This is a genomic window from Actinotignum timonense (assembly GCF_900155575.1).
In the GTDB taxonomy this organism is placed as follows: domain Bacteria; phylum Actinomycetota; class Actinomycetes; order Actinomycetales; family Actinomycetaceae; genus Actinotignum; species Actinotignum timonense.
The window spans coordinates 2049874-2107544 of record NZ_LT706966.1 but is presented as its reverse complement, the minus strand read 5'-3'; the positions used below and the strand labels follow the sequence as shown (position 1 = coordinate 2107544).

Genomic DNA, 57671 nt, shown 5'->3' with positions numbered 1-57671 from the left:
CGTCGATACCCTTGTGGTGTACGGAACACCCGGGGTCGTGGCCGAAGGATGGGATATGAATACCGGGGTGCACGGGGCCGGAAGCGCCGCCTCCAATCATGTCCTTTCCAATAAAAAAGACATTATTAACGTGGTCAATGCGCTGGGCGGGGGAGCGGTGTCGGGCGGGCATACCGACGCGCTCGGCTTCAATCCGCGCCAGGACCCGGATTTCACCGCGCATCATTTCTCCGGGCGCGGCGGTTTCTTCTCCCAGCATTCGGAATATTTGGAAAACGCGGATTCCCCGCAGATGCGCGAATTGGCGCGCATCACCACGGAGCCTGCCACGGGGCCCGGGGCGCCGCCCGCCACGCTTGCGCCGCCCCGCGAACCACCCGCCGGGGCTGCGCCGTCGCCCCAAAACCCACCGGTCCGCCCGCCACCCGGAAGCTAGATGCGCCCCGCGCGCGGAAGGGCTACAATGAGCGGCGTTGGCTATGACCCGGCAATCACCGGTGAGCTCTCGGAAGAACAGCCGCGCGGCCCTGCCCCGCAGCCCAGTAGAACCGAGCGGGTGGATCCGTCAGCGTCCTAATGAAGCGGTTACCCGCCGTACCACGCGTGCGGCGAGTAGCAAATGAGGTGGTACCGCGGTACCGGATATCCGGCGTCGTCCTCATTCCGAATAGGTTTGAGACACGAGGAGACACCGCGTGGATATGTATCCGCTTCATCGCGAGGGCGGCGTGCCCGCCTCCCCGAACTTCCCGAAGATGGAAGAAGGCACCCTCGCTTTCTGGAAGAAAGACAATACGTTCCAGTCCTCCGTTGAGCAGCGTGAATCCGGGCCGCACGGCTCCAATGAATTCGTTTTCTATGACGGCCCGCCGTTCGCCAACGGCCTGCCCCATTACGGTCACCTTCTCACCGGTTACGTCAAGGATGTGGTGGGGCGCTACCAGACCATGCGGGGGCGTCGGGTTGAGCGCCGCTTCGGGTGGGACACCCACGGGTTGCCGGCTGAGCTGGAAGCTCAGCGTATCCTCGGGATTGACTCCACCGATGAGATCGAGGATATGGGCATCGCCACCTTCAACGAGGCCTGCCGCTCCTCGGTGCTGCGCTACACCAAGGAATGGGAAGAATATGTGACCCGCCAGGCGCGCTGGGTCGATTTCTCCCACGATTACAAGACCCTGGACACCACCTACATGGAATCGGTGCTGTGGGCCTTCAAGACCCTGTACGACAAGGGCTTGGCCTACGACGGCTACCGGGTGCTGCCCTACTGCTGGAATGACGAAACGCCGCTATCCAATCACGAATTGAAGATGGATGACGACGTCTACAAGGACCGCCAGGATCTCAGCTTGACCGTGGGGCTGCGCCTGGAAACCGGCGAACTTGCCCTTATTTGGACGACGACGCCCTGGACGCTCCCCTCCAATCTGGCGATCGCCGTGGGCCCGGATATTGAGTACCTCACCGTGGTTCCGCGCGAAGGCAAGCTGGAAGGCGAGCGGGTGGTTATTTCCGCCGCGCGCTTGGAATCCTACGCGAAGGAACTGGGTGAAGATCCGGAAGTTGTGGATCGCTTCCCCGGCTCGCAGCTGGTGGGCCGCGCCTACGCCCCGATTTTCGATTACTTCATGAACCGGGCGGCGGACGAAGCCCCCGGCCCGCATGCTTACCACGTTATTGCCGGGAACTTCGTGACTACTGAAGACGGTACCGGGCTGGTTCATATCGCCCCCGCCTTCGGTGAAGACGATATGTTCGCCTGCCAGGAAGTGGGCATCCGCCCCGTGGTGCCGGTGGACGGTGCCGGGCGTTTCACCTCCGAGGTGCCCGATTACGAAGGCACCCAGGTTTTTGATGCCAATCTGCCCATCACCCGCGATCTGCGCGAGGGAACCGGGCCGCTGGCACGCCGCCCGGAAAACGAGCGCGCCGTGCTGGTCCAAGAACGCTCCTACCTGCACTCCTACCCGCATTGCTGGCGCTGCCGCAAACCGCTCATCTACAAGGCGGTCTCTTCGTGGTTCGTGCGGGTAAGTGCCTTCCGGGATCGCATGGTCGAGCTCAACGAACAGATCGAATGGACCCCGGCGCATATCAAGCACGGCCAATTCGGCAACTGGCTGGCCGGAGCGCGCGACTGGTCCATTTCCCGCAACCGCTTCTGGGGCAGCCCCATCCCGGTGTGGCGCTCCGATGACCCCAACTATCCACGCGAAGATGTGTACGGTTCCCTGGAAGAACTTGAGCGTGATTTCGGGCGCCTGCCGCGCAACGAGAAGGGCGAGGTGGATCTCCACCGCCCCTATATCGATGAGCTGACCCGCCCCAACCCGGACGATCCCACTGGCAAGTCCACCATGCGGCGCATTACCGATGTTTTGGACTGCTGGTTCGAATCCGGCTCCATGCCCTACGCCCAGGTCCACTACCCCTTCGAAAATAAGGACTGGTTCGAGGACCACTACCCGGGGGACTTCATCGTCGAGTACATCGGCCAGACCCGCGGGTGGTTCTACACCCTCCACGTGTTGGCCACCGCGCTCTTTGACCGCCCGGCCTTCCGCACCTGTATCTCCCACGGCATCGTGCTGGGGGATGACGGCCAGAAGATGTCGAAATCGCTGCGCAACTACCCGGATGTTTACGAAATGTTCGATGAGGTCGGCGCGGATGCGATGCGTTTCTTCCTCATGAATTCGCCGATTGTGCGCGGCGGGAACCTCATCGTGACCGAACGCGCGCTGCGCGATACGGTGCGCCAGGTGCTGCTGCCGCTGTGGAATGCCTACTACTTCTTCGCGCTTTACGCCTCGACGTGCTCGAAGGGGGAGGGGTACCGCGCCCAGCCGGTGAGTGACCCCTCCGGTCTGGATGTGATGGACCGCTACCTGCTGGCCAGCATTAAGGACCTGGCCGATAATGTGCGCACCGACCTGGATAACTACGATATTCCGGCCGCCTGCGACCGGGTGCGCGGCTTCCTGGACGTGCTGACCAACTGGTACGTGCGCACCTCCCGGGATCGCTTCTGGAATGAGGACCACGCCGCCTTCGATACGCTCTACACGGCTCTCGAAGTGCTCATGCGGGTTATGGCGCCCCTCGCGCCGCTCGTAACCGAAGAAATCTGGAAGGGGCTGACCGGCGGGCGCTCTGTCCACCTGGAAGACTGGCCTGAACTGCCTGATTCCTGGAAGGACGATGCGCTGCGCGAAGCGATGGACGAGGCGCGCGCCGTCGTCTCCGCCGCGCACTCGCTGCGCAAAACCCACCAGTTGCGGGTGCGCCAACCGCTGCGCACCCTCACCATCGTCACCGACCGTGACCTGGCCCCCTTCACCGATCTCATCGCCCTGGAAGTGAACGTCAAGAATGTTGAACTCAAGGACGTGGCGCAATCGGGGATGAAGGTGAGCCGCGACCTCAAGGTCCTCCCGCGCGAACTGGATCCCCAGCTGCGCAAGATGACCTCCGCGCTGTTCCAGGCCGCCAAGGCCGGGAACTGGAGCGAGGACGGTGCGGACGCGGTGCTGCATACCGACCCGGAGGTACGCCTGGCGCCCGGTCAGTTTGAGATCACCGTATCGGTGGAAGCCGACCCGGGTTCGGTGGCCGCGGCGCTCGATTCCGGGTCCTTCATCGCCTTGGATACCGAGGTGGACGAGGAACTGGAAGCCGAAGGTTACGCCCGCGACGTCGTGCGCGCCGTGCAGGACGAACGCAAGAACGCGCAGCTGCACGTGGCGGACCGGATCTCCCTCAAGCTCACGGTGCCCGCCGAGCGCGTCGATGCGGTTACCTGCTACCTGCCTTTCATCCAGGAGGAAACCCTCGCGGTGGAGGCGCAGGTGACGGCCGGCGTTGATGGCGCGGACGGTGCTGCAGGTGCTGCGGGCGCTGCGGGTGCACCGCTTGGCATCGAGGTGACGAAAGTCGCGCACTAAAAACGCGGTATCACACGGCGCGCTCTGTAACGGCGCGCCGTGATCCTCTAGAGTAGGGTGCCTTGCATGGGCCGCGGTGGATCACCATAGTCTCCGCCGCGGCCCGGCACCGTTCTCACAATCCACACGAAGGTTCAGGGATGAAAAACTCGCGGGTCCTCACGCTCGCTGTGACCGGCTTGGCGCTCTTCGCCATGTTCTTCGGGGCGGGAAATCTTATTTTCCCGGTGATGCTCGGCATTCAAGCCGGCACGAATACTCCGCTGGCCATCGCCGGGTTTATCGGCACCGGGGTGATTCTCCCCGCCATTGGCCTCATCGCCGCCACCTCCAGCCGCGACGGCACCCCGCAAGATATTGCGACCCGTATCGGCCGTATCCCCGGTCACGCGCTGCTGTGGGCGATTTTTATTACCACCGGCGTTTTGTACGCGGTGCCGCGAGTGGCTGCGGTGAGTTTCGAGGTTGCGGTCCGCCCCGTGATGCACGACGACGCCGCAGCCCGCCCCGCCCTCCTCGTTTTCTCCGCCGTGTTCTTCGTGGTGGCCGTGCTCGTGGCCCTCAACCCGGGCAAAATGGTGGACCGAGTAGGAGGTATCCTCACCCCCGCTCTCGTGATCCTCATGGCGATTCTTATTACGGTGGTGGTGTTCAACCTGCCGCCCCAGGTTTCGCTCCCGCAAGCACCGTATGCGCCCAATGCGCTCACCGGCGGGCTGCTGAGCGGGTATATGACGATGGACGCGCTGGCGGCCTTCGTCTTCGGGCTGGTGATTGTGTCATCGTTGCGATCCAAGGGATTCACCTCCCGCGGGGCGCTCTTCGGGGGAGCTGCGGGAGTAGCCCTCATTGCCGCCCTTATCCTCGCCGCGATCTACCTGGGGCTCTCCCAGATCGGGGTGCGGGTGGCCACCGAAGGTTTCGCCAACGGTGCGGATGCTTTAGCCGCCGTCTCCGAGCGTTTCTTCGGGCGGGGCGGTCAGCTTATTTTCGGTGCCATCACCATCCTGGCGTGTTTGACCACGGCGATTGGCCTGCTGGGCGCCGCCACTCAGTTCTACCGCAGCTACCTTCCGGGCCTGGCCTATCGTCCCCTCCTCATCGGGCAGGGAATGTTTGCTTTTGCCATGTCCACGCTGGGGCTGGAAGGAATCCTCAATTTCATTAACCCGATCAACCGCTTTATTTATCCCATCGCGATCGTGCTTATTTTCGTGACGCTTGTTGATCTTGCGGTTCCCGGACGCCTCCACTGGTCCTACCGGGCTTCCGCCTGGATCGCGGCGCCTTTCGCTCTCCTGGACGGCTTGGTTGTGACCGAATGGGATATTTTCGCCCCCGTGGGTGAGCTTCTGGCGATAGTGCCGCTCGGGGAAGAAGGCTTGGCCTGGGCCGGGCCGGCGCTCCTTGGCTTCCTGTTCGGTCTGGCAGCGGACGGGATCCAGGGGCGGTTGTTCCCGCCGGCACTGGTGCGGGGCACGGCGGCGCCGACGGGGGCGCCAGCATCCTGACGGTGCCTACGGGGCTGCTGTGAACGCTCGCGGTGAAAACGTTCTTTCTATGTTTTTATGAAAGCACGTAGAANTCCTGACGGTGCCTACGGTGCTGCTGTGAACGCTCGCGGTGAAACCGTTCTTTCTATGTTTTAATGAAAGCACGTAGAACTCCGCGGGAGTTCCCCAAGGATGTGGAGAGAAACATGGCAACACAGCACACCCCGGAAAAAATCATTTTGGATTGCGATCCCGGTCATGACGACGCCGTTGCGATGCTGCTGGCGTGGGCAAATCCGCAGATTGATCTGCTTGCCGTCACCACGGTGGGCGGCAACCAAACGCTGAAGAAAGTTACGAATAATGCCCTCGCCGTGGGCACCGTTATGAAAATGACGGGAGTGCCTTTCGCGGCCGGATGCGACCGCCCGCTGGTACGCCCGGTGGAAGTCGCCCCCGATATTCACGGTGATACCGGTCTGGACGGCACCGAATTACCTACCCCGGCTATCGAGCTTGATTCCCGGCACGCCGTCGATCTCATTATTGACACTGTCATGGCGCACGAACCGGGCACCGTCACCCTTGTCCCCACCGGCCCGCTCACCAATATCGCGCTCGCGGTACGCAAGGAACCGCGCCTGGCCGAGCGCGTCAAGCAGGTGGTTCTCATGGGTGGAGGCTACCACGTTGGAAACTGGTCCGCGGTGGCCGAATTCAATATCAAGATTGACCCCGAAGCGGCACATATCGTTTTCAACGAGCCGTGGAAGGTGGTCATGGTGGGCCTAGATCTCACCCACCAGGCCCTCTGCACCCCGGAAGCCTACGCGAAGATTGACGCGGTGGGCACCCAGCCGGCCCGCTTCGTCCACGAACTCATGGACTTCTTCCGTGCCTCCTACCAGGACGCGCAGGGCTTCGATTACCCGCCGGTCCACGATCCGTGCGCCGTGGCCTACCTTATCGACCCCACCATCGTGGAAACGGTGCAGGTGCCCATCGATGTGGAACTCACCGGCACCCTCACCGTGGGGATGACGGTGGCTGATTTCCGCGGCCCCATTCCCGAAGATTGCCACACTTGGGCTGCGACCCGGCTCGATCACGGGCGTTTCTGGGATCTCATCGCCGATGCGCTGGAGCGCGTGGGCGAACACCACTACCTGGGCTAATCACGGGGCTAAGCCCCGCCCAACCCAACCTTTATGAACGGAGGACGGCGCTGCCACGGTGCGGCGTCGTCCTCCCCGGTGAGAAAGAAAAAACTATGGCATCTTCCGTTCCCGCGCGTGCCGGCCAGGCGCGATCCGGTTCGCGCACGAATATTATCGTGCTGATGGCCGCGCTATTGTGCGCGGTCTTCGCTTTCCAGCTCAACGCCTCCATGCTCTCCCCAGCCCTGCACACCATGAGCGTGGAACTGAACGCGACCGACGTGGAAATCGGCGTAACCCAAACGGCGTTCTTCGCCTCCGCCGCGCTCTTCTCCCTCTTCCTGCCGCGCTGGGGTGACCTGATCGGGCGCAAGAAGATTCTGCTGGGCATGCTCCTGGCCACCGGGATCGGATGTGTGGTTTCCGCACTGGCGCCCAATGTCACCATCCTCGGTATCGGGCGCGTGATTCAGGGGACGGCAGGGCCGATGGTGCCCCTCACGCTCGTCATGCTGCACCAGGAAGTACCCGAGCCGCGCCGTTACGCCAAGTACATGGCGATCCTGACCTCCGTCAACGGCGGTATCGCTGGGGTGGACGCCCTGCTGGGCGGCTGGCTCGCCGGTAACTGGGGCTTTCGCTCCGTTTTCGCGTGCATGGCGGTTGTGTGCGCCATCGCTTTTGTAGCGTCGATGTTCGGCACCCGCGAATCCCAGGGTGACCGCACCCCGATGGACTGGCCCGGCGTTATCGCACTGCTTATCGTTTTCGGCTGCGTCTACTTCGCCTTCAACGAATTGGGCAAGCTCGGGGATGCCCGCTGGTGGCTCATCGGCGTGGAAATCCTGGTAGCGGCCGTATCCGCGGTAGTTTTCTGGAAGATCGAATCTTCGCGCGCCCACCCGCTGGTGGCCACCCGCTACCTCAAGCAACGGCGCACCTGGGCGTTGCTATCTACCACCCTCTTCACCATGACGGGGGTATTCGCGGTCATGAACGGCCTCATCCCGAACCTCGCGCAGCTGGAAGCCAGCGCCGGTGGCCTGGAGCTCCCGGCAGAAACAGTATCCTTCGTGACGCTGACGCCCTACGCTATCGCTGGTCTCATTATGGGCCCGATTGCCGGGCAGCTCGCTTCGCGCTTCGGCTACAAGAAGGTGCTCCAGGTGGGGCTGCTCTCCACGGTTATTTTCCTCGGGATTGCGGTCTTTGGAGTTGGGACGCCCTCGAAGTCGCTTATCTTCTTCCTGTGCGTGGCCATCGGTATTACCTACGCCGGCACCGTCAATATCATGCTCAACGGCTTGGGCGTTGTGCTTTCTCCGGCCGATAACCAGGGCTACCTGCCGGGCATGAATGCCGGTGCTTTCAACCTGGGCGCCGGGCTCTCCTTCGCGATCCTGACCGCCGTGGCTACCGCCGTGGGCGGCACCGAGAACGTGGTGGGCGGGTACCAGGCCGGAATCGCGGTGGGTGCGGTCCTGGTGATTATCGCGCTCCTGCTCTCCACCCTCATCCCCTCGGTGGAGAACGCCGAAGAATCCGCGTCCTAAACATATGTCGCCTGAGGATCCGCTCGGGCACCGGTAGACGACCGGGAACGGGGCCCACGGGGCTGGCAGCGCCAGTCGCACCGTGGGCCCCGTGGTATATGCTGGTGTGCCGTGGAAAGGGCAGGTATGGGGACGAATAACGCGAAGCATGACGGCACCGGCCACAACGGTATGGGGTACGACGACGCACAGAACTATCGCGAGGGGGAACTGGAGCAGGCCGGGGACTTTGGCCCGGAGGAAACTTCCGAGGCTCCCGATGCGGGGGAGCCCCGTGATCCGGAAGGTGCACGGGATCTGGAGGAGCCCCGTGATCCGGAGGAGTCGCGGGAAGCCGAACTTGATGCGGCACTCACCGAGGTCCTCAGCTCTGGGCTTTTTGGGGACGAGGCCGTCATCCGGGAGGTCAAACAATCACCCAATCCCATTATCGAGCTAGCGGATACCACCGCGGAGGAAGCCCGAGTAGAGGCCATTTACCGCGATATCCTCACCCGCGCTCCCGAACACAAGGTGCAGCCTTCCCTTGAACGCGTCCAGATGTGCCTGGATTTGCTTGGCAACCCGCACCATTCCTACCGGTGCGTGCACGTGACGGGCACCAACGGAAAAACCTCGACGGCGCGCATGATCGAAGCACTGCTGCGCGAGCATGGCCTGCGCACCGGGCGCTTTACCTCCCCGCACCTGGTCTCGGTACGCGAACGCATCGCCATCGACGGGCATAATATTTCCCGGGCGGATTTCATTCAGGCCTGGGAAGATGTCGCGCCTTTCGTTGAACTCGTGGATCAGCGTTCCCAAGCGGAGGGCGGGCCGCGCATGAGCTTCTTCGAAGTTTTCGTGGTCATGGCCTACGTAGCTTTCGCGGCCGCACCCATCGATGTGGCCGTGGTCGAAGTTGGTATGGGGGGACGGTGGGATGCCACCAATGTGATCGACGGCGACGTCGCCGTCCTCACCCCCATAGCCCTGGACCACGAACGCTGGCTCGGGCACACCATCGCGCAGATCGCCGGGGAGAAAGTAGGGATTATTAAGCCCGGAGCCAGCGTGGTGAGCGCCGCCCAACCCGAGGACGCCGCTGTGGCTATCGCTCAGGCAGCCCATCAGGCCCGTGCCCACGTATCCGTTTACGGGGAAGATATCGAGGTGCTCGGGAGGGAGACAGCGGTAGGCGGTCAGCTTATGACGGTGCGTACCCCCGCTGCCCGCTACGACGATATTCCCCTCGCGCTGCGCGGCTCCTACCAGGCGGAGAACGCGGCGCTTGCCCTCACGGCGGTTGAAGCATTCTTCGGCGGGCGCGCGCTTTCTGGTGACGTCGTCGAACATGCTCTGATGGCCGTGACCTCGCCCGGACGTCTCGAAGTGGTGCGCACCTCGCCCACGGTCCTCGTGGACGCGGCCCACAACCCCCACGGTGCGGCGCATACCGCCGCCGCGCTGGAAGAGTACTATCCCGGCCGGCGTGTTGGGGTGCTCGCCATGATGGCAGATAAGGACGTGGAAGGAACTCTCGGGCAGTTCGAGCCGGTGCTGGATGCCGTTGTGGTTACCGATATGCCCGGTGAGCGGGCGATGGACGCCGAGGAACTGGCAGAGCTGGCGCGGGAGGTCTTCGGGGAGGATCGGGTGCGGGTGGAGCGCGACCTGCTTGCCGCGATTGACGAAGCTGCCGGATGGGCCGAGGCCGAGGCCGGTGAGGAGCTCGCCACGCCGGTGGTGGCGGTCCTCGGTTCGGTCTACCTGGCGGGTATGGCGCGCCAGATCATGGGCAAAGGGACTCCTGATGAAGCTCCCACTGAGTAAAGACGGGGCCGGCACGGGGCACTGACGTGATGCCGCGGTGCGCAAAGGCGATGGCGCGGTGCACTAAGGTGCTGGCGCGGCGCGCTGAATTGGTAGAATCGGTAACGATCTACCAGTCTTCAACTCCGAGGTGGCACTGTGCTCGATATTCTCGCCAGCAATACCGTTCTCGTTGTTTTCATCGTGGTGGCGCTCGGTGCCGCCTTCGGGGCGATTCCTTTTGGTCCCCTGAAATTTGGGGCAGCGGGGGCGCTTTTCATCGGTTTGCTCGTCGGCGCGGTGGTTCCGCCCTCCACTTCGCTTCTTGTGCTGCTGCAAGATCTGGGCCTGGGAATTTTCGTTTATATGATCGGCTTGGAAGCCGGGGAAACATTCTTCCAGGAGATCCGCAAACAGTTGGGCCTCATGCTCGCTTCGGTTATTGCGATTACGGCCGGGGCGGCAGCCGCGGTGGGACTGGGGGAGCTCCTCGGTTTGCTCCGTGGTACCGCCGTGGGTGTTTTCGCCGGCTCGCTTACCTCCACTCCCTCGCTTGCGCTCGCCCAGGAAATGACCGATCCGGATAACCCTGCCGTGGGCTATTCCATTGGTTATCCGGTTGGGGTCACACTCGCCATTGTCATGGTTGCTGTTTTCATTAACCGGGAATGGAAAGCACGTAACGACCAGCTTGATCCCGATGATGTGGAATTGGAACAGGCAACCGTCTATGTGGATCGGGAGATTTCCGCGGAGCAGATGCGGGATATCGCCGGCCAGCAAGTGCGATTCGTAGCCATGCGGCGCAATAGGCGCTGGCATGTGCTCGATATGGAACGCGCTCTGGAACCGGGGGACCGGGTTCGTATTTTTGCGTCCCGGGCCGCGCTTTCCGAAGCTATCGAACGCCTGGGTAGCCGCATGCGTCATCGGCGCCTGACCGATCCGTATCTGACGGTGCACCGTTTCACGGTATCCAATCGGGATATTGCCGGCCTCACGGTGGGTTCCCTCCCGCTCTACCGTCGTTTCGAAGCGCGCGTGACGGTGATCCGCCGTGCCGACGATGAAATCCTGGCCACCCCGGATACCTACCTGGAAATGGGCGATGTGGTAGAAGTCGCCCTACCCACCTCACGGGTCGAGGAACTCGAAGAATACTTCGGTGATTCGGTCTCCAGCTCCTCGGAACTGGACTGGGTGGCGGCAGCCGGCGGGCTTGCCCTCGGCTTCGCCCTCGGACTGGTGGAAATCCCGCTCCCGGGTGGCGCGGCTTTCTCCCTCGGTGCGGCAGGCGGCCCGCTTGTGGTGGGGCTGATCCTCGGGGCGGTGCACCGCACCGGTCGGGTGCCCTGGCAGCTCCCGCGCCCCGCGAATCTCACCCTGCGCCAGTTCGGGCTCATGCTCTTCCTCGCGGCGGTGGGCCTCAACTCCGGTTCTGCTTTTGCCTCCACCGTTTTCACAATGGTGGGCTTGAAATCGCTGCTCTTGGCCGCGGCGGTGAGCATCGTTGGATGCGGGGTTATGATGGCGGCTGCCTGGATCCTCGGTTCCTCCGCCACCCGTTCTTCGGGTGCGGTGGCCGGGCTGCTCGGTCAGCCGGCGGTGCTCTCCTACGCTACTTCACGCACCACCGATAACCGAGTGATGACCGGCTACGCCACCACCTTCGCGATTGCGCTCATTTATAAGATCGTCGTCGTCCCCTTCATGTTCTAGGAACCCGTAACGGTGCGGCGCACCGTCGCACCTTAGCCGCGCACCGTCGCACCGTTAACGGCTTCTGTCGCCGAGCCGCGGCGTGCCACGAATGGCGTCGGTGCTCCTTAGCACCGTATCGACGCCCCGTCGGAGTCCCACCGGTGGCGCCGTCTGGCATAATCTGTAATCGTGCACTTAAAAACCTTGACCATGCGAGGATTCAAATCCTTTGCCACCGCCACCACAGTGCGCTTTGAACCCGGAATTAACGCGGTGGTCGGCCCTAATGGTTCAGGGAAATCCAACGTGGTGGACGCCCTCGCCTGGGTGATGGGCGAGCAGGGCGCGAAAACTCTACGGGGTGGCTCCATGGCGGATGTTATTTTCGCCGGCACCTCGCGCCGTCCCGCGCTCGGACGCGCGGAAGTTTCCCTCACCATCGATAATTCCGATGGCGTGCTCCCCATCGAATATTCCGAAGTGACCATCACCCGTACTCTCTTCCGCGCCGGCGGCTCCGAATACGCCATTAACGGCACCCCGGCACGCCTCCTCGATGTCCAGGAACTGCTCTCGGATACCGGCATGGGGCGGGAAATGCACGTCATTATCGGGCAGGGCCGCCTCGACGAAGTTCTCACCTCCAGTCCCGAAGAGCGCCGCAATATCGTTGAAGAAGCCGCCGGGGTGCTCAAACACCGCCGTCGCAAAGAAAAAACTCTGCGTAAACTCGAAGCGATGAAGGGCTCGTTCACGCGGGTGGAGGATCTCACCGCGGAGCTGCGCCGTCAGCTCGGACCGCTCGCCAAACAGGCGGAGGCCGCCCGCCGTGCCCAGGTTATCCAAGCCACCGAGCGCGACGCTCGGGCCCGCCTTCTCGCTGATGATCTAGCACAGGCGCAGGCGCGGCTGGAAGCCGGGGCTGCCGAAGACCAGCGCACCGCCCAGCTGCGTGAAGAAAACCAAGCGGCCCTCACCCAGGCCCGCGCCGCCCTCGCCGAGGCAGAAGAACACCATGCGCGCCTGAGCCCTCAGCTCTCTGCGTTGCGCGATAGCTCCGAGCGGCTCGCCTCCCTCGAGGAACGATTCCGCGCCATGGACGAACTGGCGCGCGAACGCGAACGTACCCTGAGCACCATGCCAGCACGGGGCGGGCAAGACGATCCCGAGGAACTCCAGGCGCGCGCCGTCCGGGCTCGCGCCGAAGAAGAAGAACTGGAGGGGCGCGTACGTGAGGCCCAGGATGCCCTGCGCACCGTCCTCACCCAGCGTGAGGAAACTGAAACCGCGGAATCTGCCGCTGAGCGCGCCTATAACCAGGCGAGCCGTGCCCGTGCTGACGCGCGAGAGAACGCCGCGCGCCGGGCTGGGAAAGTTTCCGCGGTGCGCTCCCGGCTCGAGGCACTCCAAGCCGAAGTTGAACGCGTAGAGAAGGATGTGGCGGCCGCGCGTCAGCGCGTGCAAACCACCAGCGTGCAGGTCACGGACATCGAAGAAGAACTCGTTGCCACCTCCGCCGGGGACGATACCCTCGCCACCACCCACGAAGAACATACTCGGGCCCATCTCGCAGCCCGCGCCGCCGTGGAAGAAGCCCGAGCAAACGAGGCACGCGCCCGCGAAGAGATGGCGCGCTTACAAGCGATTGTCGATACTCTCGCGCTCTCGCTGGAACCCGAAGATGCCACTGCCTGGGCTATCGAGCACGGTGCGGCCCTGTTGCGCGACCACCTCCACGTGGAACGCGGATGGGAAAGCGCGGCGGAAAATGCACTGATGGGCGCCGCATCCGGTGCGGTGGTGGACAATCTGGACAGCGCCGTCGATATTTTGCGGGGCGCCGCGCAGGTGCAAGCCGGGCGCCTTACCCTCACCATTGCGGGAGGGAAGAACGACGACGCCGCAGCCGCCGCCCGCGAAGCTGCGCTCAATGCTGCTTTCGAAACGGTGCGCCCAGATCCGGATGCCGCAGTTCATGCCCTGGCGGTGGTGAGCGGGTCCCAGTCAGGCAGCGATCTAGCTGGCCTCCTCACACAGCTCCTGGCCGGCACCGCCCTCACTGCCGATCTTGTGACCGCCCGTCAGCTCGTGAGTGCCGGGGCTCCCCGTGCGGTGACACGGACCGGAGATATTATCACCGCCTGCACCGCTACCGGGGGAGAGGCCACCGCCGCGGCTACCCTCGCCCGCCAAGCTGCCTACCAGGAGGCCTCCGAGCAGCTTGATGCCGCCGCCACCGCAGCCGATGAGGCAGCCGCCGCGCTCCGGAAAGCGGAAACCGCTGAAGAAGATGCCCGCGCCCGCGCCGAAGCTTCCGGGAGTGAACTGACGGCGCGCGATTCTAACCTGGCCGCCGCCACCGCCCAATTGGGAGCCCTGCGTCAGGCTCTTTCCGCCGCGCGTGCCGATGAAGAGCGCGCCGTCGCCCGCGCCGCCTCCTTGCGGGAAGATATCGCCGCCCGGCAAGCAGAGCTGGATAGCTTCGCGGAGCCTGAAGAAGATACTGCCGATATTCCAGGTGATGGCGAACTTGCCCGGCTCTCTCAGCAGCGCGATAGCGCGCATGAGGCCGCCGTGGGAGCCCGCAAACAGGAAACGGAGGCTCGGCTGGCGCTGCGCACCGCCGAAGAACGCTTCCGGGCCCTGAGCGGGCGGGCTGATGCCCTGGATAACCGGGCCCGGCTGGCCCGCGAACGTATTGAGCGGGAAGAACGCGCCCGCCAGATCCGTGGCCAGCACGCGGTGCTGGCGGGGCAGGTCGCAGCCGGGGCGGTGCGCGCCTTGGCTTACGTGCGCAGCCTACGTGCCGAGGTGGCCGAGCGGCGTCGTCGGGTAGAAGAAGAACAACACGGCGCTGAGGGGCAGCTCACGCACCTACGCGAACGCGTCGATCAGCTACGCACCCGCGAACGCGAGCTCGCAGATTCCACCCACGCCCGCGAACTGGCGACCGCCCGTGCCCGCATGGAATACGAGCAGCTAGCCACCGGTGCCCTCGAGGACCTGGGCGTCGATAGCACTACCCTCGTCGAAGAATTCGGACCGCATATCCAGGTGCCCACCGAGGACGGTGCGGTGCCCTACGTGCGCGCCGAACAGGAACGGCGCCTGGCTACGGCGCAGCGTGCCCTCGCGCGGCTGGGTACCATTAACCCGCTCGCCCTGGAGGAACACGCCGCGCTGGAAGAACGTCAAAAGTACCTTGCCCAGCAACTTGATGACCTGAAGAAAACCCGCGCTGACCTTCTCGATATTGTGGCGGAGCTTGATGAACGAGTCACCCTCGTTATGAAAGCCGCGCTTAGCGATATTAGCGCCCGTTTTGAGCAGGTCTTTGCTCGCCTTTTCCCGGGTGGGGAAGGGCGCCTTATTATCACCGACCCGGAGAATGTGCTGACCACCGGGGTGGAAATTGAGGCGCGGCCTCCCGGTAAACGCGTTAAGCGGCTGTCCCTCCTTTCGGGCGGGGAGCGCTCGCTCACCGCTATTGCTTTCCTTGTGGCGATCTTTATGGCTCGCCCCTCCCCGTTCTATGTGATGGACGAGGTGGAAGCCGCCCTTGATGACGTTAATCTGGGGCGCCTTCTCGAAATTTTCCGGGAGTTGCAGCGCTCTTCCCAGCTCCTGGTCATCACCCACCAGAAACGCACCATGGAAATTGCCGATGCGCTATACGGGGTGGCAATGCGCGAAGACGGGGTATCCACCGTGGTTTCCCAGCGCATGTCTGAGCTGCGCGAACAATGAGACTTACGTTGCAGTTCGGTAACAATTCCGCTCGCGGGCGGGTTGGAGGTAGCCGTCCGCCGCAAAAATTCTCATAATGAGACCGTGCCCCTTATCATCGTTGTTATCGCCATCATTATCGCTGCCGCAGCGCTGGTGTATGCCCTGTCCTTTGCGCGGAATTCCGGGAAAAGCGCTGGAACATCCGTCGCGGAATCTTTTGACGCGTGGCGCTCTGATGAACTGGATATGGACACCTATGACATCGTCCACCACGATACGGCGGTCGACGATATGTTCGAGGCTTTCGCGCACGAATCCGAAGCTTATATCACTTCCGAAACCCTCGATGAGCACTTTGACCGCGCGCGAGAAACGGAGCGTGAAATCTCGGAAACGGTGCGCCGCAACAGTGAAAAACTGCGGGCTCGTATTCCCGCCCCGCCGCTGCGCCGTCGCGCCGTGAGCGCCGAAGAAGAAAACCGCGCGGAAGCCGACGGTGCGGGCGTCGCAGAAGTCGTGGACGGTGTGGAGGGCGCGGACGTCGTGGGCGTTGCTGCGGAGGCACCGGAAGAAAGCCACGGCACGGACGTCGCAGAAAGTTTCGCGCCTGAGGACACTGACGAGCGCGAACGGCGCAGCGCCTAAAACCTTCTAGGTGGAAAAACTTGCCCCCCTCTGCAAGACTGGAGGGGTGGATAATCCTGTAGTTCTTGCACTTGTCATCGCTGGCGTTGCCGCCCTCCTCCTTGTTCCCCTCGTCATTTCCCTGGTCAAAAAGAACCAGCGGCGCGAGGAATTGGAACGCCGGGATACCCCAGTTCTTGAAGGGGATGGTGCGGCAGAAGCCGCGGAGGGTACCGATGCAGAAGCACCCGGCGAAACTCCCGGTGAAAGCACCAGCGATGCCACCCCGGATATTGTTACCGTTCCGGCTGTTGAACAACCCGAATCGATTCCCTCCCGGATGCAGCGCCTGCGGGCCCGGCTGGCTCGCTCGGGCGGTTTCGGGCAGGCACTTTTGGCGATTCTCTCGCGCGGGGATCTTTCCGCGGCGGACTGGGAAGAACTGGAAGATACCCTCATCATGGCCGATGTGGGGCTGGATGCTACCAGCGAGATCATGGAGGGCCTGCGCTCGCGGGTGAAAATTGAAAGCACCAGCGACCCGCAGCGGGTACGCGAAATTTTGCGTGAGGAACTGCTGCGCCACGTGGGTCCGGATATGGATCGCTCCCTCAACCTCACCCGCAGCGAAGCGGATTCCGGCGCGGTGCATCCCGCGGCGGTTCTTATGGTGGGCGTGAACGGCACCGGGAAAACCACCACGGTGGGTAAGCTCGCGCGCCTGCTGCGCGCGCAGGGAACCACGGTGCTGCTCGGGGCTGCTGATACCTTCCGGGCGGCCGCAGCGGATCAGCTGGTCACCTGGGGCGACCGGGTGGGAGTCGATGTGGTGCGTTCGGATCGCGAAGGTGCCGATCCGGCCTCCGTCGCTTTCGATGCGGTGGCGCAGGCCGATGCTGCCGGAGTGGACGTAGTGATTGTGGATACCGCTGGACGCCTCCAAAATAAGGCCGGGCTCATGGACGAACTTGGAAAAATCAAGCGCGTTATGGAACGCACCGCGCCGGTCAATGAAGTTCTTCTCGTCCTGGATGCCACCACGGGGCAAAACGGGATGCAACAGGCTCGCGTTTTCGCGGAGGTGACCGGGCTGACCGGTATTGTGCTCACCAAGTTGGACGGCACCGCCAAGGGCGGCATCGTTATTTCGGTGCAGCGTGAACTGGGCGTGCCCGTCAAACTGGTGGGCCTGGGGGAGGGGCCGGACGACCTGGCTCCCTTCGACCCGGAAGGTTTCGTCGATTCCCTGCTGAACTAAGTGGGGGAAGTACGGGAAGTGCGGAGCGTGGGGCAAGGAGCGGGCAGAGACGCGCGGGCTGGTATCCCGGCGCCACGTTTGCGGGTAGCTCTACCGCCGCACCATACCTCCGCATCAGCGGGCACGCCGCCGCACCAGCGGCGAATATGCGCGCCCGCGCCCCCTGCTTTACAATGGAACGAGTTTTTGACGCGAAGGCTGGCCAGTGTTTAATAATCTTTCCGACCGGATTTCCGGTGCATTCAAGAATCTGCGCTCCAAGGGTGTTCTCACCCAGGCGGATGTAGAAACCACCATTAGCGAGATTCGGCGTGCCCTCTTGGACGCCGACGTCGCGCTTCCCGTGGTGCGCGAATTCACCGCCGCGGTGCGCGAACGCGCCACCGGTGCGGTGCGCTCCCAGGCCCTCAACCCGTCCCAGCAGATCGTCAAAATTGTTAATGACGAACTCATCGAGATTCTCGGCGGGGAAACTCGGGAACTGAATTTTGCGCAGGGGCGGCCCACCGTGGTCATGCTCGCCGGCCTCCAGGGCGCGGGTAAAACCACGCTGGCTGGTAAGCTCGGGCGTTGGTTCGCCCGCGGGGGCCGCAAGGCGCTTCTCGTGGCCTCCGATTTGCAGCGCCCCAACGCCGTGCAACAGCTCCAGGTCGTGGGTGAACGCGCCGGGGTGGATGTATGGGCTCCCGAACCCGGTAACGGGGTGGGTGACCCCATCCAGGTGGCCGCCAGTGGCGTGGACTACGCCGCCGCGAACGGCTACGGCGCCGTCGTGGTGGACACCGCCGGGCGTTTGGGTATCGACGAGGTCCTCATGCAGCAGGCCGCCGATATCCGGGCCGCCGTCAATCCCGACGAAGTACTCTTCGTTATCGATGCCATGATCGGCCAGGACGCGGTTGCCACCGCGAAGGCCTTCCAAGATGGCGTTGGCTTCACCGGCGTGGTTATCACCAAGCTCGATGGCGATACCCGCGGCGGCGCGGCGCTCTCGGTGCGCGGCGTGACCGGCAAACCGATTCTCTTCGCCTCCACCGGTGAAAAACTGGAAGATTTCGAACGCTTCCACGCCGACCGCATGGCTTCCCGCATCCTCGATATGGGCGATATTCTCTCCCTTATCGAACGGGCCGAAGCCACCTGGACGCAAGAACAGCAGCGCGAACTCTCGGAGAAAATGAGCGAGGGGTCCTTCGACCTCAATGACTTCCTCGTGCAAATGAATCAAATCAAGCGGATGGGTTCCCTCAAGAAACTCATGGGGATGCTGCCCGGAATGGGGCAGTACCGCGAAGCCCTCGAGCAGTGGGACGAATCCTCGATGGGGCGCGTGGAGGCCATTATCCAATCCATGACGCCCGCCGAGCGCCGTACCCCGAAAATCCTCAACGGTTCGCGCCGTCAGCGCATCGCTCGCGGTTCGGGGACCACCGTCCAGGAAGTCAATCAGCTGGTGCAGCGCTTTGAGGGTGCTGCGAAAATGATGACGCAGATGAGTCGCGGGGGCGGGATGCCGGGAATGCCCGGCATGCCCGGCGTTGGCGGGGGCTCACGCAAACAGAAACGCGCGAAGAAGAACGTTTCGGGCGGCAAGAAGGGGCGTTCGGGGAATCCGGCGAAACGCGCCCGCCAGGAAGCCGAAGCAGCGGCGGCACGGCAGCGTGCCGAACAGGGCTCGGCCTTCGGCAAGGGAGCTCAGCTTCCCGGCGCTGCTCAAGCGGGGCCCGATATGGCAAGTATGGAAGAGCTCAAGCGCTTCCTTAAATAACGACGACGACGGCGCAGCGGGCAGGAGGAATCTTGCCCGCTACGTTGTTCTTGGCCACGTGGTTATTTCTGGGAGGGAGCGGCGTCGTCGTTCTTCCCCGTGGTTAAAGCCTCCACCACGATATCCGGCACCGCATCAGAAATACCGCCCAACGGCACGTAACCTTCCGGAATGTCCTCGTAGGAACGCGGGTCTTCCAAGGGCTCCACGTGGATGAGGGCACGCAGATGGGGCACGGCGGCGCGTAATTCCTCCGCGATATCCTCGGCGAGTTCGTGGCCCTCGCGCACCGTCCAGGTGGAGGGCACCAGCAGATCAAAATTACAAAACGATTCACGCCCCGCCACCCGGGTTTGCAGACCGTGGAAACGCACCTCGCGGCGGGTATGCGAACGGAGAATCGCTACGATTTTTTCGGTATCCGGGTCGGGAAGGGCTGCGTCCATGAGGCCCGCCAGCGACTCACGCAGCAGCTTTACCCCGGTGAGCAGGATATTGGCCGCGACCAGGATAGCGACGATGGGATCGAGAAGAGGCTGATCGGTTAGCGCCACCAGCCCCACACCCACGATCACCCCGGCGGAGGTGATCACGTCGGTCAGGAGATGTTTGCCGTCGGCGCGCAGGGTGGGGGAACGGTGCTTCGCACCGGCGCGCAGCAGGATGGTGCCGACAAGCCCATTGACCAGTGACGCGAGCGCCACGATGCCCAGCCCCCATCCCAGGTCCGAGAGCGGCTGGGGGTGAATAATGCGATCAACTGCGGAAAAAATAATAAAACCGGCCGCCGCGAAAATCATCGCGCCTTCCACGGCGGAAGAAAAATATTCAGCCTTCGAGCGCCCGTAGGTATAGCGCTCATTGGCGGGTTTCGCAGCCGCGGAAAGAGCCAGCACAGCAACGACAGCCGCTGCCAGATTGACCAGCGATTCCGAGGCGTCGGAGAGGAGACCCACCGAACCCGTGAGCCAGTAGCCGGCCGCTTTGAGCGCAATGGTGATGAGGGCTGCCGCAACGGAGAGCCAGGCATAGCGCACCAGTTTTGAGGTAGGAGCGGCTGCGGTGGCGGGGGAGTCCACGGCGGCGACGGTGCCCGCAGGCGCGGCGGCAGGAGAGACGGTGGTATTCACGCCTCCCATCTTGCCAGGCACCGTGGGGCTTGTCAGGTTCAAACGGTGGGACGGTGGGACGGTGGGATGGTGGGATGGAGCGATGGTGAGACGGTGGGCTCGAACCGCGGCTATAGCGGCATCGCCCCGTCGTGGCGGCGTAAGTGATCTCACCGAACGTCCGCACATTGCCGGTTCCCTCCGCCAGGAAATTCTGGCAGAATAGCTAGATGTACTTGGAAGATGCCGGGTCCCTCTCAACCCGGTGTCATCTGTGTTCACGGGTTGCACGGTGCGCGTCCCCCAACCGGCCGGGTAACCCACCCCAATGAGAAAGGATTGACCACAAAAGTGGCAGTCAAAATTCGTTTGAAGCGCATGGGTAAGATCCGTGCGGCCCAGTACCGTATCGTCGTGGCGGATTCGCGTGTCAAGCGCGATGGCAAGGTTATTGAGGAAATCGGCTACTACGATCCCAATACCCAGCCTTCCACCATCCGCATTGATTCTGATCGGGCCCAGTACTGGCTCGGTGTGGGTGCTCAGCCCACTGAAGCCGTGCTCGCGCAGCTCAAGGTGACCGGTGACTGGCAGAAGTTCAAGGGATACAAGGATGGCCAGGAAGGCCGCCTGCGTGTTCCGGAAACTGTGAACGCTGAAGAAGCGCGCGCCGCAGCGGTCAAGAAGGTCCAGGACGACGCCGAAAAGCGCCGTGCTGCCGCTGCCGAAGCGAAGGCGAAGGCCGAAGCGGAAGCCGCGGCTGCTGCCGCCGCTGAAGCTGGGGAAGCCGAAGCCGGCGACGCTACCGAAGCGGAAACTGAGGAAGCCTAATGCTGACGGACGCTCTGGAACACCTGGTCAAGGGAATTGTTGATTACCCGGATGATGTCAAGGTCTCGGCATCACGTAATCGTCGTGGCGAACTTCTGGAAGTTCGGGTGAACCCTGACGATCTCGGTCGGGTGATCGGCCGTGGCGGGCGTACCGCCAAGGCTCTGCGTACCGTCGTCAACGCGCTTTCGGACGAAGGCTCCGTGCGCGTGGACGTTATCGAAACGGATCGTAACTAACGTAGCGGCATACCGGCCCTCAACCTTTCGGGGTTGCGGGCCGGTTTTGTATGAGCCACCACCGTTGCCCGCCGTGTGCGGGAGCTGAAAGAAGGACACGATGCAACTGACGGTAGCTATTATCGGGGCACCGCACGGACTCAAAGGGGAAGTCCGCCTGGATGTGCGCACGGATTCACCTGCACGCCGCCTCGCGGTCAGGGCCCAGCTAGAAACCGATCCTGCCGATTTCGGGCCACTCACCATCACCCGCACCCGCGAATACCGGGGAGTCACCTACGCGCTCTTCGCTGAATCAACCACCCGTGATACCGCCGAAGCACTGCGCGGGGTACGACTCATCGTGGAAACCGATGAAGATGAGCCCGAAGAAGACGCCTATTACGCCCACGAGCTACGAGGTCTGGAAGTACTCGACCCGGAAGGCTACGAGCTCGGAATTATCACCGGCTTGGAGAACGGCCCCGCCCAGGATGTCTTGGTGGTGCGTGAGCCTGATGGCCGCATTGCCCGCGTTCCCTTCGTACGTGAGATTGTGACCGCCGTGGATCTGGACGACCATTGCGTCGTCGTGGATGCCCCGGCCGGGCTTTTCTCCGATGACGACATGATCGTGGTGGAAGGTGATGACCTAGCCGGTGCCCTCAGTGCCGCGGGGGAAAGTGGCCTGGGGAAAAGCGGCGAAGGCGAAAGCGGCGCGGAGCAAAGCACTTCCGAAGCGAATACTACGGAGGAAGACGGCGCGGAGGAAGCTGAGTAATGGCGGGCTTGCGTATTGACCTTGTCTCGGTTTTCCCGGAATTCTTCGATGTTCTTGATTTGTCACTGGTGGGCAAGGCGCGCCGTCGCGACGTCGTCGATATTCGCACCCACAATCTGCGCGACTGGACCAGCGACGTCCACCGCACCGTGGACGATACCCCCATCGGGGGCGGGGCGGGCATGGTTATGAAACCGGATGTCTGGGGCCGTGCGCTCGATGACCTTATCGGTCCGAGCGCCCCGGAAACAATCACCCTTGCTATTCCCACCCCCTCCGGGCGGCCCCTCACCCAGCGCCTCGTGGAAGACCTGGCAACCCGGGAACGTATCATTATCGCCTGCGGGCGCTACGAGGGAATCGATGCGCGGGTAGCTGAACATTACCGCGGGCACGGGGTGCGCGTGGAGGAGTTTTCCCTCGGGGACTATGTCCTCAACGGTGGGGAAGTGGCGGCAGTGGCTCTCGTGGAGGCCGTTACCCGTCTCATTCCCGGCATGGTGGGTAACCCGGAGTCCCTCGTGGAAGAATCGCACGGTGCGGCAGGTTTGCTCGAATACCGTGTCTACACCCGCCCCGTTAGCTGGCGAGAGCTCGAGGTACCCGCGGTGCTGCTGGGCGGTAACCACGGGGCGGTGGCGCGTTACCGGCGCGACGAAGCTATCGCGCGCACCGCTGCGCGCCGTCCCGATATGATCGCGGAGCTGAATACCTCGCAGCTGGACAAACACGACCGGCCGGCGCTCGCGGCGGCGGGCTATGTATGGCGCACCAGTGACGCACACCCGGTGGCGGTGGATACTGAGGTTCTGGGTGCTGCTGGCGCCGTCGTTTCCGGCGACGGGGCGCGACGGCGCACCGCAACCGAGCTGGCTGAGCTGGCCACCCGCACCTTCCCCGATGCATGCCCGCGTTACCTCAGCGAAGCGGATATCGCCGCTTTCGTGGCCGAGAATCTTTCCGTCGCAGCTTTCGAGAATTATCTTGCCGACCCGCACTGGATGGCGGTGGTGGTACGTGCCGCCAGCGGAGAGTCGCGCGGGGAATTGCTGGGGTACAGTCTTACCTTGCTGCCCGATAGTGTGGTGGGAATGGGGGGCGACGACGTGGCCGGGCGTGAGGACGGTGCGCCATTCACGCACCTTCCGGATCGGGACGGCCCGTTGCTTGAGCTCTCTAAGTTCTATGTGGAGCGCAGCTGGCACGGCAGCGGGGTAGCGGATCTGCTCTGGCGGGCAACGGTGGAGGCCTGCCGGGCCCGAATCTCGGACGCCGATTCAGCGCCAGCACCCTACCTGTGGCTCGGAACGAATAAAGACAATCGGCGCGCTCAACGCTTCTACAAACGCTGCGGCTTCCGAAAAGTAACAACCCGAGAATTCCAGGTGGGTGAGGTAGTCAACTCCGATCTTATTTTTGCCTGTCCGCTGACTGTGGCATAATAGTGGAGTTTCCTCGCTTTCATAATGCGCTGAGCCTGCCGCAGGGGGTCGCGCATCGGCGAGATCTTAACCGATAACAGCGCCCCTGGCCTGCGTGCAGAGGCGGAAAGTGAATGAATAATGCAGACTCTTGATGTAGTTGATGCTTCGCGTTTGCGCGACGATATCCCCGATTTCCGCGCCGGTGACACCGTGCGTGTGAACGTGCGCGTGGTGGAAGGTAACCGCACCCGTACCCAGGCGTTCCAGGGTGTTGTTATCGCCCGCCAGGGTGACGGCCTGCGCGCCACCTTCGATGTCCGCAAGATTTCCTTCGGGGTGGGCGTGGAACGTAAGTTCCCGGTGCATTCGCCTTCCATCGAATCAATCGAAGTGATTACCCGCGGTCGGGTGCGTCGCGCCAAGCTGTACTACCTGCGTGATCGCCACGGTAAGGCAGCGAAGATTCGCGAACGTCGCACCGATTCCAAGTAAGGAACGGTACGAACTTCTCGTTCACATATGGACCCGCATCTCGGTGCGGGTCCATTTTTCTACCCAAGCTGGTCCTGGTTACTAACCCACGATAGCCGCCAATTACCCACGGTAACCGCCAATTTCTCCCGGTATCCGCCACTAACCGGCGACAACCGATAAGTCGGGGTTGCACCCCACGTGTCCAATGAGCCTCAATCGTGAGCGAGGGCTGGAGCATTCCTGGAGCCTGGCCGAAATAGCGTGGCGCGACGGCGCGGATAACCTTAGGTACGCTCAAGCGCGCTGGTAGCATGGAATACGCATATCTTTTATCTATTTCAGGCGGAGGGGCGTATGGGCGAGGGCACGTCAGGCGGGTCACGGGCATCGGAGGATGCCTCGCGGTGGCCAGCAGGGCGGACCCACCGGAGCCAGGCTCGCGGCCGCCGGGCCGCTACCCCTACCTCCACCCCTACCCCACCTGAGCTGCCGGAGCCGTACGCGGCCCCGGCGTTCCTCGAACCTTCAGTGGTGCCGGATGCAGATAATCTCCCGGATCTCGACGAGCTATTCGATTCAGAGGACTCGTCCGATGCGGAAGCCACTCCCGCCGCTGCCCCCATTGCTCCTGTTGCCGTTCCCGTCGCTTTCACCGGAGCTCCTGCCACTCCCGCAGCAGCTGCTTCCGCCGCGACCCCCGCAACGGGGCATACCTCAGCAACACCAGCACCAGGGCCAGATTCCGAGCCAGCGCCTTGCCCGCCCACACCACTGGAGTCCAACGGAGCAAAAAACGTGTCGGAGGGGCCGGCTAAGATAAATTCAGCTGAAGCCCGGTTACGGCTGACGCTCACGGAGCAGCTCTCCAACGCGGATGAAGGCCTCTATGCCGAAGCTTTGCGAGATGATCTGGCCCGGGCGGAAGCACATGTCAATCACGGAGGAGTCACCATGAATACAACGGACGGTCAGTCCTCCGCTGCCAATATGGAGCAGCCGCCCTCGTATCCTCCCGAGGTTGCCCCGGTGCGCCCCGAGGCGGAAACCCGGGAAGCCCCCGTGCGTAATTCACGTTTGCGCAGCGTAGTGGAGATGGCACTGACTGTCGCCGTCGTTCTTCTGGTCTCCGTTATTATCAAAACCTTCTTTATTCAAGCTTTTAACGTGCCGTCCGGTTCCATGGAAACCACGCTGAGTACCGGGGATAAGTTCTTCGTCAACCGCATGGTGACCGATAATGAGGACTTACGCCGCGGCGATATCGTGGTCTTTGTGGACCCGGGCGGCTGGCTGGATGATGTGGAAGAAAACCGCTCCTGGATTGCCCAAACCGGCACTCGTATCCTGCAAGGCATCGGGCTTCTTCCGGCGGATTCTGGCCACTACCTGGTGAAACGAATTATCGCAAAGGGTGGGGATACCGTCAGTTGCTGCGGAGAAGATGGCCGTTTGCAGGTGAACGGCGTGCCGATCACGGAGGAATATCTCAATTACGGGGTTTCACCCTCCTTGCAGAAATTTGAAGTGAAGGTCCCGGAAGGCTACCTGTGGATGATGGGGGATAACCGCGCAAATTCGAAGGACTCGCGGTGGCATCAGCGTGAATCCGGAAACGGATTCGTGCCGGTAGATAACGTGGTGGGCCGGGCCTGGTACGTTTTTGCTCCGTGGAGCCGCCACGGGCGCCTACCTGATATGAGCCACGTTTTCGCCGGTGTTCCCGAACCTGCCGCGCCCGCGAGTGTGCGGCTTGTGCTGCCGGAGAACCCCGTTGATCCGCGCTCCTTATACGCGGCCACGGCAGCCCAGCCGGGGCTGCCTAGCGCCACGCTCTCCGGGCAGGGCAGGTAGCACGCGTGCAGGAACCTGATCGTACAGTTGAAAAAGAACTGTTAGCTCGGCTCGAGGAACGCGGCGGGCGTATTCTCGCCGCCGTGGATGAAGTGGGTCGCGGTGCTATCGCAGGGCCGGTCTGCGTGGGTATTGCTCTCCTGGACAGAAATACTCCGGATGCTTTCCCGCCCGGATTACGCGATTCGAAAATGCTGAGCGCGCACCGCCGCGAAACGATCTACCAGGCAGCCCGCGACTGGCCGCTCGCGGTTGCGGTAGGAAGCGCCCCCGCCAGCGTTATCGATCAGGTCGGAATTATTGAAGCCTTGCGCTGCGCCGCCGCGGACGCCCTCACCCAGCTGGAAAAAGAAGGACTGCGCCCCGATGCCGTTCTTCTTGACGGAAAGCACAATTGGTGGGCCCAGGATTCCCTTTTCGATGCCGAACCGACCGTTCCGCAACTTCCGGTCACCACCGTGATTAAAGGGGATGCTTCCTGCGCCGGGGTTGCCGCGGCGTCCGTCGTCGCTAAAGTTGAACGAGACCGCTATATGGAGGCGCTCGCGAAAGAATTTCCCGATTACGATTGGGAACATAACAAAGGGTACGGTACGCCCTCCCACCTCGAAGCTATCGCGCAGGTGGGGCCGAGCCCGTATCATCGAATGTCGTGGCATTTGCCCGCGGTAAGGAGTGAATAATGAGCGAGATTGACGGCTACGAAGCCGAACTGGAACTCGCGTTATATCGCGAGTACCGCGATGTTGTGAAGATTTTTCGGTACGTGGTGGAAACCGAACGGCGTTTCTACCTCGCCAACGACGTAGACGTGAAAGTGCGATCGTCCACCGCCGGCGACGTATTCTTCGAAGTGAATCTCACCGATGCGTGGGTGTGGGATATCTACCGCACTTCCCGGTTCATCCGCTCGGTACGCGTGGTGACCTTCAAAGATGTCAATATTGAAGAGCTCAACCAAACCGATATTACCCGCGAACTCGATCTGCCCGGCTCCTCTCTTTAATTGGGGGCTGTTGCGTTGTGAGTTCGACGGGCGCTCGCTTTTATCCACAGGTTTCTGAAACGACGACGCTATCCCCAGCCACGCACCCCTCGAGCCACCATCGGTAATTTCCGCGCCACACTAGGGGCATGTACCAGTGTGAAACTTTGCATGCCAGCATCGCCCGCAGCGAGCTTGCCCCGCTTCCCGCTTCCGCCACCACCAGGGAGCTAGGGGAGTGGGGAGAAAGCGTGGCCGCCGCATATGTGCGGGAGCACGGCTACCAGGTGCTGGCCCAAAATTGGAGATGCCGGCGCGGGGAAATTGACCTGATATGCCGCGAAGAACCCAGCGGGGCTTTAGTTGCGGTTGAGGTGAAAACCCGGCGCGGGCACAATACAGTGCCGGCACCGCTGGCCGTCAGCCTCGAAAAGTATCGCCGCCTCCGCTGCCTCCTGGCGCAGTGGCTCCACGCTGATGGCGCGCACTACCCTGATCTCGCGGTGGATATCGTGGCCGTCACCGTGCCCACCTCCGGTCCCGTTACCATCGAGCATCTGCGGAATGCCTCATGATCGGCACCTCCCATACCGTCTCGATACTCGGGGTCCAGGGCCTGCCCATCCGGGTGGAAGTAGCGATCCTTTCAGGCCTGCCGAATTTCACGATTGTGGGCCTACCCGATGCGGCGGTGAGCGAATCACGCGAACGCATCCGGGCCGCTTTCGCCGCAGCCCGAATCGCCTTCCCGGCCGGGCGCGTCACCGTCAATCTATCTCCGGCAGATACCCCGAAAGTCGGCACCGCTTTTGATGTGGCAATTGCTGCCGCCATCCTCGCTGCACAAGCCCACACCCACCTGCCACCCGGCACTGTGTTCCTGGGTGAATTAGGCCTGGACGGATCGGTACGCCCGGTGCGAGGAGTATTACCGTGCGTGCTGGGCGCCGCCCACCACGGCTTCCGGCACGCCATCGTTCCCCACGGTTGCGGAACCGAAGCTGCACTCGCCCAGATCCAGGTGGGAGAAATCTGGCATATCACCCAGATCGCCCAGCGCCTGGGAGCGGCCAGTGACCCGGTGCCACCGCCGCCACCTGTGCCGGTATCCCAGCCCCGCACCAGCACTGATATGGGCGACCTCTCAGAGGTACGGGGCCAATACCTGGCCCGCCACGCCTTGGAAATAGCAGCCGCGGGAAGCCACCATCTCCTCATGATCGGGGCACCAGGAGTGGGTAAATCTATGCTCGCCACCCGCCTACCGGGAATCATGCCGCCTCTCACTCGTGCCCAAGCGGTAGAAAGTGCCAGTATTCGCTCCATTGTGGGGCAATTCGAGGAAATCACCACCCGGCCTCCCTACGTGGCGCCCCATCATACGTCGAGTGCCACCGCGTTGGTGGGAGGCGGAAGCCGGCCCCGCCCCGGCGCTATCTCCCTCGCGCACCACGGCGTACTTTTCCTCGATGAACTTCCCGAATTCACTACCCGGGCTATCCAATCTTTACGCGAACCCATGGAATCGGGAGAAGTGCATATTCACCGCGCCCAAGGCTCGGTATGCTTCCCGGCTCGTTTCCAACTGGTAGCAGCAGGAAACCCGTGCCGGTGCGGCAGGCTACTAGATTCCCCAACCTCCTGCACCTGTTCGGGAGCGGACCGCGCCCACTACCAGCATCGCATCGGAGGTCCGCTGCGGGATCGCATCGATCTCATGGTGAATCTGCCCAGGCCGAGCCGGGCGGAATTAGCCGCGGGCAATAGCGGCGATAGCAGCGAAACGGTTGCCGCGCGGGTGCGCGAAGCACGCGAACGCCAACACCACCGCTTCCGGAGTGAAACCTGGGACGTGAACGCCGCTATCCCAGGCACCTGGCTCCGGGCCCACACTCAGCTAGCAGCTAGCTCAAGCGCGAGTCTGAGTGAGGCCCTCACCCGTGGACTCATCAGCATGCGAGCCGCGGATAAAATCCTGCGAGTTGCCTGGACCCTCGCAGACCTAGCCGGCCATACACAACCCACCACCGACGACGTTGCCGGGGCGTTCGCCCTGCGCGGGAAAGGAAATTCTGGCTATGACGGAGGATAAAACATCCCGGACCAGCAGCGAAATAACGGGAGCTGCCGGCGCGAGAGACACCGCCGCGGAAACTGCCGGCACGGGAGCGGCCTACCCGGGAACTACCGGAACAGGAGCGGCTCACCCGGGAACTGCCGGAACAGGAGCGGCTCACCCGGAAACCGCCGGCATGAAAAACACAAGCACGGAAGAAGAAACCGCAGCAATGGCATGGACACGCTTGGCCGAAGGGGAGGACTACCACGCCGTTGCACTCACCGACAATCTCGGTTACGCCGGAGCGCTTGCCTGGCTCGAGGAAGCACGAGCGGGCGCCCCAGTTCCTGAACCGCTACGCGCGGCAGCTACCCGCTGGGGCGCCCGGTACGATGCACAGGGCTTTGCGCGTGACCGCGAACTGCTCAACCGAGGCTATGGGTTTACCTACCCGGGTAGCCCCACCTGGCCGCAATCCTTAGCGCAGCTCGGGGAACAACGCCCGCTGGGGCTGTGGTGGAAAGGAAATATTGCGGCACTGGATCGCCCCGCGCTCGCGATGGTGGGCTCGCGCGCCGCTACCGACTATGGCGAAAAGATCGCCACCGATTTTAGTTACGAGCTGGCCGAACGCGGTGCTCTTATCGTTTCCGGGGGAGCCATGGGTATTGATGCGGCCGCCCACCGTGGCGCCGTGCTAGCGAATGCTCCGACCGCGGTGGTGTTCGCCAGCGGGATCAACCGCCCCTATCCCAAAGTCCACCAGGAACTTTTCGCGCGGATTCTTGATACCGGCGGGCTCGCCCTATCCGAAACTGCACCGGGAAATGCTCCCCACCGGCACCGTTTCCTGGCCCGAAACCGAATCATTGCGGGCCTATCGCAAGCCGTTGTTGTTATTGAAGCTCCCTACAGGTCGGGCGCCATTAACACCGCGGGGCACGCCCATACCTACGGCATCCCGGTCGGGGCAGTACCCGGCTCAATTTACGCCATGTGTTCAACGGGCTGTCACCGGCTGCTGCGGGAAGGAGCAGTGTGCATTACCCGGGTGGAAGATATCGTGGAAATACTCGGCTTTAGCGCCGGCCAGCAACTCCTCCACGTCAATCGCACTCGGACTGCGGCGCAGGGAAACGGGGCGGCTCATGACCGTAGCGGAGCCGCAAGCCGGACGGTCACTCGTGCCCTTGCCAGCGGGGTGCAATTAGGGCTCGGGCTTGCCGTCACCGATCCGCTTGCCGGGGATCCGCGGGCGGTGCGGGTGCGAGATGCACTGCCGGCTCGTAATTACCAGCCGCTGGATAAAATAGCGCAGACCGCGGGAATGGGATTTGCTGAGGTGATGGCGGCCCTCGGGAAACTTGAGGTAGCAGGAATCGCGGAAAGTCGAGGAGGGAAGTGGCGCCTGACTCCCCAGGCTCGGGAGGCGAGCCGGCACCGGTCCTCCTAAGACTGGCATAAACTGGGAAACATGCGAGTAGCAGATATCTTGGAACGTTATGAGCGAGAATTGCGGCTGCGCCGCGGATACTCCGAACATACGATCCGCGCCTATCTGCACGAGGTTCTCTCCCTCCTCACTTTTCTCCACGAGCTATCCACCGGAAAAAAAGCGGGAGATGAGGACTTATCCGAGCTGGATATTGACCTCGAACACCTGGATCTCGCTGATCTGCGCGCCTGGCTAGCCCATTCGCGCGAACACGGTAGCGCTTTGGCCTCGATGGCCCGGCAATCGGCCGCGATACGAACTTTTAGTTCCTGGGCATACCGGTGCGGTTATACCGCGTCGGATGCGGCAGCGCGGCTGAAATCACCTCGGGTCACCAACGAGCTCCCGCATGTTCTCAACGAGCACCAGGCCCAACAATTGCTCAATAACGCGAAAAGCCACGCGGTTGAGAGCGGAGAAGCTCTCGCCTACCGGGACTGGGCGGCCCTTGAGCTCATGTACGCGGCGGGTTTGCGCGTGAGCGAAGTCTGTTCCTTGGATATTGACCAGGTTCGCCCCGATCTGACGGTGCGCGTCGTCGGAAAAGGAAATAAGGAACGCGTGGTCCCGTACGGGGTGCCGGCCATGCGGGCCGTGCAAGAATACCTGCCTGCGCGTGCCGCTCTTATGAAAGAACCGACTCGGGCTCTCTTTTTGGGGGCGCAAGGTAGGCGCCTCAACCCGCGCTCGTTGCGCGACGTGGTGCACCGTGCGGCCAGCCGCGCGGGGGTGCCCGATATTACCCCCCACGATTTGCGCCATTCCGCCGCCACGCATCTTCTCAACGGCGGTTCGGATTTGCGCAGCGTCCAAGAGATCCTCGGCCACTCCTCCCTGCAAACCACGCAGCGCTACACCCACGTCAGCGCAGATAGGCTCCGTGCTGCATTCGCGCAGGCCCATCCGCGGGCCTAAGTACTCCTCACCAGAAACATCGCTGAAGCAGCACAGAAGCATCCCTGAAGTAGCACACGAGCGTCACGTGAGCGTCACGGGTACAGGCGGATCTCACGCCGGTAGAGGAGCGAGAGCGGGTCAATATAGGTTTTCCCGCGCCGTGCGCCCCAGTGCAAAACATCCCCGGGGAAGCGCCCGCCATCCTCATGGCCGGCCAGCAACGTCCCAATCACGGTCCCGGCGCTCACGGTATCCCCGCGGTGCACGCTCGGCTCCACGGGTTCATAGGTGGTGCGCAGGCCATTGGTGTGTTCAATAGAAATAACGGGGCGGTCCGCGAGCATCCCGGCATACACCACGGTGCCCGAGCCAGCCGCCAGCACCGGACTCCCCGCTGGAAGCTCCACATCGACACCGCGATGCCCGGGCAGCCAATTCTGCTTGGGCGGATCAAAGGGCCGGGTCACCACCGGCGCGCTACCGGTAGGGGAGTGGAAGCCAGTGGCGTGGGGCCGCGCTGCCTTCGTATGGGCTACATTTTCAGCGTCCGCCATGGGGGTGGACGTAAGCGGTTTTTCCGGCTCGCTATCCGTTGTCGAGGTTGCGGCCGGCGCGGGGGTATTATCCGACGACGCCGCCACCGTGCCAGATGCCGATTCTGAAATAAGGCTCGCCACCAGGGTGAGAGCCGCGCCGGCCGCGGCCAGGCAGCGTGCCACGATTATGCGCCCCGCACGGGAGCGGGAGCGCACCGTGGACCGGGCACGGGTACTGGTGCCCGGGCCACAGCGCGCACCGGGGAATTGAGTCGCAAAAATCCTGAGAGTCTTCATAGGGCTGAGCATGCCCTGGCTAGGACTCGCCCGCCAGAGGACCACCGCAGGCTGTGGATAGTCGATGCGTTCCAGCATCCTGTGGATAGCTCTGGCTTGTATCCGGGCGTTCGCCCGGGATTTTGCGCTGTTATCCGCGGTTTTTGCCCTTCAGGCGCATCGTTTCCCGCCGCCCGCGGGTATTCTCTTTCGAAGCGTGCCGGTCCTGGCTCCGCGCCGTTCGTGCATCGCTGCGGGAACGTAACCGCTCCGCCTCCGCCATCAACCGCAGATAGCGATCCAGCCGGTCCGCGTCCAAAGCCCCGCTCGCGCATGCCTCGCGCACCGCACACCCCGGCTCTCGCCCGTGGCTACAATTCGCGAAATGGCACGAAGCAGCCAGTTCGCGAATATCCGCGAAGGTATCCGCAATCGCCTCCGTGTCCATCGTGGCGCCTAAAGCGCGCACTCCGGGAGTGTCGATGACCGCGAAGTGTTCTCCGCAAACCAGCTGGCGCCCGGTGGTGGTGTGCCGACCCTTATGGTCGCTTTCGCGCACCGTTCCCACCGTCTGGGTGGCTCCGAGCAAGGTATTGGTGAGGGTGGATTTCCCCGCACCGGAGCGCCCCACCACCACGACCGTGCCGGAGAGGAGCTCAACGAGTCGCGCCACGTCCACAGCCGAGCGTGCATCAAGCGCAAGCACTTCTTCGCACCCATCACCCAGTTCCTGGAGATCTGCCGGGTTTGCCAGGTCCGCCTTCGTGAGCACCAGCCAGGGGCGGGCCCCGCTCGCGTGGGCCAGGGCCACGAAGCGTTCGATACGCCCGCGACTGGCTGCTGGCACCACGGGTTCCACAATGAGAACCACATCAATATTCGCGCAGGTAGGTTGCTCGAGAGCGGCTCGGCCCACCGACGGGCGGGTGAGGTAGGTACGGCGCGGCAAAATGTCGAGAATATGCCCGGAATCATCCACGCCTACCCAGTCACCCACCACCGGCGGCCAGGATTCACTATCTTGGCAGTGACCTGGAATATCGAGGTCAATACGCACCGGCGCTCCGTCCGGCGCACCATGCGCAGCCCCGTCCGGCACCCCGTCCGGCGCACCGGTCTCATCAACGAGGAGCACCTCAACGGCGCCGCGATGTACCGCGGCGATCCGCCCGCCGTGCACGCGCGCGACGCCGCCAAGATTCATTTCCGCGACTTTCAGGTAGGCGGCCCAGCGTTCATCAAAACCCAGAAAACTCATACAACATCCCTCCGCATACCCGAACGCAGCCGAGCCACCGCATGGCGGGTCGCTAATACACCGATACCGGCCCAGATCGCCGCAACCGCAATATCACGGACTACCAGCCACCCGACCGGCTCAGCGATACCAGCAATGGTTCCCGAGAGGGGGACGGCATTCGCTAGTGCTGTCAGCACCGGCGGGGAGGACTCGAGGGGCACCAAAACCCCCGAGGNGGGGGACGGCATTCGCTAGTGCTGTCAGCACCGGCGGGTAGTACTCGAGAGGCACAATAACCCCGGTGAACACCGGCAGGAACGTCGCGAGTAGCGTCGCCCCCAGATACGGGTCGGGAAGATCCACCCCGACACCGGCCGCCGCCACTCCGAGCAACACTCCGCATACCAAAGCAGCCACCGCTAAGAGCGCTACGCGCCCCAGCAGCATTGCATCTTTGTCCGGGGAGAGGAGGAAGACGGCGCCGATGGCCGCACTACCGGTGGAGACCGCCAAGATACATGGGACGGTAGCCACCGCCACCCAGTACACCACGTCGAAACGACGGCGCAGGTGCACTTCCTGGAAGATCCCCAGCGCCCGGTCGGTTGCCACCGCGCTGACCACTCCGGAGGCCACCGACGTGGCCAAAGCAACCAATGCCGCGGCATAGCCGGTGCGCACCAGGTCCGGGGTTCCCACATCATTGCCGAGCACCACATCAAAAAGCACGTCGAGGAGCGGAAGCACCAGGACGGTGGTCACCGCCGTCCCCACCGTCGCAAAGGTCACTGACGAAGCCCAGGAGACCCCAATAATCGAGCGATAACGTGTCAGCATCACATCACCTCCAAGGTACCGGAGCGGGTAGCACGGCGCAGCGCCGCACGTCCCGCCACTCCCGCCGCTGCCAGCCACGTACCCAGCACGACCGCCCAGATCGCCACGTCACTCCAGGTAATAGCTTCTCCGAAGAGCAGGGAGGTGGGCATCGAGAGGGGTACGAAGAAGGAGAGATAGGCCAGCCAGGCAGGTGGCGTCGTCGTCGTAAAAAGAATCCCGGACGCTAAAAACATCGGAACCAGAAGCAGACCTTCGTAACTAATCGCGTTCGGGGTGAGCACGAAAAGCGCGGCGATGACGAAAGATACGCTCAGGTAGCCTATCCATAACAGAAGAACGCCGCACGCAAATCCCCAGGACGGTGCAGTAAAAGTGACTGAGGCGGAGCACAGAGCCCACGTCACCCAGGCCACCGGGAATGCCGCCAGTCCGAAGGAGCCAGCCGATGCCACCACCGCGGCGAGGCTCCGTAGCGCCCCAATCGGAGCGCTCACCAGGTAGACGAGGGTGCCCTTATAACGCTCGAAACCAATAATTCCGGCAGCGCAGGTGGCCGTGGTCCACATGCCGATAATCCCGGCACGCACCCACCCCTGCGTCGCGCTCATAGTCCCGAAAGCTCGGAAACTCAGGAATTGCACCAGTGCGGTGGCGAGCGTCGTCGTCACCATGAGCTGGATGAAATAGGGGACAGACACAAATTGGCGCACGTGAAAAGCGCTCATACGTAACTGCCGGATCATCGTGCCAACCCATCTGCCAGCGCGAGATACGTTTCCTCCAGCGAGGCCGGGCGGGTAACCAGGTCCTCCGGCTCGTGCCCGAGAAGCGCCACCAGGCGTTCGGCTTGCGCACCGGAGCGCGCATCCCAATAGATCGTGACCGCCCAGTTGCCTGCGCGCGGACGGCGAATAATCACCGCGTCAGGGAATTCAGTTTCGAGGCCCGCGAAAATATCCGCCTTGCGCGCACCCAGCGTGAAGGTCGTGGTTGCACCAACCCCGGCATAGTCCGCAATATCGCGCACACTGCCGCGCACCGCGATTTTTCCTGCGCCGATGACGGTGATGATATCCGCCAGTTCTTCCACCTCAGGCATGGAATGTGAGGTGAGGAGCACCGCGGTGCCGCCGGCGGCAACGTCGCGGATAATATCGCGCACCGTTAGCGCGACGTCGGGATCCAGCCCCGTGGTCGGTTCGTCAAGAAGGAGCAGTGGCGGGGCGCCCAATAAGGCGCGCGCCAGGTGGAGGCGTTGGCGCATACCGCGCGAAAACTGGCCCACTTTAGCCCCGGCAGAATCGGTGAGCTTGACACGCTCAAGAACATCAGCGACGACACCGCGCCGCTGCCCGCTTGACACCCCTTGCAAGTCGGCAAAATAGAGGAGATTATCGCGCGCCGTAGCCCGCGGATAAAACCCGAGGTCACCGCCTAGCACCAGACCCAGGCACGAGCGCGCCTTCTCCGGATGGCGCACCGCGTCAATCCCCGCGATCCGGACCTGCCCCGACGTGGGAGCCAGCAAGGTGGCGCACATCCGCACCGTTGTGGTTTTCCCGGCCCCGTTCGGACCGAGCAAGGCATGCACCTGGCTTGCCTGCACCTGGAGGGACACATCTTCAACTGCAACAAATTTTTCTTTCCCGAAAACGCGCCGCACGTGGGCGACGTCGAGGACGGGAATATGAGGATCTATCAAAATCCTTGTCCTTATCAATCCAATTGCCGTATTCAGGGCAGCATGAACCCCTCCCGCACGCGCCATTTAGGAAAGTACATAGGTGTACTCACCCGGAGGCTTCAGAAAAGTAGTTATAAGCTCCGGGCGCGCATCATCGCTAAACGCGTGCGAGAATACGACTTTCTCGCATTTTTATATAAAGAGAATTTCCTTGATGCGATAGGTGTTGAATTCAAGGACTCTCATAGGGCAGGTCGCTCCTAGATTGCAGTGTTAGTAACTATGCAGGTCATCCTATAGTCATGTGGCAACGCTGTACAACCTCAGCCGCATCGTGAGACGTAGCGGGTGCACGTGTGTGAGCGGCGCTCGCCCTGACGGTCCCGCACCAGATACGCGCTCGCCCTGACGGTCCCGCACCGTGTAGTCGCTGGCCCGCCCCGCCCCGTGCTTATTCGCCCTAGCCGCAATATTCCCGCGAAAATCACATCCGCCCGCCGTTCCCCGTTTTTCCGGCTGGGGTAATATGTACAGGCGGCCGGTTATCTCCGGTCGTAATACGCGTGCCCACATACGAGGGTCGCGGATCGGTCCTGGCATGTGCAGCCCAGTGGGTGGCGCATATTGGGAACCGCGGTTCGTGGGCACCAGGGCGCGGCGGCAATTCCGCCGTCGTGCAAGAACCGATACCGCGCCATCGCCCCGATGGCGCCTGAGAAAGGACGCCGCATGGCTGTCGTCACCATGAGCCAGCTGCTGGAAGCTGGTGTGCACTTCGGGCATCAGACCCGCCGTTGGAACCCGAAGATGAAGCGTTACATCCTCACGGATCGTAACTCGATTTACATTATTGACCTGCGCAAGACGGTCGCCGATATCGACCGCACTTACGATTTCGTTAAGGAAACCGTGGCGCACGGCGGAAATATCCTCTTTGTGGGCACCAAGAAGCAGGCGCAGGAAGCCGTGAAGGAACAGGCCGAACGCACCGGGATGCCCTACGTGAACGAACGTTGGCTGGGCGGTATGCTCACCAACTTCCAGACCGTTGCCAAGCGTATTGAGCGCCTCAAGGAACTCGAGCAGATGGACTTCGAGGACGTTGCCGGCTCGGGCCTGACCAAGAAGGAACTCCTCATGCTGTCCCGCGAAAAGGACAAGCTGGAGAAGACCCTCGGCGGCCTGCGCGATATGCACCGCCTGCCCTCCGCCGTGTGGGTTGTGGACACCAACAAGGAACACCTCGCGGTCTCCGAAGCTAATAAGCTCAATATTCCGGTGGTTGCCATCCTGGACACCAACTGCGATCCGGACGAAGTGGCCTACCCGATTCCGGGTAACGACGACGCCATCGGTGCCGTCGGGCTGCTCACCCGCGTCATCGGTGATGCGGTAGCCGAAGGCCTCCTGGCCCGCGGCGCCGGCAAGAATGCCACCGAAGATGCGATGCCCGAATGGGAACGCGAAGTTCTCGCGGCCGGGGAAGCTACCGAAGAAGCCCCCAAGGCTGAAGAAGCCGCTCCCGCCGCGGAAGCTGAAGCCGAGGCCGCTCCGGCCGAAGCCGAAGCCACCGAATCCGAAGAAAACAAGTCCGAAGAAGCTGACGCCCAGGCCTAAGCCTGAGCGCTACAAGTGAGGAGTGAAGCATGGCTAATTACACAGCCGCCGATGTGAAGGCGCTGCGTGACAAGACCGGCGCCGGCATGATGGACGCCAAGAAGGCTCTCGACGAAGCCCAGGGGGATTCCGCCAAGGCCGAAGAGATCCTGCGCGTCAAGGGCATGAAGTCCGCCGCCAAGCGTTCGGACCGCACCGCTGCGAACGGTCTGGTGGCCTCGCACGTATCCGATACCGCTGCCGGCCAGCGTGGCATTCTCGTGGAGATCAACGCCGAAACCGACTTCGTGGCCAAGAATGAGAAGTTCATCGGTATGGCCGATGAGATCCTCACCGCCGCCGTGGATTCCGGTGCCGATAGCGTGGAAGCGCTGCTCGCCGCCAAGCTGGGCGACGGCACCGTTGCGGATCGCATCACCGCCATGACCGCCGTCATCGGCGAAAAGATGGAAGTCTCCCACGTGGAAGTCCTCGAGGGCGAGCACGTGGAAGCTTATATGCACCGCACCAACCCCGACCTGCCCCCGCAGGTGGGCGTGCTGGTTGCCACCGATGCCAAGGCTGCCGAAGTTGCGCATGACATCGCCGTGCACATCGCCGCGCTCGACCCGAAGTACCTCTCCATTGAGGACGTTCCGGCCGACGTGGTAGAAACCGAAAAGCGCATCGCCACCGAAACGACCATCGCCGAAGGCAAGCCGGAAAAGGCCGTGCCGAAGATCGTGGAAGGCCGCATGCACGGCTTCTACAAGCAGGTCGTTCTCGAGGAGCAGGGCTACGCCCGCGAGCCGAAGACCCCGGTCAAGACCATCGTGTCCCAGACCGGCGGCAAGGTGACCGGTTTCAAGCGCCTGCGCGTCGGTTCGCACGCTGAGTAAGTTTGCGCGCACCGGGATGTAGTTTCCGGTTGCCGGGAGCCTAGCTTTCGGTTGCGTGAACGATAGACGCCGGAGGGCGGGAGGTACGAGAGTACGTCCCGCCCTCTGTTGTATGTAGCGCCGATGCCTTGCGTGCAGGTGCGGGCTACGTGTGCATGCAGGTGCGGCACGATTGATGGGCATCGGTCCCTTACGTGCAGGTGCAGTGCGATTGGTGGGCGCCGGTGTGGTGCGGTGCGGCGCGTGTGCAGTGAAGCGCGCCGTTAGTACGACGACGGCGCCCCGCGTGCCGCGGGGCGGGGCCAGCCCGCCGTCCGCACCGTAGGCGGATATCGATCACCTGGATGCGCCACGAACTGGCCCGCCACCCCGGAGCACCGTAGCCTGCACCGTAGGGTCCGCCGTGCGCACCGTGCCGAACTTTAGGGAGTGTGGACTTCAGTGGATTCGAAACCTAAATAATCTTGCAAGCTGGTTGAAATATGCGATGTGCCTGCTCAGAGCGGAGGCGCTTAATGTCGGAAATAATAAGGTGTAGACATGAATATTCTTTGAGAATAATATGCAACTGGGAATGTATTTCAGCATTTATAAACCGAAGGAAATATTTGCCATGGTTGCACAAATCTCGCGGGGGGGGGGACTTATTTTGTCCAAGCCTATCCGTGTTGTTCTAACTATTCTCCTTGCTGCGGGGCTCATCGGATTTAGTACCGTTCCTGCCTCCGCCGATCCAACTGATGTTCCGATTACCGTAGGTAGCGATGCCTACGCAATCGATAATGAGGGGCAGATTACCAGTGAGAGCGAGTTCCTCTACGACTCCTCCAAGGGCGATACCGCCACCGATGCCTACCAAATTGCCTACCGTGGCACCCTCGATATGACGAAGGTTTGGCAGCTCTACAGTTTCTTCAAGTCGGTGTGGCTGTGGAGAAACGCCAATGACCAGGCGCGTTACGCCGCCAAAACCTTCAGCGGGGAGTGGGATATTTCCTTCACCGTCGATCCCGCGGTGGTCTCCTCAAATCCCGATTTCGTAAGCTGCGAGGCCGTGCAGTCCGAAATGGATAAGCAAAATGCGCCTTCCAAGTTCGGTGAGATCATGCGCTGCGAAACCGCCGCGTACGATGCCGCCACCGGTAAGTTCACCGCTCACTTTGGGCTGCACCACGCGGACGGCAGCAAGGTGACGGGCGCGGACCTCGACAAGCCGGAATACCAGCCCGCCAAGCTTGTTCTCACCACCCCGGCGCACGCCTTCTACGTGCCGCAATCGAAGTTTGAGGCCGGCAAGACCTTCTCCATGGTGGAGCCCACCGTCCGCGGCACCATGGCAATGGATTACTTCTACGTAGGGATGCCGCTGCGTTTCAACGACACGTCGGATCCGGTGACCTTGACGATGGTTGCTACCCATGATGCTACTTTCGCTTTCGCCAGCCGGGATCCCGAGCGTCAACTCCCCGAAAGCGTCACGAAACTCGTACCGAAGCGCGTGACTAAGTTGCGCGACGGCGTACAGGTGGCCCCGCCCGCACTGGAGCAGACAAGCGTTGCTGACGGCCAAGGCACCTGGACCTTTGACGCATGGGAACCCGCTGAGGCAACTATGGCCGGAAGCGACCTCGACTTCGTTGGTTACTGGACGTACGCGGTGAATCCCGATGCGGTCTTCAACGCCACGTACAAATATGTGGCCGCTGACGGCTCTGCTCTTCCCGACGAGGTGATGGCCACCCTGCCGAATTCGGAGCAGGTTACCCAGGGTTCGACAGTCACACCGCCAACTCCGGCACAAACAGAGTTCACAAGTACCACTCGCACCGAGAACGCAGATGTGGTGACAACGTGGAAGTTTGATGGGTGGGAGCCCACGAGCGCGGTTGTTGATGGTATGGACCTGAGCTTCACGGGCACCTGGACGAAGACGGTTGTGGAAACACCGCTGCCGCCCAAGCCGGAGCCTGAACCGGGGCCAGATCCGGAGCCCGAACCGGAACCCGACCCGACATGTGAGCCAACGGTCGAGCCAACGGTCGATCCGACGGTCGATCCGACGGTCGATCCGACGGTCGATCCGACGGATACTCCCACCACGGAGCCCTCGCCCCGTCCATCGACGGAGCCGTCACAAACCCCGACGGTTGTTCCAACACCGGAGCCGGCACCAACCTCCGCTCCGCAGCCCACGGTGCCAGCACCTGTTGCGCCCACGGCTGCTCCCACGATCTCCCCAACGGCCGCACCTACGGCTAAGCCCGCGCCGGTCGCGCAAGAACTGTCGAAGACCGGGCCGTCCGCGACCCCGTTCGCACTCGCTGCCGGAGCCCTTATGCTTGCCGGAGTCGGGATTCTCGGCTTGCGCCGTCGTTCTCACTAAAAACAACCGAACGACGCAAGAAACGCAAGTTGAAAGATAGGAATAACAACGTGGGCAAGAAAATTGTTGCGGTAGTAGCCGCGGCCCTCCTTGGTTTTTCAACGAATGCTCTGATATCCCCAGCCTTTGCGGCGACAACGGTGGGGACGGAGCAGGAGCTCCGCAGCGCCATCACTGCCGGTCAGAGCGTGAGCCTGAGCGCAGACATCACGCTCACCGGCGAAATTGAGATCCCGAGTAACGCGGATGTGAGCGTTGAGGGCCAGGGTCATACCATTACGGCCGGGGCACCGAGCACCGCGCCGGGCGGGGACGATCATTACAATATGTTCCGCACCGCGGGCGGGAAGGTGACCTTCTCCGACGTCACCCTTGATGCTGCTGGCAAACGGCGCGGGCTGTGGCTCGGTGCCGGTTCCGATGCCACCCTTGACAAGGTGGCGATCAAGAACGGCACAACCGCGGGAACCCGGAATTTCGAAGGCGGGGCCGTCTACGTTCTTGACGCTGCCCTGAACGTGACCAACGATTCGGTAATCGAAAACAATTCGAGTATCTGGTCGCAGGCCACCTACGATATGCGGGTCGCGGATGAGACGAAGAAGGATCCCGCCTTTGGGAGTCTTCCTGGTGATACACAGAGCAAGAAAATTAGCCAGACGCCTAACGGTGGGGCGATTTACGCGACCGGTGCGCGCTCCACGGTGACCATCAGCGATTCCGTGCTCCGTACTAACCAGACGAAGGATCATTCGCAGGACGGTGCGGGGGTACGCGGCAACGAAGGGAACGGCGGCGCCATCTTCATGGACGGTGCGGCCACGCTGGTGGCGGAGCGGACCTCCTTCATTGATAACCACGTCGCCCGGGTCTCCACCGGTGGATACCAAGGCGGTGCGATTTATGCGGGTGACGGGACGACGGCGCGCATCACCGGCAGCACCATCAACGTTGGCGCACCCTTCAATACCGGCGGGTTCCTCCGTGCCTTCAATGCGAAAGTCACCGTAGATAACAGTGATTTCACCTTCACGGGGCGGGGGGATGCCTACGGAATTTCCGGCGGTGCTTTTACCAGCCAGAACTCGGCGCTAAAAATCAATAATTCGCGCTTCGTGGCCAGTGATAGCTCCAAGGTGACTTTCGCCGGCGGTTTCATCGATATCGTCGGCACCGGAAGTTTCGAACTCACTAATTCGCAACTAACGGGGCGCGGCAGCGGCAACGGAGAGGGCCTGGCCACCTTCGGCGGCGCTATTGCCTTCGAAACCGGATCGAGTGCCACCGCGGTGATCCAAGGCTCCACCATTCGCGATGTGCACGCCGATTCCAACGGCGGTGCAATTTCGCTTTCTACCCGGATCGGTGAAGAATCCGCGGTCAATCTCCGCGTTGTTGATTCCACGATTTCCAATGCCGGAACCTTGGTCTGGGGACCCGCCACGCAAGTTGGCGGCGCGCTCTTCGTAGGCCCGGGAAATACGGTAACGCTGGAAGGTGCGACGCTCAGCTCCGGGCGCTCGGGCCGCGGCGGTCTCATCTACAACCAAGGATCGACCACCATTACCGGCGGGACGGGGCCCTCGAAGCTCTCGGGTGGCTCTGTCTATTCGGCAGTTGGCGCGGGTATTTTCAATGACGGCTACCTGAAACTCGACGATATGAGTCTGAGCGGCAACAAGAAGGGCGACTGGTCAGTACACCAGGACCATCCCTCGAGCATCGAAGTGGATGGTGCCCGGATCGGGGAGTACCCGGGCTTGAATGTGTACGCCAATAAGGACGTGATCATCACTCCCAAGGCGCGCCTTGATGCCGGTGACGTGCGGGTGATCGATGGACAATCTGCGGTGCTCCTGACGGGCAAGCTCGCCAACCAGCTCAATATTTCCCTCAGCGAGAATGTCAAGAATGCCAGTGAAACGCCCTACGCCGGGCAAAACGAGCCGGCGCAGCGCTACATCGGCTATACGGTGGCGAAGGGTGTGGACGGCTACGTACCCGGCGCAGATGACGCGAATACGGTCCACTATGTCACTCGTGATAACCGCCAGGCTGCCGCGGAATTCGGTGATCATACGGGTGCGGGTTCCTGGGATTACGTGATTTCCGATGAGGGCACCGTGGTTCTCGGGCAGCGCGCCACGATGTGGTACCACCCCAATGAGGGGCATTTCGATGCCCAAGCGCAGAACGCTGAGGCAGAACAGCCCTATACGATCTATTCCTCGACAAAGCTCCTTCAGGAGCACCCGGCGGCGCGCCCTGCCCAAATGACCCCGTACCAGGGCGCGAACCCGGTTCGCGAGGAGAAGCGCACCATTACCGACAGCCTGGGCCGCACCGCCGAGCTCGGCACCTACACATTCGTAGGGTGGTATTGCTCCACCGTCACTCCCACCGAAATTGCGGGCGGGCAGGCGAACGATAAAGGATACGATTTCGCGCAGGCCTTTACCGACGGCGCCGCCACTAACTCCGTGACCGACGCCAAGGGGCACAAGAACCCGTGCACGGTCGCCAGCCGAGTATTTGGCAGCGAGACGGTGCGCTCTGAGCCCGCACCGTCACAGCCTGCTGCCCCTATCACGCAGATTGTGGAACCGCATGAGCTCACGGCCTACGCGGGCTACGCTCCCGCTTATGGTGTGACCTCTACATTCGTGAGCGGTACCGCCGGCAAGGACCTCCCTGAAGGCGTGAAGAAGCAGACGCCCGCTATCGACACCAAGAACGGTGCTGGCTATACGGAGGGCGAGACGGTGAAACCGGCGGATGCGGCAGGCTTCACGGCAGTGCCCGATGGTAACGGCAAGTGGACCTTCCAAGGCTGGGATGCGAGCAGCAAAAAGATCACCGGTGCCGATCAGGACTTCACCGGTACTTGGGTGTGGCAGCAGCAGCTCTTCAAGGTAACCCACGAATTCCGAGCGGCTGACGGCGCTAACAAAGCGCTGCCCGCAGCGCTAGCGGCGCGCACTCCCGCCGATAACCTCGGTGAGAATGGCAAGGGTTTCCCGAAGGGAACACTTGTTACCCCAACCGACACCTTCGATAAGGCGAAATACTCGGATACTCCCGGGGAAGTCTGGTCTTTCACGGGGTGGGACCGCGCGAGCGACACCATTACCGATGCCGACGTTCACTTCCTTGGCACCTGGGGCCTGACTCTCTATCCGCAGCCGGCCATCATGGGAAGCTACGGTGAATGGCAAGATGAGCAGGTTACCTGCGAGAAAAATACCGTGACGCAGACCCGCATCAAGACCATGTATACGGTTTTCTGGAATACCACCACCCTGGAGTGGGATAAGCGCGGTACTACTGAAACGGAGACTCAGGAGCGGGAGAAGACGCCGGAGGAAGTGAAGGCTTGCACGACGGTGCCCACCAAGGACCCGACGTTCACCGAGTGGGTTGATGGGGAGAAATCCTGCGAGACTCACCAGGTGGCTCAATCCCGCACCAGGACCACGTATACGTATACCTGGAATGCGGCTACCTTGAGCTACGACGAAACAGCGACGCCGAGCACCGAGACGCAATCTCGGCCAATGACCGCTGCGGAAATCAAGGAATGCGCGGTGGAGCCAGATCCGGAGCCGGAGCCTGGGCCGCAGCCACCCGCACCGGGGCCGCAACCGGAACCTGGTCCACAACCTGAACCGGGGCCGGCACCGCAGCCCGATCCAGGGCCGGGGCCGTGCCCGGAGCCGGATCCCCAACCGGATCCGCAACCGGAACCGAGCAAGCAGCCTACGCCGCGTCCTGATCCGCACCCGAGTGTTACGCCGACGGTGCCTGGAACGCCGAGCCTCGAGCCTACCGGGGAGCCGAGTCTGATTCCGACACCGGAGCAGACGCCGACGGCTGGGCAGCCATCCAATCCGGCGCCGGTGCCTACAGCGGAGCAAAGGCCCACGCCAACAGCTGAGCGCTCGCAGCGACTCGTGCATACAGGGAGCGGGGCTGGCGCCGCCATTGGCGCAGCCCTCCTCTCGATGCTCCTGGGGGCTGGTGCCCTGGGTTATCGACGTAGTGAGCGTCGCTAAACAGGCAGCGTTGAGATAACTGAGCCGCGCGCTCCGTCCGCTAAGGACGGGGCGCGCGGCTCCGTCGTCGTACCACCGTGTGCGCCGTGCCCACCGCACTACCCGCACCATAGGGCCCGCCGTCCGCGCCGTGCCCCGTCTCTATCTGCTCATAAATATCTATAGCTCCCAGCGGGCACTTTCACATAAGATGAGGGGCGCTGAACTGACAAAGGAGTAAGAGGTGAGCATAACCATTCCTGATCCGCATACCCTCGCGGTTGAAAACGCCCGCGCGGCATACAAGAAAACTAAGAAACCGCTGACGCGATCCTTCGTGATGGCGCTCTCCGGCGGTGCCTTCATTGGCATGGGTTACATTTTCTACATTACGTCGCAACAGGGCCTGGCTGACGGGCCGCTTGGCCCGGCGAAAGTCCTGGGAGGCCTGTGCTTCTCCGTCGGCCTCATCCTGGTGGTGCTGACCGGCTCGGACCTCTTCACCTCAACCACGATGACGGTCATGCCGCTCTACCACAAGCGGGTGCGCCCACGGCGCTTCTTCGCTCACTGGGGCACCTCCCTGGCCGGTAATCTAGTTGGGGCACTGTTCCTGGCGTTGCTCGTCTTCGGGGCCGGCCAGGCGCTCTCCAATGGCGGGGCATGGGGCGAAGTTGCCCTCCACACGGCGGCGGGCAAGGCCGCGCATTCTATCCCCGAGTCCTTCCTGCTGGGTGTGCTCGCGAATATCGCGGTGTGTGCCGGCGTGTGGATCGCGCAATCGGGGCGGTCCACGGCGGATAAGATTCTCGCTTGCCTGTGCCCCATCCCGCTCTTCGTTGCCGCCGGATTCGAGCACTCCATCGCCAATATGTTCCTGCTTCCGCTCGGCCTCATGTGCAAGTACTGGGGCGGGGATGCCTTCTGGAATTCCGAAGCGGTGCTCGCTTCCGGCCACGGGCTCGCCGACTACGCCGCGTTCACGCCGGGCGCCGTCGCCCTCAATATCGGTGTGGTGATTCTCGGCAATATTGTGGGCGGCGGTTTCATCCTCGCCACCTACTTCTGGGTTGCGTATCTGCGTGACGACGACGCAGCCGACGTTTACGACGCGCCGCTCAAGTAATCCACGGCGCTACCGCCATCGCCCCGGCTACGGGGCAAGGACATTCCCAGGTACCGGCGCATAACCATCTCGGGTACGGGGCAAGATTTTTCCCGGCCACGGGGCAAAGAACGGCGCAAAGAAAGTGGGGGCTCTCCTAAGTGGAGGCCCCCGCTTTCGCGTGTGTCGGATGCTACGCGGCTGCTACACCACGAAAACGGCCACGCAAGCCAGCCCGATCCCCACGATTACCAAGGTGAGAAGGAAACCGAAGAGGACGGTGCGTGCCCCCGTATGCATAATCGTCTTGAGGTGGACACCGGCGCCCATGGCGCCCATGGCGGCGATGAGAAGCCAGTTAGCGACGTCGTTACCAAGAATCTGCAAGGCGCTGGCCGCCCAAGCCTGGTTTTCCAGCACGGAGGCGATCCCCACCGCGATAAGGAAGCCGAGCACGAACAGCGGAATGAGGGGAGCGGAACTGCGCGCCTGGCCGTGGGCATCAAGCGCCGCCCCGTCCAGCCCCGCGGCGCGGGCCTCACGTTGCTTAGCGGCGCGCTCCAGTAGCCCCACCACGGCGATAACGGCGGCCAGGCACACCACGCGCCCGAGTTTGGCAGCGGTAGCGGTATCGGCCACCCCACCGTAAATATTCGCGGCGGCCACCACCTGGCCAACCTCGTGAATGGTGGCACCCATCCACACCGCCGCCTGATTGGCGCTCAAATCCAGCAGGTGAGCCAGCCAGGGGAGGGCCACCAGGGTGAGGGTACCGAAAAGCGTGACGCAGGCAATGGCGGTTGCCGCGGCGGTATCGCGCTCATCTTCGTTACGTACCCGCACCACGGCGGAGGTTCCCGCCACCGCGGAGGCGCCGCAGATTGAGGTGCCCACGGCGGTGAGAATAGCCGAGGCATGGGGCACCCGCAGGAGTTTACTTAGCGGCACCGAAATGAGCATTGTTGCGGTCACGCAGGTGATGATGGTGATGAGAGTGCCCCAGCCCAGTCCCAAAATCGCGGGGATGGACAGGCGCAGCCCCAGGAGCACCACCCCGGTGCGCAGCACCCGCTTGGACGTGAAGGTGAGACCGCGGTTGGCCGAGCGGGGAATAAGTCCCAGGTTACGCACTAGCATGCCCAATACGATGGCAAAGAGCATGGCAGAGAGAAGGGGCATCAACTTACTCAAGCCCCAGGATGCCACCGCGATGAGAGCGGCGAGCAGCACGCCCGGCGTGAGGGCGCGCAAGGACGCTGCCCACGTGGCGGCGTCGAAAGAAGTATTTTTATTAGACACCCGGATATTATGCCTTAGCGCGCGCTGGTATGGTTAAGCCCGATGAACTGAGCGACGGGAGGCAATGGTGACACTACTGGAACATGACGCGAGCTCGGATGGAGTCCGCCGAGTTCTTCTAAAACTATCTGGAGAAACTTTTGGGGCGGGTAGCGTCGGTGTCGATGCCACGGTGCTCCAGCGCGTCGCCGGGGAAATTGCCGAAGCGGCGGCTTCGGGAATCCAAGTAGCCATCGTTGTAGGCGGAGGAAACTTCTTCCGCGGAGCCGAATTGCAACAGTCCGGAATGGATCGGGCCCGGGCAGACTACATGGGGATGCTCGGCACCGTTATGAACGCGATCGCGCTCCAGGATTTCATTGAGCAGGCCGGCACCCAGTGCCGCGTGCAAACCGCGATCCAGATGACTCAGATCGCCGAACCTTATATTCCTCTGCGCGCCATCCGCCACCTCCAGAAAGGGCGGGTGGTTATTTTCGGCGCCGGGGCCGGTATGCCCTACTTCTCCACCGATACCGTATCCGCCCAGCGCGCCCTGGAACTGCGCTGCGATGAGCTCCTCATGGGTAAGAACGGGGTAGACGGAGTCTATACCGCCGATCCGCGTACCCATCCGGAAGCGGAAAAGCTCAGCGCCATTAGTTACGATACAGTGCTTTCCCACAACCTCCAGGTGGCCGACGGCGCCGCCTTTGCCCTGGCGCGGAATAACTCCCTGCCGATGCGGGTTTTCGGGATGACCGAGCCGGGAAATGTCACCGCCGCGCTGCGCGGTGAGAATATTGGAACGGTGGTCTCCGCTCAGGGCGCATAGCCCCGCTAAGCCGGTAAGATATGTCACATCGGGCGCGTGGATGCTGCTGCGTCGTCGTACCACGTAGCTACGCGCCGTGAACGAAACTGCGAAGGAAAAAACATGATTGAAGAAGCTTTGCGCGAAGCCCGCGAAAAGATGGGCAAAACTATTGAAGCAACCAGCGAAGAATTTTCGCATATCCGCTCCGGGCGGGCCAGCGCCGGGATGTTCAACCCGATTCTGGTGGATTACTACGGCACCCTCACGCCGCTCCAGCAGCTAGCCACCATCACCATTCCCGAACCGCGCACCGTGATGATCACGCCGTTCGATCCGGGTGCCAAGCAGGGTATCGACAAGGCACTGCGCGAATCTGACCTGGGCGTCAATCCTTCCGATGATGGCAATGTGCTGCGCGTGAACCTCCCGGCCCTGACCGAGGAACGCCGCAAGGATTACGTCAAGCTGGCCCGTACCCGCGCTGAAGATGGGCGCGTGTCCATCCGTGCGGTGCGTCGCAAGGCGAAGGACACCTTGGAGGCTATTCAAAAAGATGGCGAGGCCGGGGAAGATGAAGTCAAGCGCGCCGAAGACGAACTGGAAAAGCTGACGAAGAGCTTCGTGGAGCAGATCGATAAGCTCCTCGAAGGCAAGGAAAAGGACCTGCTCGAAATCTAATGTCGCGCCCCTCGTTGCGGAGCATGCTTGCTCCGCGTCCCCCGCAACCGCCGCGCCCCACCTCCTCGCGGGCCGGCCGTAATCTCAAAGCCGCCGTCCCCACCGCGCTCATCTTGCTGGCGCTGGTGGCGCTCAGTGTTCTCTGGCGCATCGAGCTTTTTGTGGTGCTCGTGGTGGTGGCGCTCAGCTTCGCTGTATGGGAGGCCGCGGGCGCGTTTCTCGCGCGCCGTATTCGACTCCCGCTCACGATGCTGCTGGCCGGGAATATCGCCATACTGGCACTTGCCTGGTGGCGCGGACTCGGCGCTGCCATGCTGGCTTTCGGGGCGACGGTGGTGGCCTGCGCCGTGTGGCTGGGGATACGCGACCGGGCGCGCGCACAGGTGAGCGACGCCGCCTGCGCAGTTTTCGTGTCCCTGTGGATTAGCGTGCTGGGGAGTTTCGCGGTGGCGCTGTGCCAGCTTGATTCCCCAGCGTGGATGGTGGCAGCGCTCATCCTCCTGCCCGTTGCCAATGACACGGGGGGCTGGGCCGCCGGCGTGCTTTTCGGGCGCCATCCGCTCGCCCCGCGCATTTCCCCGAAGAAAACTTGGGAGGGGCTGGCCGGGTCGGTGCTGGCCTGCCTGGTGGTGGCGCTGCTTCTTGCCACGGTGGCCCTGGGGCACAGTGTGTGGTGGGCGTTGGCCATCGGCATGGCGGCGGTGGTGTGCTGCACCGCCGGTGATCTGCTTGAATCACGCCTCAAGCGCTGGCTTGGTGTCAAGGATATGGGAGCAATTTTCCCCGGGCACGGTGGCATGCTGGATCGCATCGATTCCATCTTGCTCTGGGCGCCGTTCTGCTACCTCTTCTTCGCTGCGGCGCAAGGGGTGCTCTGAAGGACGCTCTAAATTTTCACACCGTAGTACCGGTCGGTGCTGCGCTGTGAGCGAGAGCGGCGCGTGGCGGGCGCATATGGCAAAATGAGTGCGGCACATTAAGAGGGAAGGTCGGCATGCTGGCACCGTGGTGCTGGCACAGACAAGTGAGGTGAGTTGTGAGCACGTTTAAGCGAGTGGGTCCGCTCACGCGCGGATACAATACCGAGCAGGTCGATGATTTCCTCGCCCGCGCGAAAGACGCATATTCGCGGGGAACTGGCGATATGGACGAAACGGATGTGCGGCGCGTCGGTTTTTCCCGCCAGCGCGGCGGATACGATCCGGCCCGCGTGGATGCCGCCCTCGATCGCCTCGAAGCCGCCTTTATTCACCTCAAGCGCGCTAATACCATCGGGGCGCGCGGGGAACAGGCTTGGCTCAACCTCGCCTACCAGGATGCCAAAAGTCTCTACCCGCGCCTGCTACGCCCGGCCGGGCAGCGTTTTGCCGACGCTGAAGGCTGGGGATACCGCAAAACGGACGTTGATGAACTTCTTGACCGCCTCGCCCGATATTTCGACGGTGAAGAAACCGTAACCTCTGAAGTGGTACGGGATGCTATTTTCCCGGAATCACGCGGAAAAAATGCTTATGATGAGGCCGTCGTGGACGTGTTCCTCGAGCGGGCTGTCAGCGTCTTGCTTGCGGTGGAGTAAACACACCGCGATGAAACGCTCCATTTGGCCGCATCGAGCCGCATCCTCGCTGCGCCGTCTCACGGGCGCGGATAAATCCCGCGCCCTGGAATTTTTAGCCCGCGACCCGATCAATTCCGTGCTCGCCCGCGTCAATGTGGAACGCATGGGCGTGGGAACATCCTCGGCGCTGGCGGCGATGCACCGCCGCGATATTGAAGCTCTCGCTTGGGACGGCGGGAATATTATTCCCCTCGGATTTTCAGCGGCGGGGCTGCGCGAACTAGGCGACGATATTCTGTCCCGGCATCGGGTAGCCTGCTCCATCCTCGGGCCGGCCGATCAGGTTCTTGGACTATGGGAGCATCTGGAGCGCTCCTGGAGTCCCGCCCGTGAGGTTCGCGCGCGCCAATATTCCCTCTCCCTGACCCACGCCTCCCCGGTGGTGCCCGATCCGCAGGTACGCCCGGCCGAACCCTGGGAATTTGGCGCTGTTTTTCCGGCGGCGGTGGCTATGTTCACCGAGGAAGTCGGATACGATCCCACCGTGTACGGGCCCACCTACGCACGCCGGGTCCGGGAGCTCATCCGCGCCGGCCGCACCTTCGTGCGCATGGGCATCGACCCCGCCACCGGCGCCCGGCGGGTGGAATTCAAGGCGGATATCGGTGCGTTGGCCGGGGGAGTGGCGCAGATCCAAGGCGTATGGACCGCTCCCGACCTGCGCGGGCGTGGGATCGCGACCCGGGCAATGGCCAGCGTCGTCGATCAGGTGCGCGCTCGCCATGCGCCCACCGTTTCCCTCTACGTCAATGACTACAATGCCGCCGCGGTGCGGCTCTACCAGCATGTGGGCTTCAGCCGCGCGGGGGAGTGGGCGACGGTTCTCCTCTAGCTGCGGGGCACCGTGCTCCGTCGTATGCGCCGTGCTGGGCGCCGTTCCGCGCGCCGTATGCACCGTGCCGCGCCGTCGCCCCGTCCACCACCGGTGCCGCACCGTCCTGCACCGGTGCCGCGCCCCGTACGCACCGTGCCGCGCCGTTCCCGGCAAGCGGGTAGAATGGCGGGCGTGCTGAGAATGTCTAGTCTTTTTGTGCGCACCTTGCGCGAAGACCCGGCCGACGCCGAGGTCGCCAGTCATAAGCTCCTAGTCCGTGGCGGGTACGTGCGGCGCGTGGCTCCCGGTATTTACACCTGGTTGCCGCTGGGCCTGCGGGTGCTGCGGAAAGTGGAGCAGGTTGTCCGCGAAGAAATGGATGCATCCGGGGCTCAGGAAGTACTTTTCCCGGCGCTGCTCCCGCGCGAACCCTACGAGGCCACAAACCGCTGGAGCGAATACGGCCCCACTCTTTTCAAGCTGGCGGACCGCAAAGGCAACGACATGTTGCTCGCCCCCACGCACGAGGAAATGTTCACGCTCCTCGTCAAGGATCTTTATTCTTCCTACAAGGATCTGCCCCTCACGCTTTACCAGATCCAAACGAAGTACCGCGATGAGGCCCGTCCGCGCGCCGGCGTGATTCGCGGGCGCGAATTCGTCATGAAGGATGCTTATTCCTTCGACATGGACGAGGCGGGGCTGGACGCTTCCTACAGTACGATGCGCGCGGCCTACCAGCGTATTTTTGAGCGCCTGGGCCTGCCTTACGCGATTGTCTCCGCCATGTCCGGTGCGATGGGTGGCTCGCGTTCGGAAGAGTTCCTGTTCCCCACCGCTATTGGGGAGGATACTTTTGTCCGGTCCGCGGGCGGTTACGCCGCGAATACCGAAGCGGTTACGACGCCGCCGCTCCCCGAGCAGGACTTCTCCGACGTTCCGGCACCCGAACTGGTGGACACCCCCGGGGCGAAAACCATTGCTGACCTGGTTGAGATGGCGAACCAGGTACATCCCCGCTCGGATCGCCCCTGGAATGCGGCCGATACCCTCAAGTCGGTTATCGTGACCCTCACCCATCCTGATGGCGAGAAGGAAGTGGTGGTCATCGCCCTTCCCGGGGATCGCGAAGTCGATATGAAGCGCGTGGAAGCTAGCTTGGCTCCGGCCGAAGTGGAGCTTGCTTCTCCTGAGGATATGGAGAAGTACCCGGGAATCGTGCCGGGTTATACCGGCCCCGGTGCGGTTGGCCCGCAAGCCCGCGGTGGCGTCGTTGCCGACGGTGCCGATGACGGTGCAGCAACCGGCGACGGCGCAACGGTGCCGGTGGCGCGCCTCCTCCTTGACCCCCACGTAGCCCGTGGCTCGCGCTGGATCGCGGGTGGTAACGCGGTGGATAAGCACGTATTCAACCTGGTGTACGGGCGTGATTTCGAGGCCGATGGCGCCATCGAAGCCGCGGAAGTACGCGCCGGCGACGAGGCCCCGGACGGCTCGGGCCCGCTCGATATCGCACGCGGTATCGAAATTGGCCATATTTTCCAGCTGGGGCGCAAATACGCCGAAGCTCTCGGCCTGACGGTGCTCGACGAAAACGGTAAAACCCGCGTGGTCACCATGGGTTCCTACGGTGTGGGTGTTTCCCGCGTCCTCGCCGCTATCGCCGAGCAGTACCACGATGAGAAGGGTCTGGTCTGGCCGGTGGGCGTCGCGCCCGCGCAGGTACATATCCTTGCTACCGGTAAGGACGACGCCGTCTTCTCCGCCGCGGAGGACTTAGCTACGCAGCTGACTGCCGCGGGTATCGAAGTCCTCTTCGATGACCGTCGTAAGGTGAGCGCCGGGGTGAAATTCGCTGATTACGAGCTCCTCGGTATGCCTTACGCGGTGGTGGTTGGGCGGGGCCTGGCCAACGGGACGGTGGAAGTCCGCACCCGCGCCACTGGGGAATCCGAAGACGTGGCGGTGGCGGATGCCGCCGCACGGGTACAGGAGATCCTGGCTGCTGCCCAGGCTAGCGAGTAAACATTCCCACGCTGGGTGACAGTGTGCTCGACTCTGATAACTGATAACCACAAAATGCGCTTCCAGCTACATAAATATGTATGCTCTGGAAGCGCATTTTGTGTGCCCTGGGGGAGTGCAGGCCGGATCCGACCGATAGCCGGCTGGCGTTTGGCTAAAAGGCACCTATGACTCCCACTGCGAAGCAGAAAGCCAGGAGAGTCCCCATATCCGCGACGGTCTCAAGATTGAACCCGAAACGGGGCGGTTTACTGCCGGGCTTGCGATATTTCTTGACGATGACGAATAAAATCGTGAAGACAGCGCAGGCGCCCAGCAACCGCGGCCACTGGTAGGCGAGTGCCTCGCCATAGCCCACCTTTTTCTCGAGTAGTGCCCGTGAATTATTGACGTGAAAAGCGAGTAACAAGAGAATCCACAGAACGTAATCGGCAAGCAGGTTCAAAATGCGGGACATGCGGCGCTCGATGGCGAGGTCCTCCTCTGAACGCGGCAATGGATCATTGAGGCCGGAGCGGTCTGAATCATCGCTGAGAGAAGCGTTGTTTGCATGCATACAACGTACCTTATTAGTTATTGATTATCGCAGGGATAACGCAATTAGCCTGCCGTGTGTGGCGAAAGCCCGGGGAGTGCTGCGATGCCAAGGCTCTGGCTGGCATCACCAGTGGCCCCGTTAGCTCCGTTCGCACCGTGAGCCCCGCCTGCACCGGTGCCACTGCCCCCATTGGGCCCACCGCCAGCACCATCCAAGGCAAGCACAAAATTGAGAGCTTCCGTGGCCGGAACCGGGCTATGCCACAGCGCCCCGATCAACGTAGCGTAAGCGGCGGATGCGAGTTCATCGTCTGCAACAGCCGGGAGCGGAACGCTGGCGGCTCGGGTATCCGGGGTGCCGGCCCGAAGTAGGGCTTCCTCCAGATCAGCAATGCGCGCGATGCGTTCCATGCGTTCGGCATGCCCGTCCATGCCGCGGCGTGCCGCATCAACTTCATACCACTGGCGGGCCGTATTCGCGGCTGCGAGAAGCTTCTCGTCGCCGCCCGCCGGCACCAGTAGGGCGACGTCGTACCTGGGGCCACCCGCATCCTCGGCACCAAAGGGATCCGGGGCGGGTAACCCGGCAGCCTCAGCCACGGTCTGAGCATCCCACGTTGCCCGCAGCGCCATAGCTAAATAAAGCGCGCGCTCCCCGGCTGCTTCCTCGGAGATCTCCTCGCGAGCGACGGCGCCTTTCATTGTGCCGCCTGTCGCACCATCTGCCCCGTTTTTCACCGGAGCTTCCGCTGTGGGCAGTAGCGCATCTGCCGCAGTCACCGCCACGGTGCTGATCTTGGATAATTCCGCGAGTAACTCAGCGGCATCCGGACCAAGAGGAGAAGGCTCGGGAGAATTTGTATGCCCGGCCGGGGCACCGCTCGGCCACGCCTGCCACACCCCGCCCAGCTGGTTCTCCCACGCGCTCGCGTGCTCGGCAACATCTTGGAATACCTGCGCGGCGTAGCCGCCCGTTTCAGCGGCCAGGTCGGTGGCGGCCGCGGAGCACCGTTGGGATGCCACGGCAAGGCTTTGGCGCAGTTCTTGCGTCGTCGTCATGGGCGCGGGGGAGGGATCGCCATGTTCCCACCGTGCTCCCATCGCAATAAGAATGGCGCCAATAATGAGAATAGCGAGCACGGCGGTGCCCACCAGCTGCACCGTGGTTCGAACCGGCTGAGAGGTGCGCCGATGAGCGGGCGCTCCGCTCCGGGGTGCAGCTGCCATGCTTCTCCGCTTTCTTGACGAGAACAAAACCGCTTATATTGTGCCACCTCCACCGGCCTGGGAGACGGTGCGCGCGCTGATGACGGTGCGCGCGCTGGTAACGGTGCGCGCGGATAACGGTGCGCTGCGCACCGTGCCACCGTGCCACTATCGGCGCCGGCAGCGATACCTGCACCGTGGGAGACGGCGGGTGATAGCTGCACCGTCGGCGAGCGCGGTCATCCCTGCACCGTGAGCACCGTCTGGCACGCCCGTGTACCACGGTGCGGCGCGGAAACTGTAGGATTAGCCCATGAGTCATTCCAAGAGTTCGCGTCCTCCCGCGCGGCGGGACCGCCGCTCTACCGGGCCCCGTAAATCCAGTCAGGCACAGCGGACCGGTGAAATCATCGCCGCGATTGAACCTCTTGTCTCGCAATGCGGACTCTACCTGGAAGGCGTGACGGTGGGCCGTGCCGGCGGGCGCGCCGTCGTTCAGGTCACGGTCGATCTTCCCAGCGGCCCCGGCGGTGTTGGCTCGGATCAGCTCACCGACGTTTCGCGTCTTATTTCCGCGCGTTTGGACGATGTCGACCTCGTCCAGGGTGCCTATAACCTTGAAGTGTCCACCCCCGGTGCCACCCGCCCGCTCGTGGAGCCGCGCCACTTTTCTCGCGCCGTGGGGCGCCTGCTGCGTCTGACGCCCTCCGGTGAGGATGAGATCGTGACCAGGCTGCGCGCTGTTGAAGGAGATACCCTCGTTCTCGCATCAGATAACGGGGGAGCGGAACGGCGCTTACCCATTGGCCGGGTGGAACGGGCCCGCGTTGATATTGAATTCCATCGCGACGGCGAGGAAGAGTAGGAGAAATCGTGGATATTCAAATTCACATGAACGAGCTGCGGGCCCTGGAAAGTGAACTTGGTCTGAGCTCCGATGTACTCGTCGAAGCAATTGAAGATGCCTTGCTGCACGCATACGCACGGGTACCCGGTGCGATTCGCGGGGCCCGGGTCGATATGGATCGGCGCACCGGCAAAATTGTGGTGTGGGCCCCGGAAATTGACGAAGAAGGCAACGTCGTCGGTGAATTCGATGACACGCCGCACGATTTTGGGCGCATTGCAACGGCGACGGCGAAATCCGTGATCGCCCAGCGCCTCAAAGAAGCCGAAGCGAATCGCGTGCTCGGCTCCTTCAAAAATAAGCAGGGTGACATTATTTCCGGCGTGGTGCAAGGCCGGGCCGGGCGCGATAGCTTCTCCCGCGATCTCCTTGTGGAAGTCGGGGATCACGAAGCTATTTTGCGTGCGGAAGAACAGGTTCCCACCGAGCACCTCAACCGCGGGGATCGCATCCGCGCCCTTGTTTTAGATGTGGTAGTCACCAGCCGCGGTGCCTCCATTCGGCTTTCGCGTACCCATCCGGATTTTGTGCGCCGTCTCTTCGAACTCGAAGTGCCTGAAATTGCTAGCGGCACCGTGGAACTCGTGGCGCTCGCGCGCGAAGCGGGGCACCGCTCCAAGCTCGCCGTATACGCCGAGGATCCGGAGGTTAATGCCAAGGGCGCGTGTATCGGCCATAACGGTCAGCGCGTGCGCGCGGTCACCACGGAGCTGGGCGGGGAGAAAATTGACATCGTTGATTACAACGATGACCCGGCGGTATTTATCGCCGCGTCGCTGTCCCCCGCGAAGGTAAGCCGGGTGGATATCCTCTCCGCGGAGAAGCGCCAGGCTCGCGCCATTGTTCCCGATGGGCAGGCGTCCCTCGCTATCGGTAAAGAAGCACAGAATGTGCGCCTGGCTGCCAAGCTCACCGGGTGGTCCATCGATATTCGTAAAGAATCCGATGTACAAGAAGCCTCCGGTGGCGACGTCGCAGACGGCGCCGCTCCCGCCATCCCCGCCGTTGAAGCAAGCGCCGCTGAACACGGGGAAGATCACGCGCCGCATCCGCATGATGACGTGCGTTAGTAGCATCTTGCCGCTAAAATAGATAGGGTGTGACTTTCGAGGCGGTGGGATGATGGCGAAAAATCCGCGCATGTGCGTGGGCTGCCGTCAGCGTGCCGCCCGGGAGGAACTGGTGCGCTTAGCGCTCACCGATGCGGGAGTCGTTGTGGATAAGGAACGGCGGCTGCCCGGCCGGGGAGCGTGGGTGCATCCCCGCNTCACCGATGCGGGAGTCGTTGTGGATAAGGAACGGCGGCTGCCCGGCCGGGGAGCGTGGGTGCATCCCCGCCCTGACTGTCTAGCCAGGGGAATGCGGACGGGACAACTTGCGCATGCCTTTCGCTGCGCCGTCGTTCTTCCTCCGCATGCCGTAACAGAAGTAATCAGTTCGCTCGCGTGAGCGGAGCGAAAACCCGAGACCAAGAAAGCGGGTTGGAAGCTGATGGGCACCCGATGAGTACCCAACGATGAACAACCGGATTTAACGGGTCCGCGCGCACTTTTGCCGGGCCCAACGAAGGAGAACTGTGGCAAAAGTCCGCGTCCATGAACTCGCCAAGGAACTGGGGGTGACCAGCAAAAAGCTGCTGGCCACACTCAAGGAGAATGGCGAATTCGTCAAATCTGCCTCGTCCACCATTGAGGCACCTGTTGTGCGTAAAGCACGTGAATACTTTGAAGCGCACCCCGAATTGGTTGAATCCAAGGGGAGCGGCAAGCCGGCACCACGCAAGCCGGTTCGTAAGCATCCTGTGGCCCCCGATGCGGTGGATATGCCCGCCGGTTCGGCCTCGATTGTCGATGTGACGGCGCAGGCGAAGGCCGCCACGAAATCCGATGCCGCCGGTACCGCTGGCGCCGGTGCACCCAAACCCGGCCCGAAGCCGGCCCCGGCCAAGCAGCATGTGGATAGCGCCGCGGCGCCCACCCCTGCCGCGGCGGCAGGCAGATGGGCATAAGAGACAGGCGTTGGCTCGGATCAGCTCACCGACGCTTCGCGTCTTTTT

At 62.6% G+C, this 57671-nt stretch carries 46 protein-coding genes (1 of these 46 running past the window's edge); 38 read left to right on the top strand and 8 right to left on the bottom strand.

Annotated features, from left to right (window positions below; all coding sequences use genetic code 11):
* The 11 genes from CZ322_RS08955 to ffh all read left to right on the top strand — a co-directional run.
* A protein-coding gene (locus tag CZ322_RS08955; protein ID WP_101595146.1) for an alpha/beta hydrolase crosses the window boundary here: on the top strand, window positions 1–436 show its 3' end. Its footprint begins 1574 nt before the window's first position; 436 of the gene's 2010 nt are visible here — the last part of the coding sequence; its start codon lies off the left edge, out of view; the stop codon is at window positions 434–436.
* Window positions 437–701: 265 nt separating this feature from the next.
* Window positions 702–3947, top strand: coding sequence for an isoleucine--tRNA ligase (gene ileS, locus CZ322_RS08950; protein ID WP_087071209.1), 3246 nt, complete (start codon window positions 702–704; stop codon window positions 3945–3947).
* 140 nt (window positions 3948–4087) lie between these two features.
* A complete protein-coding gene (brnQ, locus tag CZ322_RS08945) occupies window positions 4088–5458 on the top strand; it encodes a branched-chain amino acid transport system II carrier protein (RefSeq protein ID WP_087071009.1) in 1371 nt (456 codons plus the stop codon).
* 188 nt (window positions 5459–5646) lie between these two features.
* Window positions 5647–6615, top strand: coding sequence for a uridine-preferring nucleoside hydrolase UriH (uriH, locus tag CZ322_RS08940; RefSeq protein WP_026428515.1), 969 nt, complete (start codon window positions 5647–5649; stop codon window positions 6613–6615).
* Between the two features lie 95 nt (window positions 6616–6710).
* Window positions 6711–8150 carry a uridine transporter UriT gene (uriT, locus tag CZ322_RS08935; RefSeq protein ID WP_087071008.1) on the top strand — a complete coding sequence of 480 codons (1440 nt, stop codon included), beginning with the start codon at window positions 6711–6713 and terminating at the stop codon, window positions 8148–8150.
* Window positions 8151–8276: 126 nt separating this feature from the next.
* Window positions 8277–9962: a bifunctional folylpolyglutamate synthase/dihydrofolate synthase gene (locus CZ322_RS08930; protein ID WP_234984524.1), complete on the top strand. Its 1686-nt coding sequence runs from the start codon at window positions 8277–8279 to the stop codon at window positions 9960–9962.
* 138 nt (window positions 9963–10100) lie between these two features.
* The gene (locus tag CZ322_RS08925) at window positions 10101–11660 is read left to right on the top strand and encodes an aspartate:alanine exchanger family transporter (protein ID WP_087071007.1); all 1560 of its coding nucleotides are present in this window, start codon (window positions 10101–10103) and stop codon (window positions 11658–11660) included.
* 171 nt (window positions 11661–11831) lie between these two features.
* Entirely contained in the window at window positions 11832–15389 is a 3558-nt protein-coding gene (smc, locus tag CZ322_RS08920; protein ID WP_257959906.1) for a chromosome segregation protein SMC, read from the top strand.
* A gap of 84 nt (window positions 15390–15473) precedes the next feature.
* On the top strand, window positions 15474–16016 hold the full coding sequence (locus CZ322_RS08915) for a hypothetical protein (protein ID WP_087071005.1): 543 nt from the start codon (window positions 15474–15476) through the stop codon (window positions 16014–16016).
* A gap of 46 nt (window positions 16017–16062) precedes the next feature.
* Entirely contained in the window at window positions 16063–17253 is a 1191-nt protein-coding gene (ftsY, locus tag CZ322_RS08910) for a signal recognition particle-docking protein FtsY (RefSeq protein ID WP_087071004.1), read from the top strand.
* A gap of 205 nt (window positions 17254–17458) precedes the next feature.
* Window positions 17459–19021, top strand: a complete 1563-nt coding sequence (ffh, locus tag CZ322_RS08905; RefSeq protein ID WP_087071003.1) for a signal recognition particle protein — start codon at window positions 17459–17461, stop codon at window positions 19019–19021.
* A 62-nt stretch (window positions 19022–19083) separates the two neighbouring features.
* Here ffh and CZ322_RS08900 read toward each other — a convergent pair whose 3' ends face one another.
* The gene (locus CZ322_RS08900) at window positions 19084–20160 is read right to left on the bottom strand and encodes a cation diffusion facilitator family transporter (protein WP_087071002.1); all 1077 of its coding nucleotides are present in this window, start codon (window positions 20158–20160) and stop codon (window positions 19084–19086) included.
* 321 nt (window positions 20161–20481) lie between these two features.
* Here CZ322_RS08900 and rpsP point away from each other — a divergent pair, with 321 nt between their 5' ends.
* From rpsP to CZ322_RS08840, 12 genes are all read left to right on the top strand, one after another.
* The gene (gene rpsP / locus CZ322_RS08895; protein WP_026428524.1) at window positions 20482–20961 is read left to right on the top strand and encodes a 30S ribosomal protein S16; all 480 of its coding nucleotides are present in this window, start codon (window positions 20482–20484) and stop codon (window positions 20959–20961) included.
* Window positions 20961–21200, top strand: coding sequence for an RNA-binding protein (locus CZ322_RS08890; RefSeq protein WP_026428525.1), 240 nt, complete (start codon window positions 20961–20963; stop codon window positions 21198–21200). Before rpsP ends, CZ322_RS08890 begins: the two co-directional genes overlap by 1 nt.
* A gap of 100 nt (window positions 21201–21300) precedes the next feature.
* Complete coding sequence (rimM, locus tag CZ322_RS08885; protein WP_087071001.1) at window positions 21301–21960, top strand: ribosome maturation factor RimM; 660 nt, start codon at window positions 21301–21303, stop codon at window positions 21958–21960.
* A complete protein-coding gene (trmD, locus tag CZ322_RS08880; protein ID WP_087071000.1) occupies window positions 21960–23402 on the top strand; it encodes a tRNA (guanosine(37)-N1)-methyltransferase TrmD in 1443 nt (480 codons plus the stop codon). The genes rimM and trmD overlap by 1 nt, the downstream gene beginning before the upstream one ends.
* A 120-nt stretch (window positions 23403–23522) precedes the next feature.
* Window positions 23523–23876 (top strand): 50S ribosomal protein L19, encoded by a 354-nt coding sequence (gene rplS / locus CZ322_RS08875; RefSeq protein WP_016442470.1) that lies wholly within the window; start codon window positions 23523–23525, stop codon window positions 23874–23876.
* A 513-nt stretch (window positions 23877–24389) separates the two neighbouring features.
* Window positions 24390–25709: a signal peptidase I gene (lepB, locus tag CZ322_RS08870; RefSeq protein WP_159455025.1), complete on the top strand. Its 1320-nt coding sequence runs from the start codon at window positions 24390–24392 to the stop codon at window positions 25707–25709.
* 5 nt (window positions 25710–25714) lie between these two features.
* Window positions 25715–26392: a ribonuclease HII gene (locus CZ322_RS08865; protein WP_087070998.1), complete on the top strand. Its 678-nt coding sequence runs from the start codon at window positions 25715–25717 to the stop codon at window positions 26390–26392.
* Window positions 26392–26715, top strand: a complete 324-nt coding sequence (locus tag CZ322_RS08860; protein WP_026428528.1) for a DUF2469 domain-containing protein — start codon at window positions 26392–26394, stop codon at window positions 26713–26715. The genes CZ322_RS08865 and CZ322_RS08860 overlap by 1 nt, the downstream gene beginning before the upstream one ends.
* A gap of 128 nt (window positions 26716–26843) precedes the next feature.
* On the top strand, window positions 26844–27269 hold the full coding sequence (locus tag CZ322_RS08855) for a YraN family protein (protein WP_087070997.1): 426 nt from the start codon (window positions 26844–26846) through the stop codon (window positions 27267–27269).
* Entirely contained in the window at window positions 27266–28786 is a 1521-nt protein-coding gene (locus tag CZ322_RS08850; RefSeq protein WP_087070996.1) for a YifB family Mg chelatase-like AAA ATPase, read from the top strand. The genes CZ322_RS08855 and CZ322_RS08850 overlap by 4 nt, the downstream gene beginning before the upstream one ends.
* Complete coding sequence (gene dprA, locus CZ322_RS08845; protein WP_087070995.1) at window positions 28773–30206, top strand: DNA-processing protein DprA; 1434 nt, start codon at window positions 28773–28775, stop codon at window positions 30204–30206. Before CZ322_RS08850 ends, dprA begins: the two co-directional genes overlap by 14 nt.
* Window positions 30207–30227: 21 nt before the next feature.
* A complete protein-coding gene (locus tag CZ322_RS08840; RefSeq protein ID WP_087070994.1) occupies window positions 30228–31163 on the top strand; it encodes a tyrosine recombinase XerC in 936 nt (311 codons plus the stop codon).
* A gap of 74 nt (window positions 31164–31237) precedes the next feature.
* On the opposite strand, the gene CZ322_RS10290 is transcribed toward CZ322_RS08840, so the two are convergent.
* From CZ322_RS10290 to CZ322_RS08815, 4 genes are all read right to left on the bottom strand, one after another.
* Window positions 31238–31978 (bottom strand): M23 family metallopeptidase, encoded by a 741-nt coding sequence (locus CZ322_RS10290; protein WP_234984523.1) that lies wholly within the window; start codon window positions 31976–31978, stop codon window positions 31238–31240.
* Window positions 31979–32108: 130 nt separating this feature from the next.
* Window positions 32109–33215 carry a ribosome small subunit-dependent GTPase A gene (gene rsgA, locus CZ322_RS08830; protein ID WP_087070993.1) on the bottom strand — a complete coding sequence of 369 codons (1107 nt, stop codon included), beginning with the start codon at window positions 33213–33215 and terminating at the stop codon, window positions 32109–32111.
* 818 nt (window positions 33216–34033) lie between these two features.
* Window positions 34034–34762, bottom strand: a complete 729-nt coding sequence (locus CZ322_RS08820) for a multidrug ABC transporter permease (RefSeq protein WP_087071206.1) — start codon at window positions 34760–34762, stop codon at window positions 34034–34036.
* Between the two features lie 14 nt (window positions 34763–34776).
* Window positions 34777–35739 (bottom strand): ABC transporter ATP-binding protein, encoded by a 963-nt coding sequence (locus CZ322_RS08815; protein WP_234984522.1) that lies wholly within the window; start codon window positions 35737–35739, stop codon window positions 34777–34779.
* 711 nt (window positions 35740–36450) lie between these two features.
* Here CZ322_RS08815 and rpsB point away from each other — a divergent pair.
* The 5 genes from rpsB (at window position 36451) to CZ322_RS08790 (ending at window position 45756) form a co-directional block, all read left to right on the top strand.
* Window positions 36451–37338, top strand: a complete 888-nt coding sequence (gene rpsB, locus CZ322_RS08810; protein ID WP_087070992.1) for a 30S ribosomal protein S2 — start codon at window positions 36451–36453, stop codon at window positions 37336–37338.
* A gap of 29 nt (window positions 37339–37367) precedes the next feature.
* The gene (gene tsf / locus CZ322_RS08805; RefSeq protein WP_016442485.1) at window positions 37368–38216 is read left to right on the top strand and encodes a translation elongation factor Ts; all 849 of its coding nucleotides are present in this window, start codon (window positions 37368–37370) and stop codon (window positions 38214–38216) included.
* Between the two features lie 649 nt (window positions 38217–38865).
* Window positions 38866–40599 carry an SHIRT domain-containing protein gene (locus tag CZ322_RS08800; RefSeq protein WP_101657590.1) on the top strand — a complete coding sequence of 578 codons (1734 nt, stop codon included), beginning with the start codon at window positions 38866–38868 and terminating at the stop codon, window positions 40597–40599.
* A 29-nt stretch (window positions 40600–40628) separates the two neighbouring features.
* Complete coding sequence (locus tag CZ322_RS10030) at window positions 40629–44651, top strand: SHIRT domain-containing protein (protein WP_159455024.1); 4023 nt, start codon at window positions 40629–40631, stop codon at window positions 44649–44651.
* Between the two features lie 223 nt (window positions 44652–44874).
* A complete protein-coding gene (locus tag CZ322_RS08790; RefSeq protein WP_026428538.1) occupies window positions 44875–45756 on the top strand; it encodes a formate/nitrite transporter family protein in 882 nt (293 codons plus the stop codon).
* A gap of 183 nt (window positions 45757–45939) precedes the next feature.
* On the opposite strand, the gene CZ322_RS08785 is transcribed toward CZ322_RS08790, so the two are convergent.
* A complete protein-coding gene (locus CZ322_RS08785) occupies window positions 45940–47034 on the bottom strand; it encodes a YeiH family protein (RefSeq protein ID WP_087070989.1) in 1095 nt (364 codons plus the stop codon).
* A 64-nt stretch (window positions 47035–47098) separates the two neighbouring features.
* Here CZ322_RS08785 and pyrH point away from each other — a divergent pair, with 64 nt between their 5' ends.
* The 6 genes from pyrH to CZ322_RS08755 all read left to right on the top strand — a co-directional run bounded on the left by pyrH (window position 47099) and on the right by CZ322_RS08755 (window position 52965).
* Window positions 47099–47848: a UMP kinase gene (pyrH, locus tag CZ322_RS08780; RefSeq protein WP_087070988.1), complete on the top strand. Its 750-nt coding sequence runs from the start codon at window positions 47099–47101 to the stop codon at window positions 47846–47848.
* A 102-nt stretch (window positions 47849–47950) separates the two neighbouring features.
* Complete coding sequence (gene frr / locus CZ322_RS08775) at window positions 47951–48508, top strand: ribosome recycling factor (protein ID WP_026428541.1); 558 nt, start codon at window positions 47951–47953, stop codon at window positions 48506–48508.
* On the top strand, window positions 48508–49386 hold the full coding sequence (locus tag CZ322_RS08770) for a phosphatidate cytidylyltransferase (protein WP_087070987.1): 879 nt from the start codon (window positions 48508–48510) through the stop codon (window positions 49384–49386). The genes frr and CZ322_RS08770 overlap by 1 nt, the downstream gene beginning before the upstream one ends.
* 158 nt (window positions 49387–49544) lie before the next feature.
* Window positions 49545–50084, top strand: a complete 540-nt coding sequence (locus CZ322_RS08765; protein WP_051278233.1) for a DivIVA domain-containing protein — start codon at window positions 49545–49547, stop codon at window positions 50082–50084.
* Window positions 50085–50094: 10 nt separating this feature from the next.
* On the top strand, window positions 50095–50958 hold the full coding sequence (locus CZ322_RS08760) for a GNAT family N-acetyltransferase (protein ID WP_087070986.1): 864 nt from the start codon (window positions 50095–50097) through the stop codon (window positions 50956–50958).
* 183 nt (window positions 50959–51141) lie between these two features.
* Window positions 51142–52965, top strand: a complete 1824-nt coding sequence (locus CZ322_RS08755; protein WP_180948639.1) for a proline--tRNA ligase — start codon at window positions 51142–51144, stop codon at window positions 52963–52965.
* A gap of 154 nt (window positions 52966–53119) precedes the next feature.
* Here CZ322_RS08755 and CZ322_RS08750 read toward each other — a convergent pair whose 3' ends face one another.
* Together CZ322_RS08750 and CZ322_RS08745 are read right to left on the bottom strand one after the other, a co-directional pair.
* A complete protein-coding gene (locus CZ322_RS08750; protein ID WP_087070984.1) occupies window positions 53120–53521 on the bottom strand; it encodes a hypothetical protein in 402 nt (133 codons plus the stop codon).
* A 44-nt stretch (window positions 53522–53565) separates the two neighbouring features.
* Entirely contained in the window at window positions 53566–54729 is a 1164-nt protein-coding gene (locus CZ322_RS08745) for a hypothetical protein (RefSeq protein ID WP_087070983.1), read from the bottom strand.
* A gap of 292 nt (window positions 54730–55021) precedes the next feature.
* On the opposite strand from CZ322_RS08745, the gene CZ322_RS08740 reads away from it, so the two are divergent.
* The 4 genes from CZ322_RS08740 (at window position 55022) to CZ322_RS10440 (ending at window position 57623) form a co-directional block, all read left to right on the top strand.
* Window positions 55022–55573, top strand: a complete 552-nt coding sequence (locus CZ322_RS08740) for a ribosome maturation factor RimP (protein ID WP_087070982.1) — start codon at window positions 55022–55024, stop codon at window positions 55571–55573.
* Window positions 55574–55587: 14 nt separating this feature from the next.
* Entirely contained in the window at window positions 55588–56685 is a 1098-nt protein-coding gene (gene nusA / locus CZ322_RS08735; protein ID WP_234984559.1) for a transcription termination factor NusA, read from the top strand.
* Between the two features lie 49 nt (window positions 56686–56734).
* Window positions 56735–57064, top strand: a complete 330-nt coding sequence (locus CZ322_RS08730) for a YlxR family protein (protein ID WP_087070980.1) — start codon at window positions 56735–56737, stop codon at window positions 57062–57064.
* Window positions 57065–57191: 127 nt separating this feature from the next.
* Window positions 57192–57623, top strand: coding sequence for a translation initiation factor IF-2 N-terminal domain-containing protein (locus CZ322_RS10440; RefSeq protein ID WP_087070979.1), 432 nt, complete (start codon window positions 57192–57194; stop codon window positions 57621–57623).
* The last annotated feature ends 48 nt before the right edge of the window (window positions 57624–57671 follow it).

What these genes read in the sequence shown, in the direction of transcription:
- ileS (WP_087071209.1), top strand. Translation starts at nt 702, where the DNA reads ATGTATCCGCTTCATCGCGAGGGCGGCGTGCCCGCCTCCCCGAACTTC.
- brnQ (WP_087071009.1), top strand. Translation starts at nt 4,088, where the DNA reads ATGAAAAACTCGCGGGTCCTCACGCTCGCTGTGACCGGCTTGGCGCTC.
- uriH (WP_026428515.1), top strand. Translation starts at nt 5,647, where the DNA reads ATGGCAACACAGCACACCCCGGAAAAAATCATTTTGGATTGCGATCCC.
- uriT (WP_087071008.1), top strand. Translation starts at nt 6,711, where the DNA reads ATGGCATCTTCCGTTCCCGCGCGTGCCGGCCAGGCGCGATCCGGTTCG.
- CZ322_RS08930 (WP_234984524.1), top strand. Translation starts at nt 8,277, where the DNA reads ATGGGGACGAATAACGCGAAGCATGACGGCACCGGCCACAACGGTATG.
- CZ322_RS08900 (WP_087071002.1), bottom strand. Translation starts at nt 20,160, where the DNA reads ATGGGAGGCGTGAATACCACCGTCTCTCCTGCCGCCGCGCCTGCGGGC.
- CZ322_RS08890 (WP_026428525.1), top strand. Translation starts at nt 20,961, where the DNA reads ATGCTGACGGACGCTCTGGAACACCTGGTCAAGGGAATTGTTGATTAC.
- rimM (WP_087071001.1), top strand. Translation starts at nt 21,301, where the DNA reads ATGCAACTGACGGTAGCTATTATCGGGGCACCGCACGGACTCAAAGGG.
- trmD (WP_087071000.1), top strand. Translation starts at nt 21,960, where the DNA reads ATGGCGGGCTTGCGTATTGACCTTGTCTCGGTTTTCCCGGAATTCTTC.
- rplS (WP_016442470.1), top strand. Translation starts at nt 23,523, where the DNA reads ATGCAGACTCTTGATGTAGTTGATGCTTCGCGTTTGCGCGACGATATC.
- CZ322_RS08860 (WP_026428528.1), top strand. Translation starts at nt 26,392, where the DNA reads ATGAGCGAGATTGACGGCTACGAAGCCGAACTGGAACTCGCGTTATAT.
- CZ322_RS08855 (WP_087070997.1), top strand. Translation starts at nt 26,844, where the DNA reads ATGTACCAGTGTGAAACTTTGCATGCCAGCATCGCCCGCAGCGAGCTT.
- CZ322_RS08850 (WP_087070996.1), top strand. Translation starts at nt 27,266, where the DNA reads ATGATCGGCACCTCCCATACCGTCTCGATACTCGGGGTCCAGGGCCTG.
- dprA (WP_087070995.1), top strand. Translation starts at nt 28,773, where the DNA reads ATGACGGAGGATAAAACATCCCGGACCAGCAGCGAAATAACGGGAGCT.
- CZ322_RS08840 (WP_087070994.1), top strand. Translation starts at nt 30,228, where the DNA reads ATGCGAGTAGCAGATATCTTGGAACGTTATGAGCGAGAATTGCGGCTG.
- CZ322_RS10290 (WP_234984523.1), bottom strand. Translation starts at nt 31,978, where the DNA reads ATGAAGACTCTCAGGATTTTTGCGACTCAATTCCCCGGTGCGCGCTGT.
- rsgA (WP_087070993.1), bottom strand. Translation starts at nt 33,215, where the DNA reads ATGAGTTTTCTGGGTTTTGATGAACGCTGGGCCGCCTACCTGAAAGTC.
- CZ322_RS08820 (WP_087071206.1), bottom strand. Translation starts at nt 34,762, where the DNA reads ATGAGCGCTTTTCACGTGCGCCAATTTGTGTCTGTCCCCTATTTCATC.
- rpsB (WP_087070992.1), top strand. Translation starts at nt 36,451, where the DNA reads ATGGCTGTCGTCACCATGAGCCAGCTGCTGGAAGCTGGTGTGCACTTC.
- tsf (WP_016442485.1), top strand. Translation starts at nt 37,368, where the DNA reads ATGGCTAATTACACAGCCGCCGATGTGAAGGCGCTGCGTGACAAGACC.
- pyrH (WP_087070988.1), top strand. Translation starts at nt 47,099, where the DNA reads ATGGTGACACTACTGGAACATGACGCGAGCTCGGATGGAGTCCGCCGA.
- frr (WP_026428541.1), top strand. Translation starts at nt 47,951, where the DNA reads ATGATTGAAGAAGCTTTGCGCGAAGCCCGCGAAAAGATGGGCAAAACT.
- CZ322_RS08770 (WP_087070987.1), top strand. Translation starts at nt 48,508, where the DNA reads ATGTCGCGCCCCTCGTTGCGGAGCATGCTTGCTCCGCGTCCCCCGCAA.
- CZ322_RS08760 (WP_087070986.1), top strand. Translation starts at nt 50,095, where the DNA reads ATGAAACGCTCCATTTGGCCGCATCGAGCCGCATCCTCGCTGCGCCGT.
- CZ322_RS08755 (WP_180948639.1), top strand. Translation starts at nt 51,142, where the DNA reads ATGTCTAGTCTTTTTGTGCGCACCTTGCGCGAAGACCCGGCCGACGCC.
- CZ322_RS08750 (WP_087070984.1), bottom strand. Translation starts at nt 53,521, where the DNA reads ATGCATGCAAACAACGCTTCTCTCAGCGATGATTCAGACCGCTCCGGC.
- CZ322_RS08745 (WP_087070983.1), bottom strand. Translation starts at nt 54,729, where the DNA reads ATGGCAGCTGCACCCCGGAGCGGAGCGCCCGCTCATCGGCGCACCTCT.
- CZ322_RS08740 (WP_087070982.1), top strand. Translation starts at nt 55,022, where the DNA reads ATGAGTCATTCCAAGAGTTCGCGTCCTCCCGCGCGGCGGGACCGCCGC.